The organism is Kineococcus gynurae, from assembly GCF_042433995.1.
In the GTDB taxonomy this organism is placed as follows: domain Bacteria; phylum Actinomycetota; class Actinomycetes; order Actinomycetales; family Kineococcaceae; genus Kineococcus; species Kineococcus gynurae.
The window spans coordinates 395,765-452,564 of record NZ_JBHLUI010000003.1; the positions used below are offsets into that span (position 1 = coordinate 395,765).

A 56,800-nucleotide genomic window follows, 5' to 3' on the forward strand; every position below is an offset into this window, starting at 1 on the left:
GCCTGGGAGGTCCACGTCGACGGGCGCTACGCCGCCCCGGTCTGGGACCTGCTGATCGAGGCGGGCAAGCCCTACGGCATCACCCGGTACGGCACCGAGACCATGCACGTCCTGCGCGCCGAGAAGGGGTACCCGATCATCGGGCAGGACACCGACGGGACCATCACCCCGCAGGACCTGGGCATGTCGTGGGTCGTCTCGAAGAAGAAGGACGACTTCATCGGCAAGCGCTCGCACAGCCGGGCCTTCAACAACGACCCGCAGCGCAAGCAGCTGGTCGGGCTGCTGCCCAAGGACCGCAGCACGGTCCTGCCCGAGGGTTCGCAGATGATCGAGTCCACGCCCGACGGCACCCTGCCCCCGCCGCCGGTCCCGATGCTGGGTCACGTGACGTCCAGCTACCGCAGCGCCTACCTGGAACGGCCGTTCGCCCTCGCCCTGCTCGCCGGGGGTTTCGCCCGCGTCGGCGACGAGATCTCCGTGGTCGTCCGCGGGGAGCTCGTGCCCTGCGAGGTCACCTCGGCCGTTCTCGTCGACCCCGAAGGAGCCCGCCGCGATGGCTGAGCTGCTGCTGACCCCCACCCACCCGCTCGACGGTCGCGACCTGCCCGCCGAGACCGCCGGCATCGTCGCCCTCGAACCCCTGGCGGCGACCGTCGCCGTGCGGGCCGAGGGCGCGGCCGCCGACGCCGCGGCCGCGTTCCTCGGGACGACCCTGCCGGGACCGGGTTCGTTCTCCCGCACGGCCGACGGGGTCGTGGTGTGGCTGGGGCCCGACGAGTTCCTGGTCACCTCGGCCGGTTCCGGGCCCGACCTGGAGCGGCGCCTGCGCGAGACCCTCCGCCCGCACGGTGGTTCCGCCGTGGACCAGTCCGCGAACCGGGTCGGTCTGTCGCTCACCGGGCCCATGGTGCGCGACCTCCTCGCCGGGGGGTGCTCGATCGACCTGCACCCCCGGTCGTTCCCGCCCGGTTCCGCCGTGCGCACGACGCTCGCGCTGGCGGAGGTCGTCCTCCTGGCGGGCGACTCCGGTTTCACGGTCCTGGTCCGCAGTTCCTTCGCCGGTTACCTGGCCGACTGGTTCGCCGACGCCGCACTCGAATACGTCTGAGGAGACCACCCCCATGTCGCTCACCCCCCGCGTCGTCATCATCGGCGCCGGCATCGTCGGCACGAACCTGGCCGACGAGCTCTCCACCCGCGGCTGGACCCGGGTCACCGTCCTGGACCAGGGGCCCCTGCCCCTGACCGGCGGTTCGACCTCGCACGCGCCGGGTCTGGTGTTCCAGACGAACTCCTCCAAGACGATGGCCGAGCTGGCCGGGTACACGGTCGAGAAGCTGCTCTCGCTGGGCAGCGCCACCGCCGGGGACGAGAGCTGGTGCTTCAACCAGGTCGGCGGTCTCGAGGTCGCCACCACGCCCGAGCGTCTCGCCGACCTCGAGCGCCGCTACGGCTGGGCCCGTTCCTGGGGGATCCGGGGTGCCGAGCTCATCAGCCCGGAGGAGTGCGTCGCCCGGTACCCGCTGCTCGACCGCGAGCAGGTCCTCGGTGGCCTGCACGTCGCCACCGACGGTCTCGCGAAGGCGTCGCGCGCCGTCGAGGCGCTGACCCGGTTGGCCGCGGCCCGCGGGGTCGAGTTCCGTGGTCGCACCAAGGTCGTCGCGGTGGAGCAGGCCGGGGGCAAGGTCACCGGCGTCCGGGTCAGCACGAACGGCACCGAGGAGACCCTGCCGGCCGACGTCGTCGTGTCCTGCGCCGGTTTCTGGGGTCCCGCCGTCGGCGACCTCATCGGCATGAAGGTCCCGCTGCTGCCGCTGGCCCACCAGTACGCCAAGACCTCCCAGGTGGCCGAGCTGCGGGGCCGCAACGAGTCCTGGCGCGAGGCGAAGCTGCCGATCCTGCGCCACCAGGACGCCGACCTGTACTACCGCGAGTGGGGCGACCGGATCGGGATCGGTTCCTACGCCCACAAGCCGATGCCGGTCGACCTGGCCGACCTCGTCGAGGACGGCGAGATCGACCACGCCTCGATGCCGTCCATGCTCCCCTTCACCGAGGAGGACTTCGCGCCGGCGTTCGAGGACGCCAAGCGGTTGCTGCCCTCCCTGGAGCACACCAAGGTCGAAGAGGGTTTCAACGGCATCTTCTCCTTCACGCCCGACGGCGGTTCGCTGGTCGGGGAGAGCAGCGAGGTGGCCGGTTTCTGGATCGCGGAAGCGGTCTGGGTGACCCACTCCGCGGGTGTGGCCAAGGCCGTCGCGCAGCTCCTCGTCGACGGCGTGAGCGAGTACGACCTTCACGGTCTCGACGTGCACCGGTTCGAGGAGGTGCAGTTCGACCGCGGTTACGTCTTGGAGACCTCGCAGCAGAACTTCGTCGAGATCTACGACATCCTGCACCCGCTGCAGCCCCGGGTCTCCCCGCGCGACGTCCGGGTGAGCCCGTTCCACGCCCGCCAGGTCGAGCTCGGCGCCTTCTTCCTCGAGGGCGGGGGCTGGGAGCGGCCGCACTGGTACGAGGCGAACGCGTCGCTGCTCGCGGAACTGCCCGCGGAGTGGACCCCGCCGGAGCGCGACGAGTGGTCGGCCATGTTCTCCTCCCCGATCGCCGCGGTCGAGGCGTGGAAGACCCGCACCGCGGTGGCCATGTACGACATGACGCCGCTCAAGCGGATCGAGGTCGCGGGCCCCGGTGCGCTGGAGCTGCTGGAGCGGTTGACCACGTCGAAGATGGACAAGTCCGTCGGCGCGGTGACCTACACCCTGTTCCTCGCCGAGGACGGTGGGATCCGCAGCGACGTGACCGTCTCCCGGCTCGCCGAGGACCGGTTCCAGGTCGGCGCCAACGGCAACATCGACACCGCCTACCTGCTCCGGGAGGCCTCCCGCAGCGAGAAGTACGTCTCGGTCCGCGACATCACCGGCGGGACCTGCTGCATCGGTCTGTGGGGCCCCCTGGCCCGCGACCTGCTCCAGCCGCTGACCGAGGGTGACCTGTCCAACGAGGCGCTGAAGTACTTCCGCGGTGCCGAGGTCACGATCGCCGGGGTCCCGGTGACCGCGCTCCGACTGTCCTACGTGGGCGAGCTCGGCTGGGAGCTCTACACCGGGGCCGACACCGGGCAGCGGCTGTGGGACGCGATCTACGCGGCCGGGCAGGAGTTCGGGATCGTCGCCGCCGGGCGCCAGGCGTTCGGCGCGTTGCGCCTGGAGAAGGGCTACCGCTCCTGGGGTCACGACATGAACACCGAGCACGACCCCTACGAGGCCGGTGTCGGTTTCGCGGTGCGCTCGGCCCCGGAGACCTTCGTCGGCGGGCCGGCCCTGGTGGGTCGCAGCGAGGAGACGGTGACGCGCCGGCTCGCCTGCCTCACGGTCGACGACGGGACCAGCATCGTGCTCGGCAACGAGCCGGTGTTCGTCGGTGACGACGCCGTCGGGTACGTGACCAGCGCCGCCTACGGGTACACGGTCCGGACCCCCATCGCCTATGCCTGGCTGCCGGCCGAGGCCGCCACGGTCGGGTCCTCGGTGGAGATCGAGTACTTCGGTCGTCGGATCCGCGCGACCGTGGCCGCCGAACCGCTGGTCGACCCGGGCATGGAGAAGATCCGCAAGTGACCCTCAGCGTCTTCGACCTCTTCAGCGTCGGTGTCGGGCCCTCCAGCTCGCACACCGTGGGGCCGATGCGGGCCGCGCACACCTTCGTCCGACGGTTGGAGGACCTCGGTCTGCTGGACCGGGTCGGGGCGGTGCGCTGCGAGCTCTACGGTTCCCTCGGCGCCACCGGGATCGGGCACGGCACGGTCACCGCGGTCGTGCTCGGTCTCATGGGGCACCGACCGGACCTCGTCGACCCGGTGGCCGTCCAGCCCCAGGTCGACGAGATCCGCCGGGAGGGACGTCTCGTCCTGGGCGGGACCCGCCCGGTCCCGTTCTCGATCGACGAGGACATCCCGCTGCTGGGACGGGAGCGACTCCCGTTCCACACTAACGGGATGCGTTTCGTGGCCCGCGACGAGGCGGGTTCGGTCCTGGAGCAGCGCGACTACTTCTCGATCGGTGGCGGTTTCGTCCTGGACGAGGACGAGACCGACGGTCCGGTGCTCCTCGAGGACCGGACGCCCGTGCCCTACCCGTTCGGCAGCGGCGAGGAACTCCTCGCCCACGCCCGTCGGACGGGTCTGCGGATCTCGGACCTGATGATGGCCAACGAGGTCGCCCGGCGCCCCGAGGAGGAGGTGCGGGCCGGCATCCTGCACATCTGGTCGGTCATGCAGGAGTGCGTCGCCAACGGCATCAAGACGGCCGGGATCCTGCCCGGTGGTCTGAAGGTGCGTCGTCGCGCCGCCGCGCTGCTGCAGAAGCTCGAGTCGGAGTCCGACGAGCGCGACCCGTTGCGGGCGATGGAGTGGGTCACCCTCTACGCCCTGGCGGTGAACGAGGAGAACGCCGCGGGTGGTCGGGTGGTGACCGCCCCCACCAATGGGGCGGCCGGGATCGTCCCCGCGGTGCTGCACTACTACGCGAACTTCGTCGAGAACGCCGACGACGACGGCATCGTGCGGTTCCTGCTGACCGCCACCGCCGTCGGGATCCTGTTCAAGGAGAACGCGTCGATCTCCGGCGCCGAGGTCGGTTGCCAGGGTGAGGTGGGTTCGGCCTGCTCGATGGCGGCGGCCGGGCTGGCCGAGGTCATCGGGGGCACGCCCGAACAGGTCGAGAACGCGGCCGAGATCGGGATCGAGCACAACCTCGGGCTCACCTGCGACCCCGTCGGGGGACTGGTGCAGATCCCCTGCATCGAGCGCAACGCCATCGGTTCGATCAAGGCCATCGCGGCGGCTCGCATGGCCATCCGCGGCGACGGTGTCCACCACGTGCGGCTGGATCAGGCGATCCAGACCATGCGCGACACCGGCGCCGACATGGCCGACAAGTACAAGGAGACCGCCCGCGGCGGTCTCGCCCTCACCATCGCCCAGAACGTCCCCGAGTGCTGACCCGACCGATTGGCGGATCCATGAGCTCCTTCACCCTGACCCTGACCTGCCGGCAGCGCCCCGGCATCGTCCACGCGGTCAGCTCCTTCCTGTTCTCCCACGGGTGCGACATCACCGAGCACCAGCAGTTCGACGACCGCACCAGCGGCCAGCTGTTCTCCCGGACCGCCTTCACGGGTGACGTCGAGGTCGAGCAGCTGCGGGCGGACTTCGCCCCGGTCGCCCAGGAGTTCGGCATGGACGTCGAGATCGACGACGACTCGGTGCCCACCCGCGTCCTCGTGATGGTGTCCAAGGCCGGGCACTGCCTCAACGACCTCATCTTCCGGTGGCGTTCGGGCAGCCTCGGCGGCGAGATCGTCGGCGTGGTGTCCAACCACGAGGACCTGCGCCCGATGGCGGAGGCCGCGGGGCTGCCGTTCTTCCACGTGCCGAACACCGCGGCCGTCAAGCCGCAGGCCGAGGCCCGGCTGCTGGAGATCGTCGAGGAGCTGCAGGCGGACCTGGTCGTCCTGGCCCGCTACATGCAGGTCCTGTCCGACGACCTCTGCCGCAACCTGCGGGGCCGGGCCATCAACATCCACCACTCGTTCCTGCCCGGGTTCAAGGGCGCCAAGCCCTACCACCAGGCGTTCGACCGCGGGGTGAAGCTCGTCGGGGCCACGGCCCACTACGTGACCCCCGACCTCGACGAGGGCCCGATCATCGAGCAGGAGGTCATCCGGATCGACCACACCCACGACCCGGTGGCCCTGGCCACGGTCGGTCGGGACGCGGAGGCCCTGGCCCTGTCCCGCGCGGTGTCCTGGCACTGCCGCCACCGCGTGCTGCTGAACGCGCACAGCACCGTGGTCTTCCGCTGAGGGCTGCGGCCCTCGGCCCGACCGTCAGCCAGCCCTCAGGCCGGCGGCGTTCCGACGTGGACGACGACCTGGCCGTCGACGATCTCGACGGCGTGGGTCCGGACGGGTCGGATCGCCGGCGGCCCTGAGGGCTGCCCGGTCCGCAGGTCGAACGTGGCCGCGTGCAGCGGGCACTCCACCGCGCAGTCCTCCACCCATCCCTCGGCGAGGGACGCCTCGGCGTGGGTGCAGGTGTCGTCGATGGCGAAGAGGTCCCCGTCGACGTTGAACACCGAGACGGGTCGGGGGAGGTCGAGGACGTTGACCCCGCCGGGGGGCAGAGCCGCCACCGGGCAGGCGATCACGTCGAAGGGTTCGTCTGGGTTGCCGGCGGCCACGCACCGAGCCTAACCGGGCGGTCCGGAGCCCCCGCGCCGGCGGGGTCGTGCGCGCTCCGATGTCCCGTTAGGTCTGACGTGAACAGCCGGCGAAGATTGATATACCAATGGTCTATACCTCGACGATCAATCGGGCGTACAGTCTCGCCACGGCACGGTGATCAGGGAGCCCCTGCTCCCTCCGTCCGGCCGGCGTCACCGTGTTCCTCAGAGGCAGGAGTTGGCCGTGATCGTGCTCGAGCGGTCCCACCGACCCCCTTGTCGCCCTTGGACGGTGGCGTCCGGCGCCCCGGTGGTGCGACCGACCGGTCCGGTCGGCCCGCCCGCCGGTCCGTCCCCCGGCCGGGCGGTCTGACCCTCCCCGCCCCGCCGATCACAGCCGCATCCCCGGAAGGCCACGATGAGCCAGCAGACGACGGGTACCTCCTCCGGTGAATCCCACGGACTCGAAGAGTTCGGCTACAAGCAGGGTCTCGAACGCAGCATCGGGTCCTTCGCCAGCTTCGCCGCCGGGGTCAGCTACATCTCGATCCTGACCGGCACGTTCCAGCTCTTCTACTTCGGCTACGGGACGGCGGGGCCCAGCTACCTGTGGAGCTGGCCGGCCGTCTTCGTCGGCCAGCTCATGGTCGCGCTCTGCTTCGCCGAGCTGTCGAGCCGGTACGCGGTGGCCGGTTCGCTCTACAACTGGACCAAGCGCCTCGCCTCGCCGACGGTCGCCTGGGCCGCGGGCTGGACGATGCTCGTCGCCTCGATCGTGACCCTGTCCGCGGTGGTGCTGGCCTTCCAGCTGACGCTGCCCCAGATCTGGTCGGGTTTCCAGTTCATCGGCACCGCCGACGACGCGACGGACTACGCGCTGAACGCCGTGATCCTGGGCACCGTCGTCGTGGTCTTCACCACGCTGGTGAACGCGTTCGGGGTGAAGCTCATGTCCCGGATCAACTCGACCGGGGTCTTCATCGAGCTGATCGCGGCCGTCGTCATCATCGTGCTCCTGGCGGTCAACGTGACCCGCGGCCCCGACGTCGTCCTCAGCAACAACGGGGTCGGCACGGACCACCCGGGTGGCTACTTCGGAGCCTTCCTGGTCGCGGCCCTCGCCTCCGGGTACGTCATGTACGGGTTCGACACCGCGAGCTCGCTGGGGGAGGAGACCAAGGATCCGCGGCGCACCGCGCCCCGCGCCGTGATCCGGGCCGTCGTCGCCTCCTTCGTCCTGGGTGGTCTCATCATCCTGCTCGGCCTCATGGCCGTCCCGGACCTGAGCGACCCGTTGCTCGGTTCCTCGGCGGGCGGGTTGCAGCACCTGGTCCTCACGACCGTCGGCAGCGGGTTCGGCCTGCCCTTCCTGGCCTGCGTGGTCGTGGCCGTCCTGGTCTGCTCGCTCGCGGTGCACACCGCCACCATCCGGATGATGTTCGCGATGGCCCGGGACAACAACCTCCCCGCCGGGGAGGCGCTGTCGCGCATCAGCCCGAAGTTCAAGACCCCGGTCCTGCCCGCGATCGTCGTCGGGGTCCTCGCGGTGGTGATCCTCGTGGTCAACGTGGGCCAGCCGCAGATCTTCCTGGTCCTGACCAGCCTGGCGGTCGGGATGATCTACCTGGCCTACCTGCTGGTGACCGTCCCGCTGCTGGTGGCCCGGCTGCGGGGGCGGTGGCCCGTGCCGATGGCCGACGGGTCGAAGGCGCCGTTCACGCTCGGCCGCTGGGGACTGCCGGTCAACATCCTCGCCGTGCTCTGGGGCGTGGCGATGATGGCGAACCTCCTCTGGCCGCGGGCGGAGGTCTACAACCCGACCGAACCCTTCCACTGGTACCTGCAGTACGGCGCCCTCCTCTTCATCGCCATCAGCGTGGGCGGCGGGCTGCTCTACTACCGGCTGCGACTCCGGCACCGGTCCGGTGTCCTCGCTAGCCACTCGACGGGAGCAACCCCCCATGCCTGACCTGTTCATCGACGGTTCCTGGCGGTCCGCCGCCGACGGCGGGACCCGCGGGGTGATCAACCCCTTCGACGCCACCGTGTTCCGGCACGTCGACGAGGCGACCGCCGCCGACGCCGAGGCTGCCGTGCTGGCCGCGCGCTGGGCCTTCGACCAGGGCACCTGGCCCGCGACGCCGGTGGCCGAACGGGCCGCGGTCCTCGACCGGGTGGCCGACCTGCTCCAGCGCGACAAGGAGGAGATCGCCCACGTCGAGACCCTCGACACCGGCAAGACGCTGGTGGAGAGCCGCATCGACGTCGACGACGTCACCGCCGTCTTCCGCTACTACGCGCAGCAGGCCCTGGTGCCCGTGGACCGCACGGTCGACGTGGGACAGGCCAACGTCCGCAGCCGGGTGGTCCACCACCCCGTCGGGGTCTGCTCCCTGATCGCCCCGTGGAACTACCCGCTGCTGCAGATCGCCTGGAAGGTCGCCCCCGCGCTGGCGGCGGGCAACACCATGGTGCTCAAACCCAGCGAGGTCACCCCGCTCTCCACCGTCCACCTGGTGAAACTCCTCGAAGAGGTCGGCCTGCCCCACGGGGTGGTCAACCTGGTGCTGGGGCCCGGCTCCGCGGTCGGGGCCACCCTGACCGAGCACCCCGCGGTCGACCTGGTGTCCTTCACCGGGGGTCTGTCGACCGGGCGGGCCATCATCCGCTCGACCGCCGAGACGGTGAAACGCGCCTGCGTCGAACTGGGCGGCAAGAACCCCAACATCGTGTTCGCCGACGTCGACCTGGACGTGGCGGCCGACGTGGTCGCGACGGGTGTGTTCCTGCACGCCGGTCAGGTCTGCTCCGCCGGGACCCGGCTCATCGTGGAGGAGTCCGTCGCCGACGAGCTGGTCGCCGCCGTGGTCGAGAAGGCCCGACGGGTCCGGCTGGGCAACGGCCTCGACCCGGCGTCGGAGTCCGGTCCGCTGGTCTCGGAGCAGCACCGGGACAAGGTCGAAGGGTGGGTCGCCCGCGGTCTCGCCGAGGGCGCCGAGCTGCTCACCGGCGGTCGCCGACCCGAGGGGGCGGACCTGCAGCGCGGGTACTTCTACGAGCCCACGGTCTTCGACCACTGCGACCGCACGATGGACATCGTCCAGGCCGAGACGTTCGGGCCGATCCTCACCGTCGAGCGGTTCCGGACCGAGGAGGAGGCCGTGCTCCTCGGCAACGACACCTCCTACGGGCTGGCCGGCGGCGTCCAGACGCGCGACGTCGAGCGCGGGGAGCGGGTCGCGAACGCGCTGCGGCACGGCACCGTCTGGATCAACGACTTCGGCCCCTACGTGCCGCAGGCGGAGTGGGGCGGTCAGCGCATGTCCGGCAACGGGCGGGAGCTCGGCCCGGCCGGCCTGCACGAGTACCTGGAGACCAAGCACATCTGGCAGAACACCACCCCGGCCGCGCCGGGCTGGTTCAAGGGCTGAGGCGAGGGGACGACATGACGACCGAGACGCAGGGCACCGCGACCGAGGAGTTCGACTACGTCATCGCCGGGGGCGGGACGGCCGGGTGCGTCCTCGCCGCCCGCCTGTCCGAGGATCCGTCGGTGACGGTCTGCCTGCTCGAGGCCGGGCCGAGCGACGTCGGCGACGACAACATCTTGAAACTCGCCGACTGGATGCACCTGCTCGACTCCGGTTACGACTGGGACTACCCGGTGGAACCGCAGGAGAACGGGAACTCCTTCCTCCGGCACGCCCGGGCCAAGGTTCTCGGGGGTTGTTCCTCGCACAACTCCTGCATCGCGTTCCACCCGCCGGCCGAGTGCCTGGACGGGTGGGAGGCCCTCGGGTGCACCGGGTGGGGCGCCAAGGACGTCCTGCCGCTGGTGAAACGTCTGGAGAACAACGCCGGACCGGGCGAGCACCACGGCCGGTCCGGGCCGGTGCGGTTGCGCACCATCCCGCCGGTGGACCCCTGCGGGGTCGCGCTGCTGCAGGCCGCCGAGAAGGTGGGCCTGCCCACCGTCCAGTTCAACGAGGGGCCCACCGTCCTGAACGGGGCGGGATGGTTCCAGATCAACGCGGGGGACGACGGGACCCGGATGTCCTCGTCGCACGCCTACCTCCACCCGATCCTCGGGAAGCGACCGAACCTGGAGGTCCGCACCGGGTACTGGGTGGAGAAGGTCGTCCTCGAGCAGGGTTCCGACGGCGCCCCCCGCGCCACCGGGGTCCAGTTCATGGCGCCCGACCTCATCCACCACGGGGTCGTGCGGGCCCGACGCGAGGTCGTCCTCTCGGCGGGTTCCATCGACACCCCGAAACTCCTGCTGCTGTCGGGGATCGGGCAGCCGGAGCAGTTGCGGGAGTTCGGTCTCGACGTGGTGGTCGAGTCCGCGGGGGTGGGGGAGAACCTGGACGACCACGTCGAGGGCCTCGTGTTCTGGGAAGCGTTGCAGCCCATGGTGACCGCCTCCACCCAGTGGTGGGAGATCGGCGTGTTCCACACGACGGTCCCGGGTCTGGACATCCCTGACCTGATGATGCACTACGGTTCCGTCCCCTTCGACATGAACACCGTCCGCTGGGGCTACCCCACCACCGACAACGGGTTCTGCTTGACCCCGAACGTCACGCAGGGACGGTCGCGGGGAACCGTCAAACTCCGTTCCCGCGACTTCCGTGACCGTCCACGCGTCGACCCGCGCTACTTCACCGACCCCGAGGGCAACGACCTCCGGGTCATGACCGAGGGCATCCGCCTGGCGCGGCGCATCGTCGAGCAGGAACCCATGGCCCCCTGGGCCGGCCGGGAACTCGCCCCCGGCAAGGACGTGCAGACCGACGACGAGTTGGCCGACTACGTCAAGAAGACCCACAACACCGTCTACCACCCGGCGGGCACCGCGAAGATGGGGGCGGACGACGACCCGCTCGCCGTCGTCGACGCCCGGTTGCGGGTCAAGGGGGTCTCCGGGTTGCGGGTCGCCGACGCGTCGGTCATGCCGTACCTGGGTGCGGTGAACCCGAACATCACCTGCATGACCATCGGCGAGAAACTCGCCGACATGCTGGTCGAGGACCGCGTCTGATCCCATCCCGTCGGAACGAGAACCCCCACCCGGACCGGGCGGGGGTTCTCGGCGTTCCGGGTGGTTCGTCGGTCGGGGAGGGGTTCCGTGGTCACGCTCCGGGACCGGTACCACAGAAACCCGAGAAGTTCGGATCTCGAAACGGTTTCTTCTGTGTGAACTGGCTGACACGGGGTACCCCGCGGGTCTATCGTCGTTCCGTCGGCCGTCGCCGAACTCCCCTTCACTTCCGAGAGGACCCCCTCTATGAGCGTCCCGGAAACCCCGACCGAGAGTTCTCTCGGTCGCAAGCACCCCCCGGTCGACAAGCCCGTCCTGATCGTGTCCCTGCTCGTCGTCGCGGTGGTCCTCGGGATCGGGCTGGCGATGCCGGAGCAGCTGGCGACCCAGGCCGGGTCCGTCCTCACCTGGATCACGACCAACCTCGGCTGGGCCTTCGTCCTCGGGGCGACCGCCTTCGTCGTCCTCGCCCTCGTCCTCGCCTTCGGCCGCACCGGCAAGATCCGGTTGGGTCGTGACGACGAGAAGCCGGAGTACTCGCGGGCCTCCTGGATCGCGATGATGTTCTCCGCCGGCATGGGGATCGGCCTCATGTTCTACGGGGTGTCCGAGCCCGTCACCCACCTCATGACCCCGCCCGAGGCGGGCGTCGAGCCGGGCTCCGAGGCCGCCTCGGCGATGGCCATGGACTACGCGCTCTTCCACTGGGGTCTGCACCCGTGGGCCATCTACGCCGTCGTGGGTCTGGCCCTGGCCTACTCCTCCTACCGCCGCGGGCGCACCGGGGGCTTCTCCGCCGCCTTCGCGCCGCTGCTGAAGGGCCCCCGCGCCGTGGGTTCCGCCCGCATCATCGACATCCTCGCGATCTTCGCGACCATCTTCGGGTCGGCCGTCTCGCTCGGTCTCGGCGCCGCCCAGATCAACGGTGGCCTCACCCGCGTCTTCGGCACCGGCAGCGGCACCTCGGTCCAGGTCGCGATCATCGCGGTCCTGACCCTCTGCTTCATCCTCTCCGCGGTCAGCGGCATCGGCCGCGGGGTCCAGCTCCTCTCCAACATCAACATGGTGCTGGCCGCCGCGCTGCTGTTCTTCCTGTTCGTGGTCGGCCCGACCGTCTTCATCCTCGACCTCATCCCGAACGCCGCGGGCCACTACCTGGCCGCCCTGCCCGACATGTCGGTGCGCACCGGCGTCTACGGCGGCGGCGACTGGCTGTCCGGCTGGACGATCTTCTACTGGGCGTGGTGGATCTCGTGGACGCCCTTCGTCGGCGCCTTCCTCGCCAAGATCTCCCGCGGCCGCACCATCCGTGAGTTCGTCGTCGGCGTCATGCTCATCCCCACCGCCGTCAGCGTCCTCTGGTTCTCGGTGTTCGGTGGCTCCGCCATCAACCTGCAGCTGCGGGGCGTCATCGACTTCACCGCCATCGACGGGGCCGAGTCGCAGATGTACGCGCTGCTCGACGCCTACCCGTGGGCGGCAGCCACCTCGGCGCTCGTCGCCTTCCTCGTGGCGATCTTCTTCATCTCCGGTGCCGACGCGGCCAGCCTCGTCATGGCCTCGCTGTCGTCCTTCGGCGACGACGAACCCCGCCGCTGGCTCACCTGCCTCTGGGGTGGTCTGACCGGAGCGGTCGCCATCGTCCTGCTGCTGGCCGGTGGTCTCGGAGCGCTGCAGAGCATCACGATCATCGCGGCCACGCCGTTCCTCGTGGTCATGGTCCTGCTCTGCGTCGCCCTGGTGAAGGACCTGCGCTCCGACCGGGTCATCCGGGTCGTCGGGGCCCGGCACACCGCCGACGGGCTGCCGATGGTCTCGACGACCACCGAGCGCCCCCCGGCCAGTCACTCCGGTGCCGTCCCGGCCGAGCACGACCTCGTCTGAGCCGACCGGCTCCGCTGCCCGGAGGCCCCACCCCGTACGGGGTGGGGCCTCCGTCACGTCGGGGTGAGACGCACGGGCCACGGCCTCCGGGGTCGGTACCTTTGCCGCGATGAGTACCGAGGAGCCGACCCCTGACACCGCCGCCGTCCTGTCCGCCGAGCAGGCCGCGGCCGTCGAGTCCGCGCTGATCGGGCCCGTGACGCGGCTGGACGTGGGGCCGGACGGCGAGCTCGTGCTCGCCGCGGTGGTGGCGGCCGCCCGCCGCCGCGGCGGTGAGGCCGTGGTCGTGTCCCGTCGCGGGCGGGCCGCGACCCTGCGCCGCCTGACGTGGACGACGGCCGACCGGGGGCCGGGATCCGAGGACCCGCTCCGACCTGGAGCGCCCGTCGCCGCGGTCGCGGCCGCGGAGCTGCTCGCCCGTCGTGCGGCCGGCACGGAGGTGCCGCACCTGCCCGCGGCAGCCGCGTGGACCGTCGAGGACCTGCCCGGTCTGGCGCGGGCGCTGGGGGCCGAGCGACGTCCGGAGGCGTCACCGACGGCGGACGCGGTGGCGACCCTGCGCGCCGTGGCCGACCGGCTGACCTCCGAACTCGGCTGGCGTCCGCTGCGCACGCTGGGCGACGCCGAGAACGCGGTCGCCCTGCTGGAGCGGGTCGAGACCCTGAGCCGCACCTACATCCCGCTGGCCTTCGGCTCGGACATGACGCGCACCCGGCAGGTGCTGGACGGACGGCTCGGATCGGTCCTCAGCGCGGCCGAACGCGACCGCCGGCGGGAGGCCAAACGGCTCGGGGTGCTGCGCCACGACGGCACCTTCGGTTCCGCGGACGTCGACGTGATCGCCGCGGTGCAGCGGGACTGGGCGGAGCGCGCGAGCAGCGTCCCGCAGGAATGGTTCGGCCGGCGCGAGCTCGCGCAGGCCACAGCAGCGGTCCGGGTCGCCCTGGAGGCCGCCGACCCGCAGGCCCCTGACACCGTGCTGCGCGAGCAGGAGCTCGACACCGCGGTCACCCGGGGTGGCGAGGAGGTCGGCGAGGACCAGGCTCTCGCCGCGCTGCGGGGAGTGTGGTCGGGGGAGGACCCGGCCAGCTTCGTGCGGGGGGTCTGGCTCCGGGCGTTGCTGGACGACCACGCGAGCGTCGGGACCGGGCCGGGCACGGCGCGGCGGCAGACGGTCGACCTCCCCGCGCCGTCGTCGGTCGTCACCGAGCTCGACCCGTCCGCGAGCCCGCCCCCCGGGACCACGGTGGTCGTCCTCGACGCCCACGCCCGTCCGGCCACCGACCTGCCGGCCACCGAGGCGGTCGTCGTGCTGCTGGGCGACGGCTCGGCGGTCACCGACGGATCGGTCTGGGCGGCGGCGGGGTCGGCCCCGATTCTTCGCGCCGCCCCACCCGTCCTGGACCGCGCGGGGGCGGCCCCGCTCCGCGACGCCCTGGCTGCGCAGCTGCGGGCGGCAGGAATCCCCGTGCTGGTGGGTACGCAGACCGGCCGTCCCGACGTGGGCCTCCTCGTCCCGGGGGAGGGTGGTCGGGACGTCGTGGTCGACCTCGACGTCTGGTTCGCGCCCGCCGACGCCCGGGCCCGCACCGCCGCCCTCGCCGCCGCTGACCTCGCCCGCCTCGAGATCTCCGCCCTCCGGTGGTACCTCAGCCCCGCCGCGGTCGTGGACGACGTCAACGCCGGGCGACGGGCTGAGCAAGAGCGGGCTGAGCAGGAGCGGGCTGAGCAGGAACGCGCTGAACGCGAGCGGGTCGAGCAGGAACGGGTCGAGCAGGAACACGCCGAGCAGGAACACGCCGAGCAGGAACGCGTCGAACGGGAGCGGGCTGAGCAGGAACGCGTCGAGCAGGAGCGGGCCGAGCAGGAACGGGCCGAGCAGGAACGCGCCGAACAGGAACGCGCCGAACAGGAGCGGGCCGAGCAGGAACGGGCGGAGCAGGAACGGGCGGAGCAGGAGCGCGCTGAACGCGAGCGGGTCGAGCGGGAACGCGCTGAGCAGGAACGCGCCGAGCAGGAACGCGCTGAGCAGGAACGCGTCGAACGGGAGCGGGCCGAGCAGGAACGGGCCGAACGGGAGCGCGCAGAGCAAGAACGCGCGGAACGTGAGCGGTCCGACCGGGAACGCGCCGAACGTGAGCGGGCCGAGCAGGAACGCGCCGAACAGGAACGCGCCGAACAGGAACGCGCCGAACAGGAACGCGCCGAACAGGAACGCGCCGAGCAGGAACGCGCCGAACAGGAACGCGCCGAACAGGAACGCGCCGAACAGGAACGCGCCGAACAGGAACGCGCCGAACAGGAACGCGCCGAACAGGAACGCGCCGAACAGGAACGCGCCGAACAGGAACGCGCCGAACAGGAACGGGAACGGGTCGAGCGGGAGCGCGCTGAGCAGGAACGGGCTGAGCGGGAGCGCGCGGATCGGGAACGCGCGGATCGGGAACGCGCGGATCGGGAACGCGCGGATCGGGAACGCGCCGAACGGGAGCGGGCTGAGCAGGAACGCGCCGAACGGGAACGCGCCGAGCGGGAACGCGCCGAACGGGAACGCGCCGACCGGGAACGCGCCGACCGGGAACGGGCTGAGCAGGAGCGCGCCGAGCAGGAACGCGCGCAGGAACCGGGTTCTGGTCCGGCCGTTGCGGCGTCCCCCGAGCTGCCGCCCGGTCTTGGTTCCACGGCGGACGCGGAGCGGGTGGTCGCCGAGTTCCGCGACGCCCTCGGGACCGCCCACCCGAACATCGACCAGACGCCGCCCGCGGCGGTCGACGCGGCGCTGGCCCTCGCCTATGCGCGCCTCGGGGTCAAGGCCGCCGATCCAGCCGTCCTCGAGGCGGCCCAGGACATCCTCGGGTTCCGGCGCCGTGGGGTGAAGGTGCTGCGCGCCTTCAAGGAATCGATGCTGCGCAGCAAGAAGAAGATGCGCGGTTCCGGGGTCAAGATCACCTGACCCTGGGGCGTCGGGTCCGTCCGCTCAGGCGGACTTCTTGGCCGCCCGCCGGGTGGTCGACCGGGTGCCCTTCTCCTCGGTGTCGCCCGCCGCCTTGGTGCCCGACTTCGTCGCCCCACCGGCGGTCTTCTTCGCCGCGGTCGTGCCGGTGGCCTTCTTCGCGGTGGTCTTCTTCGCCGCCGTCTTCCGCGGGGCGGCGGTCGACTTCCGCGCCGCCGTCTTCTTCGCGGTCCGGGCCGCAGAGGCGGAACCCTCGTCGTCGGTGCCCTCCCCGGACCCGTCGTCGGCGGGACCCTCCGTCGGGGTGTTTGCGGCAGCGGTGGACGAGGAGGCGGTGCCCCGGGCCCGGTCCACGCTGCGTTGCAGCGCAGTGAGCAGGTCCAGGACCTCACCACCCCCACCGCCGCCGGCCGCGACGTCCTCGGTCGCCTCGGCGGGGGCGGCGTCGGCATCGGCCAACCGGGCCTCGACCAGGTCGCGCACCGCCACGGCGTACTCGTCGTCGAACTGCTCGGGGGCGAAGTCCGCGGCCAGCGACTCCACGAGCGAGGCCGCCATCTGCAGCTCCTGCGGGCGCAGTTCCACATCGTCGTCGAGCACGCCGAAGTCGGCGGCCCGGATCTCGTCGGGCCAGAGCATGGTCTGCAGCACGATGGCCTTGTCGCGCACCCGCAGCACCGCGAGGGACTCTCGCTGCCGCAGGGCCACCTTCACCACCGCGACCCGCTCGGTCTCCAGCAGGGCTTCCCGCAGCAGCGCGTAGGGCTTGGCGGCCCGCGACTCAGGCTCCAGGTAGTAGGGCTTGGCCAGCATGACCGGGTCCACCTGGTCGGCCGGGACGAACTGCAGCACGTCGATCTCGTGCCCGCTGGCGACCGGCAGGCCGTCGAGGTCCTCGTCGGTGAGCACGACGAGCTTGCCGTCGGGACTCTCGTAGCCCTTGGCGATCTGGTCGTAGGAGATCTCCTCGCCGCAGACCGTGCAGGTGCGTTTCATCCGGATGCGCCCGCCGTCGCTACGGTGGACCTGATGGAAGCGGATGTCGTGCTCACCGGTCGCGGAGTAGAGCCGCACGGGCACGTTGACCAGCCCGAAGGACACCGCGCCCTTCCAGATCGCCCGCATGGCCGCTCCCTCTCGTCGACGACGACTCCAACGTACGACCGTGACCGGCCGGGGGCGAGGGATTCATCGGTCGGGTCCGGCGCCGCCGGGGTCGAGGTGCTGGCGTCGGCCGACTGGCAGCGGCGGGCCGAGGCGCACGCGGCCCGCGCCGACGCGTTGACCGCCGCCGTCCGGGAGCGGCGGGAACGGGGTGAGACCCACGCGGTCGAGGACTTCCTGCACACCTACTACGCGTGGGCCCCGGGCCGGTTGCGTCGGTGGCACCCGGGTCTCGGGGTGGAGCTGCGCGGCGCCGAGGAACGGGTCGGGTGGGCCGGCTACCGCAGCACGGGTGGCGGGGTGGTCGTCGACGGCACGGCCTTCGCGGCGCGACGGTCCGCGACCCTGCGGCAGACCCGCGACGTGCTGGCCGGGACGCTGGCCCGTCCGGCGCAGCTCGGCTGCTTCGGGCTGCACGAGTGGGCCATGGTCTACCGCAGCCGGCCCGAGGAGATCCGGCACTCCCGCCTCCCCCTGCGGCTCGGGTCGGCGGGGACGGACGCCGTGGTCGAGGGGCACCGGATCCGGTGCAGCCACTTCGACGCGTTCCGGTTCTTCACCCCGGAGGCGGAACCCCGCAACGAGGTCCACCCCACCCGCGAGCAGGCCCCACGGCTGGAGCAGCCGGGCTGCCTGCACGCGACCATGGACTGCTACCGCTGGGCCATGAAACTGTCGCCGGCCGTCGCCGGGGAGACCCTGCTCGACTGCTACGAACTGGCTCGTGACGTGCGCGTGCTGGACATGCGCGCCTCGCCCTACGACGTGTCGTCCTACGGCCTCGAACCGGTGCGGATCGAGACACCCGAGGGGAAGACGACCTACGCGGCCGCGCAGCGGGCGTTCGCCGCCCGGGCCGAACCGTTGCGCCGCACGCTGCTGGCGGTCTGCGACGAGCTCCTGGCGCTCATCCCCGCTTGACGTGCCCGAGCCGCCAGGAGAGGGCGTCGGCGGCGGTCAGCAGGTGCTGGGCCAGTTCCTCGAACCGGTGCGGACCCACCCGGTAGGCGGGACCCGCGACGGTCATCGCCGCCGCGAGCTGCCCGTCGGTGCCGTGGACGGGTGCGGCCAGGGCGACCAGACCCACCTCGAACTCCTCCTGCACGACCGCGTACCCGCGGTCCCGCACCTCGACCAGCTGCTCGCCCAGGACGGCCGGGTCGCAGATCGTCCGGGGGGTGTAGGCGACGAGGGGGGTGCTGAGGGTCGCCCTGAGATCCTCGGGGCTCAGGGCGGCCAGGAAGACCTTCCCGGCCGCCGTGGCGTGCAGCGGGGCGCGGCTGCCGATGCTGTCGAAGCTCGAGAGTTTCGCCTCCCCGACCACCTCGTCCACGGTCGTCGTCTCGCGACCGTCGGAGACGACCAGGGCGACGGTCTCCCCGACGGTGGCCGCGAGGTCGACGCAGATCCCGTGCCCGGCCGAGAGGTCGTGCGAGACGGTCGCCCCGACCGAGAGTTCCGCGGCGGCCGGCCCGAGCCGGTACTGGCCACGGTCGTCGCGCTGGGCGACGAAACCCCGAGCCTCCAGGGTGCTCAACAACCGGAACGCGGTCGACTTGTGGACCCCGGCCGCCCGCGCGATCTCCGTCACCCCGAGACTGCCGTGCCGGCTGAGGATCTGCAGCAGGGTCAGGGCCCGGTCGACGCTCTGCACGCCGTCGCTCACGCCGTTCCTCCCCGTCCCGTCAGGGGGAACAGTCTCGCATGGCGCCCACCCGTCCCTCGGAACGCCGTGACCCCGTCTCACCGCGGGTGCGGTTCCTCGAGGGGGCAGCTGGCGGTTTCCCGACGGACGACGGCCGTTCCGCCCCTCGTGCCGGGGGAGCACCGGGCGCGACCCTGGGTCCGTCAGCCTCGGCTGCTCCCCTCCGACCGTGAAGGACCAGGCGCCATGCTGCAGATGCGACCGACGTGCGAGCGCTGCGACCGGGACCTACCTCCCACGGCGCAGGACGCGTGGATCTGCTCGTTCGAGTGCACCTGGTGCGCCGACTGCGCCGCATCGGTCCTCGCGGGGCGCTGCCCGAACTGCGGCGGGCGGTTGTCGCCCCGGCCGCCCCGCGACGAGGAGAGACCGCCGTCGACCCCCGTCTCCACCGGGGGCGTCGTCGACCCGGACCGCCGGCCCTAGCGCTCACCCCGTCCAGGCGCGCGCCCGCAGCAGCCGCAACCCGTTCAGGGCGACCACGACGGTGGAACCTTCGTGCCCGGCGACGGCCAGGGGCAGCGGTAGGTGCCCGAGGAGGTCCCAGGCGACCAGCGTCACGATGAACGTGGCCGCTGTCGCCAGGTTGGCCACGACGATCCGCCGGGCCCGGCGGGAGAGGAGCACCAACCGGGGGATCGCCTCCAGCTCGTCACGGACCACGACGACGTCGGCGGTGTCGAGGGCGAGGTCCGAGCCGTGCCGGCCCATGGCCACCCCCACCGCGGCGGTGGCCAGGGCCGGGGCGTCGTTGACCCCGTCCCCCACGAGCAGGACGCGTTCCCCCTGCTCCTGCCGGGCCGCGACGACGGCGGCCTTGTCCTCGGGGAGCAGTCGGGTGCGGACCTCGCCGATCCCCGTGCGCGCGGCGACCGGACCGGCGGCCGTCTCACCGTCCCCGGTCAGCAGGAGGACGGGGTGCTCGCTGAGCCGGGCCAGCTCGCCCACGGCTCCGGCCGCCCCGGGACGGACGCGGTCCACGAGGGTGATGGTGCCGACGTCCACCCCGTCCAGGCGGACCACGACCGTGGTCCCGGCGGGCGCGTCCGGGTCCACCCCGACGGGGGCCCGTTCGACCCGCACCTCGTGGCCCCCGACCCTCCCCGCGACCCCGATCCCGGGGACGGCCCGGAACTGCTCGACCACGGCGAGCGGCAACCCCCGCTCGCGCGCGGCCGCGACCACCGCCCGGCCCAACGGGTGCTCGCTGTCCTGCTCGACCGCGGCCGCGGCGCGCAGCACCTGCTCCGGCGTGAGGCCGCGGCCCCCGCCGACGGTGGGGACGACCGCGGTGACCTCGGGGGCGCCCTCGGTCAGGGTGCCGGTCTTGTCGAAGGCGAAGACGGTGCTGCGGCCCACGGCCTCCATGACCGTGGCCGACTTCACCAGGACCCCGTGCCGACCGGCGTTCGCCATCGCGGACAGCAGCGGGGGCATCGTCGCGAGCACCACCGCGCAGGGCGAGGCGACGATCATGAACGTGATGGCCCGCAGCAGCGCCGCGTCGAAGGTCGCACCGAGCAGCGTCAACGGGACCAGCAGCACGAGCAACGTCGCGACCACGACGCCGAGGGAGTAGCGCTGCTCGATCCGTTCCACGAACACCTGGGTGCGTGCCTTCGTCGCCGAGGCCTGCTCGACCAGGGCGACCACGCGGGCGATGACGGAGTCCCCGGCCGCCCGCCCGACCCGGACCCGCAGCGATCCGGTGCCGTTCACGGTCCCCGAGAGGACCTCGTCGCCGGGGGCGCGGGGGACCGGGACCGACTCACCGGTGACCGCCTGCTGGTCGACCTCGGAGACCCCCTCGACGACCGTGCCGTCGGCGCCGATGCGTTCCCCGGGCCGGACGAGGACGAGGTCCCCGACGGCGAGGTCGGCCACGTCCAGCTCGGTCTCGGCGCCCGACGCGTCGACCCGGGTGGCGCGTTCGGGGGCGAGGCCGAGCAGCGAGGTCACCGAGTCGGCCGTGCGCTGGGTGATGACCGCCTCGATGGCCCCCGAGGTCGCGAAGATGACGACGAGCAGGGCCCCGTCGAGGACCTGCCCGATCGCCGCGGCCGCGACCGCCGCGAGCACCATCAGCAGGTCGACGTCGAAGACCCTCTCCCGCAACGCCTGCAGGCCGCTCCAGGCTGGTTCCCAACCACCGGCGAGGTAGCAGGCGAGGTAGCAGCCCCAGCTCGCCCAGGTCGGGGCGCCGCCGAGCTGCAGCGCGCCGCCGAGCAGGAACAGCGCCAGGGCGAGGCCCGCCCAGCGGACCTCGGGCAGGCGGGCACCGGTCCGGAGCACCGACGGGGGCCGGGGCAGGTCACGGCCCGTCCGGGCGGCGGGGGCGACCGGGGTCAGCGTGCCGCTCACGCGCCCGCGTCCTCGACGCCGGCGCGGTGGTGCGCGGAGTGCTCGTCGAGGGCGTGCTCGGCCTGACGCACCGCCTCGACCACGAGGTTGCGGGCGTGCTCGTCGGTCAGCCGGTAGAACACCCGGTTGCCCTCCTGGCGGGTGCTCACCATCCGGCCCCAGCGCAGCTTCCCGAGGTGCTGGGAGACGGCGGTCGGGCTCTTGCGCACGAGTTCGGCCAGGTGGTTCACCGAGAGCTCGCCGTCGCGCAGGGCCAGCACGATGCGGATCCGGGTCGGGTCCGACAGCAGGGTGAAGACCTCGGCGGCGAGGTCCACGTACTGGCTGTCCACGCCCAGGGTGCAGCGCCGACTATCTTCGCTCATGCGAAGATAGTGAGGAAGATGGCGGATGCGGTCAAGCCCGGAGCCCACCCACCCGTCCTCGCAGCCCGGCGGGCCCGTCAGGCGGGGCGGGCGGCCTCGTCCTGCTCCACCGCGGCGTTCCAGGCCGACTTCTCGCCCCGCCACCCCTCCTCGCTGCGCCCGCGCCGCCAGTACCCGCTAGCGGACAACGACTCCCGCGGGACCCCGAGGTCGGTGCGGACCCAGCGACGCACCGCGCGGACGGCGTCGGCCTCCCCGTGCACGAACACGTGGGGGATCCCGGCGGGGAGGTCCAGCTCGCGCAGCCGGGCGAGGAGGGCGTCGGGGTCCGACCCCGGCTCGCGGTGGACCCAGTGCACGGTGAGCTCACCGTGGGAGGCCAGCTGCTGCTGCTCCTCGGGGCCGGCCACCTCGACCACGGCCAGTACGCGGGCCCCCTCGGGGACCTGCTCGGCGGCGGCACCGATCGCGGGCAGCGCGCTCGCGTCGCCCACCAGCAGGTGCCAGGGCGCGTCGGTGGCGGGCGTGTACGCACCGCCCGGCCCCAGCAGGTGCACGACGTCACCGGGCGCGGCGCCCGCGGCCCAGGGACCGGCCAGCCCCTCGTCCCCGTGGTGCACGAAGTCGATCGTGACCTCCCCGCGCCCCGCGTCCACCGCGCGCACCGTGTAGGTCCGCTGCGCGGGCCACTCCTCCCGCGGCCGGTCCTTGCGGATGGCGGCGACGTCGAAGTCGTCGGGGTAGGCGACCCCGGGCTGCGGGAACAGGAGTTTCACGTAGGAGTCGGCGTGCTCCACCGCGAAGTCCGCCAGGTCGTCCCCACCGAGGACGACCCGGACCATGTGCGGCGTCAACCGCTCGGTGCGGCGGACCTCGGCCCGGCGTTGCCGGCGGACGGCCGGGGTCGGGGCAGGGGCGGTGCGGCGGAACGGGTTCAGCACGGAGTTTCTCCAGGTCGGGCGGACGTTTCGGGTCGTTCGAGAGGTTCTTGGCGCCGATCCCGGGGCCGGGCGGATCTCGGCGGGTCCGGGTCAGCCCTCCCGTGCGCCGATGCGCCAGTACCCCATGAACGCGACCGCGTCGCGGGGGACCCCCAGGTCGGTGACGAGGAGCCGCCGCAGGGAGCGCACCACGCCCGCCTCCCCGGCCAGCCAGGCGTAGACCCCTTCCGTGCCGGTGGGCGTCGCGACGTCCGGGACGTCCCAGACCATGTCCTCGACCGCGGATCCACCGTCGGTCTCGCCGCCCCCCTGCGTCGTGCCCGTCCCGGACCTTTCGGCGGCGTCGGCCGGGCACCAGGACGCGGCCAGGCCGCGCACGGCGTCGAGCAGGAGCTCACCGTGGGCCAGGGGCGGTCCGGACGCGTTGCGCGCCAAGACGATCAGCTCGTCCTCGGACCCCGTCGGCGCGTCGAGGGCGGCCGCGTCGGCCCGGTCGGGCACCTCGAGCACGACCGTCACGGCCACCCCGGCGCCCCACGCCCGGGCGGTCAGGATCGCGGCCACCGCCGGCAGCGCCGTCTCGTCGGCGGCCAGCAGCAGCCGCCGCATCCCCGCCGGGGGGGCGAACTCCACCCCCCAGGGCCGTCCCGTCCCCGGGTTGCCCGGACCGACCAGCACGAGCCGGTCGCCGGGGACCGCCGCCGCTGCCCAGGCGGCCGCCGGACCGCAGTCACCCGTCGCGCCGGCGCCCTCGCCGATGCCGTGCAGCACGAAGTCGACGTCGAGCTCGGCGTCGCGCCCGGCGGTGGCCGGTCGGAAGGCCCGCACGGTGTACGTGCGCATGACCGGACGGAGGGCGTCGGGCAGGTGGCGCCACCACGGGTGCCAGTCCCCTCCCCCCGCGGCGACGATCTCGTCGACGTCCAGCCCTGGCCGCGGCAGCAGGATCTTGAAGCGCTGGTCGGCACCGCCGGCCCCGAACCGACCCAGGTCGGGGTCGGTGAAGGTGATCCGCACGAGGTCGGGGGACAGGACCCGTCGCGCGAGCACCGTCGCGGCGAACAGCCGCCAGTCGGGGTCGGTGGCCGCGACCGGGGCGGCGTCGAGGATGGTCATGGTGAGGAAAGCCTAAGCTACAGCTGCGGTGGACGGAAGGTCGTGACCCGGAACGGCTGGCCCCCGCCCGGGCGGGGCAGCAGAGTGGTCCCGTGCTGCCCATGCTCGCCACCGCCGCACCGACGGGCGGCATCCCGCGGGACGGGGACCGGTGGGCCTACGAGGTCAAGTGGGACGGGATGCGGGTGCTGGCCGACGTCCGGGCCGGGGCCGTCACGCTCCTGTCGCGGACCGGTCGTGACGTCACCGGCACGTTCCCGGAGTTCGCCCGGCTCGGCGAGGTCCATGCCGACGTCCTGCTCGACGGCGAGATCGTCGCCCTGGCCGAGGGGGTCCCGAGCTTCGAGGCGCTGGGGGAGCGGATGCACATCCGGGACGCCCGCTCGGCGGCCCTCGCCGCCCGCGCCCTCCCGGTGACGCTGATGGCCTTCGACGTCCTGCGCCTCTACGGCGTCGACCTCGTCGACCGACCCTGGCAGGAGCGCCGCGACGCCCTGGACCGGCTGACCCCCTCCGGGGACGCCTGGCTCGTCTCGCCGGTCTACCCCGACGCCGAGGTGCTGCTCGCCGCGACCGAGGAGCAAGGCCTGGAGGGGGTCGTGGCCAAGCGCCGGGGCTCCCGCTACCAACCGGGACGGCGCAGCCCGGACTGGGTCAAGCACGCCCACCGCCGCACCCAGTCCGCCGCCGTCGTCGGGTGGCGCCCGGTCGAGGGGTCCACGACCCGGATGGGCGCGCTGCTGCTCGCCGTCCCCGACGCCGCGGGCGTGCTGCGCTACGCGGGACGCGCGGGCAGCGGACTGACCGCCGGCATGGAGGCCGACCTCCGCCGGGCGCTGCGCGGCTCGGAGGTCGCCACCCCGCCGCTGCCCGGGATCCCCCGGGTCGACGCGGCGGGGGCCACGTTCTGCGAGCCCGGGGTGGTCGTGGACGTCCGTCACCTCGGCCGGACCACCGCCGGACGCCTGCGGCAACCGACGCTGCGCGGCCTCCGGGCCGACCTGGGTCTCGCCGACCTCCGGGAGGAATGAGGATGCCCGCCGAACCCGCCGACGCCGGACAGGTCGTCGCCGTCGAGGGCCGTCGACTCGTGCTGCGGCGCCTCGAGAAGGTGCTCTACCCGGCCACCGCCGACACCCCCGCGGTGACCAAGGCCGAGGTGATCGGTTACGTCCAGGCGGTCGCCCCCGCCCTGCTGGCGCAAATCGCGAACCGGCCCCTGACCCGGAAGCGTTGGGTGGACGGGGTGACCGGCCCGACGTTCTTCGAGAAGAACGTCCCGCGCGGCACCCCCGACTGGATCCGCACGGTGACGCTGGACGCCCCGGGCAGCACCAAGAACCGGGAGCAGGTCACCTACCCGGTGGTCGAGGACCTCGCGGGTCTCGTCTGGTTGCTGAACCTCGCGGCGCTGGAACTGCACGTGCCGCAGTGGTCGGTGGGCCCCCGGGGAGGGGTGCGCGACCCGGACCGCCTCGTCGTCGACCTCGACCCGGGGGAGGGGGCCGGGCTGGCCGAGTGCGCCGAGGTCGCCCTCGCCGTTCGCGAGCGCCTGGCCGACGACGGCCTGAAGTGTCTGCCCGTCACCTCGGGCAGCAAGGGGATCCAGCTCTACGCCCGCATCTCCGGCCGGCAGGACGCCGACGTCGTGCGCGAGTACGCGCGTCGGTTGGCCGAAGGGTTGGCCCGCGACCGGCCCGAACTGGTGGTCAGCCGGATGACGAAGGTGCTGCGCGGGGGCAAGGTCCTGCTGGACTGGAGCCAGAACAACGCCGCCAAGACGACGATCGCGCCGTACTCGCCGCGCGGGCGGACCCGGCCCTGCGCCGCCGCCCCCCGGACCTGGGACGAGCTGGCCGACGGGGAGGCCCTGCGGCAGCTCCCGCTGACCGAGGTCGCGGCCCGCTACGCCGCCGACGGTGACCTGCTCACCCCCCTGCACCCCGACGCGGACCCCGGCCCCCGGGTGCCCACCGGCTGAACCCGCGCCGCTCAGCGGCGGCTCACCCGGTCGGTGGCGAAGGAGTAGACCAGCGAACCGCCCTGGTAGTCCTGCCGGGCCTGTCGTCCGCCGTCCACGAGGAACTCGTCGCCGACGGGGTAACCGAGCGCACCGCGCTCCCACCCCTGGGCGGCCCAGGTGTTGCGGATGGCTCCGTGGACGCGGTGGGCGCCGGTCGCCGGGCTCCAGTAGAGGCTGGCGTGCTCGAAGTGCTGGCCGAACCCGTTGCGCCACAGAGGGCCGAACTCGTCGGTGACGGGGAGGCCCATCCCGGAACGTTCGAAGTCGCGGTCGGCGTACCCGGCGAGCAGGGCCCCGCGCAGGACGTGGGCCCCGGCCTGCGGTCCCCAGTAGACGACGCCGCCGTCGAACTCGGTGTAGAAACCGTCGAGGGTGCTGAGCTGGAACTCGCTCGTGCGGGGGAGGCCGAGGAACGAGCGTTCCGACCCGGCCGCGCGCCACCGGTCGTGGATCGCGCCGCGGACCACGTGACCCACCCCCGTCCGGTCCACCACGAACCGCCCACCCGCGGTCGCGAGTTCCTGCGGGGAACCCGGGGCCGAGGCGGTCGAGGCCCGGTAGGCGGAGAGGGACGGCCAGCCGTCGCAGGTCGCGACCGTGAGCGGGCGGGTGGCCAGGTCGCGGTTGGAGGGATCGAGCAGGGTTCCCCACTGCTCGCCCACGGGAAGGTCGGTGCTCACCGCGACGGGGGTCCCGCGGTCGGTGCGGAGCGGGGTGCTCGTCGTCGCGGGCGAGAACGAGACCCGGATCGGACGACCGTCGGTGACGAACCGGGTCACCGCTCCGGTTCGGCCCTGCACGCAGGACGCGGTGATGGTCAGGTCCGGGTAGCCGGCGGGGTCGGGGACGTCGGCGCGGGCGTCGTCGATCGGGGCGAGCAGTCCGAGGCCGGTGACGAGACCGGTGACGAGACCGGCGACGAGGCCGGGTCGGGCTGTCCGGCGGGTGGGTTTCCGTACGGCTCCGGTGGTGTTCACGTGCGCCTCCACGACGACGGGGAGAGGGCGCGCTGCCCTCTCCCCGTCCATCGCGCGATCACGTCAGAACGTGACGCCGGTCACCCCGTCCCGCCGGGTCGTGCTCTCAGAACACGCCCTTGGACGACTGGTACTTGTCCTTGACGCCCTTGGAGACCACGAGGATCCCGAGGCCCAGGACGATGTGCAGCCAGTTCACGGCCGGGTTCACGGCGAGGACGGGACTCGGGGAGTTCACGACCAGCCCGGCCCCGGCGATACCGGCCACGAGGTAGGCCAGCCCCAGCCAGACCACGCACTTGTGGCCTTGCTTGGGGTTCGCGGCGAAGCTCAGCACGATCAGACCGAAGGTCATCAGCAGCGCGCTGGACAGGATCGAGGTCGTGAACAGGCCGAACAGGGTCGCCCCGGAGTGAAAGAACCCCAGCTGGTCGTAGTTGGTGACGATGCCCGGGATCACCCCCAGCACCCCGTAGAGGAAGGTCGCGCCGCCCACGAGGCGGGCGAACGACGTGATGATGCCCCCGCTGGGCGGGGCCGGCGCTTCGATGGCGGCAGGGTGGCTCATGACCGGCATCCTTCCAGACCCCGTTCGCCGAGGGGCTGCTCAGCGCGGCAGGAGCGCGTGCGCCTCGGCCCGGGTCATCCCCATGGTCTCCAGCAGGTCCACGACGGCCGAGCGCAGCTGGGCCACGACGACCGTGGCCGACAGCGACTCCGCCCCGAGGACCGCGGGCCCGAGGCGGTAGGCGAGCTCCTGCAGCAGCTCCGCGGCCGGGGGGCGGGGGTCCCCCTCGAAGGGCGGCTCGTGCACCGCGCGGATGCAGGCCGCCATCTCGTCGAGGGCGGCGGCCAGGCTGACCGGCAGCTGCTCGTCGTACTCCAACGCCGTGTTCACCCGCCGCACCGCGACCCGGAGGTTCCGCGTCGCCCGGTCCAGCCCGCGCTGGGTGCGGGCCAGTTCCGGCATCTCGTGCCGCCCCCGGCGCAGCGGGGTCAACCGGTGCACCTCGGAGGCGGCGGTCACCGCCGCCGCCCACCGGTCCAGGCGCGGCTGGGTGTCCCGCGCCAGTTCGAGGGCGCGGGCGCCGAGCACGGGGTCGCGCCGACGGACCGCCTCGGCGGTGTCCTCCAGGATGTCGGCGAGCTGCCCGGTGAAGGCCCGGGCCCGGCCGCGGATGTCGCGGCGGGCGTCCTGGGGCAGCAGCGCGGCGATGACCACGGCGACCACCACCCCGGTCATCGCGTCGAGCCAGCGCCCGTAACCGCCGCCCGGCTGCGGGGGCAGGGCCGAGATGAACAGCGCCTGCAGCGCCGCCTGGTTGACGATGAGGTTCCCGCCGTCGAGGAAACGGGCGAGGGTCATCGCGAGGACGACGAGGACCGCGATCTGCACCGGCCCGTGCCCGATGACCTGGGTCAGCAGGGTGCCGAGGATGACGCCGAGGGTCACGCCGACCCCGAGCTCCCCGACCCGGTGCAGCCGTTGGCTGTTGGTGACCCCGAGACTGACCACGGCCGCGACGCACGCGAACACCGGGTAGGGCTGACCCCAGAGCGCCTGGGCCAGGACCCACGCGGCCCCCGCCCCGATCCCGCACTGCAGGACCTGCCAGTAGGACCCCAGCGCCCGCTGCGCCCCCGCGCGCAACCGCCGGCGCAGCGCCAGCAACGTCGGCGCGAGGGAGGGCACGGCAGCAGTATCGGGGCACCGAGCCCCGGACGCCCCGGAGGAACCCCCCGCGCACCCTCTACGCTCGGGCGCCGTGAAGGTCCTCGTTCTCGGTTCCGGTGCCCGTGAGCACGCCCTCGTGCGTGCCCTGCTCGACGACCCGGGGGTGAGCCGCGTGGTCGCCGCGCCCGGCAACGCCGGGATCGCCCTGGTCGCGCCCTGCGAACCGGTGCGGGCCGACGACCCGACCGCGGTCACCGATCTCGTCGCCCGGCTCGGGGTGGACCTCGTCGTGGTCGGCCCCGAGGCCCCGCTGGTGGCCGGGGTCGCCGACGCCGTGCGCGCCGCCGGGGTGGCCTGCTTCGGTCCCTCGGCCGAGGCCGCCCGTCTCGAGGGTTCCAAGGCGTTCGCCAAGGAGGTCATGGCCGCCGCCGGGGTCCCGACGGCGCTCGCCCACCTCTGCACGACCGAGGCCGAGGTCGTCGAGGCCCTCGACGCGTTCGGCGCGCCCTACGTGGTCAAGGACGACGGGCTCGCCGCGGGCAAGGGAGTGGTCGTCACCGAGGACCGCGACGCCGCGCTGGAGCACGCCCGCACGTGCCTGGAGCACGGCCCGGTCGTGGTCGAGGAGTTCCTGGACGGCCCCGAGGTCTCGCTGTTCTGCCTGTGCGACGGCACCGACGTCGTCGCCCTCGAACCGGCGCAGGACTTCAAGCGCGCCCTCGACGGCGACGAGGGCCCGAACACCGGCGGCATGGGTGCCTACTCCCCGCTGCCCTGGGCCCCGACCGATCTCGTCGAGCAGGTTCTCGACCGGGTGGCCCGGCCGGTCGTGGCCGAGATGGCCCGCCGCGGAACCCCCTTCGCCGGGGTCCTCTACTGCGGTCTGGCCCTGACGTCGCGCGGGGTCCGGGTCATCGAGTTCAACGCCCGGTTCGGGGACCCGGAGACCCAGGTCGTCCTGGCCCGGTTGGCGACCCCGCTCGGTGTGGTCCTCCAGGCCGCCGCCACCGGGCGGCTCGCCGAGCAGCCCCCGTTGCGCTGGAACGACACCGCCGCGGTCACGGTCGTCCTCGCCGCGCCGGGGTACCCCGCCTCCCCCCGGACCGGGGGAACCCTGCACGGTCTCGACGCCGCCGGTGACGTCGGCGGGGTCGCCGTCCTGCACGCCGGGACCGCCCCCGCGCCGGACGCGAGCGGGATCGTCAGTTCCGGGGGTCGGGTCCTCTCCGTCGTCGGCACCGGGACCGACCTGACCGAGGCCCGGGCCGCGGTCTACGAGGCGGTAGAACTGATCGACCTCGAGGGCGGGCACTTCCGCCGCGACATCGCCCTCGCGGCGGCCACCGACGCGAGCACGGGCGACGACGGGGGTGCCCGGTGAGCGCGGGGCTCGACGTCACCGCGACCGACGTCCCCGGCTGGCGGCACGTCTACTCCGGCAAGGTCCGCGACCTCTACGAGCCGTTGCCCGGCACCTCGGGCCCGGACACCGTGCTCGTCGTCGCCTCCGACCGGATCTCGGCCTTCGACCACGTCCTGTCCTCGGAGATCCCGGACAAGGGGCGGGTCCTCACCGCGTTGTCGCTGTGGTGGTTCGACCAGCTGTCCGGGATCGTGCCCCACCACGTCCTCTCCACCGACGTGCCCGACGTGGTCGCCGGTCGGGCGATGATCTGCCGCAAGCTGGAGATGTTCCCCGTCGAGTGCGTGGCCCGGGGGTACCTGACCGGGTCCGGGCTCGCCGAGTACCGCGCAGGCGGATCGGTCTGCGGGATCGAGCTCCCGCCCGGCCTGGTCGACGGCTCCCGCCTGGAGACCGCGATCTTCACCCCGGCCACCAAGGCCGAGCTGGGCGAGCACGACGAGAACGTGTCCTTCGAGGCGGTCGCCGCCACCATCGGCACCGCCGACGCGGAGAACCTCCGTCGGCTCACCCTGGCGCTGTACTCCGCGGCCGAGGAGATCGCCCGGTCCCGCGGGATCGTCCTGGCCGACACCAAGGTCGAGTTCGGCCGGGCGGCCGGGATCACCGTCCTCGGCGACGAGGTCCTCACTCCCGACTCCTCGCGGTTCTGGCCCGCGGAGGACTACGAACCGGGTCGGCCGCAGCCGAGTTTCGACAAGCAGTTCGTCCGGGACTGGCTGACGTCGTCCGCCTCGGGGTGGGACCGCGGCGGTGCGGAGCCGCCGCCCCCGCTGCCCGAGGAGGTCGTGGAGCGGACCCGCAACCGCTACCTCGAGGCCTACCAGCGCCTGACCGGCGCGACGCTGGCCTGACCCGCCCCTGGCCCTTGACCCCCGAACCCGCCCCGCCCCCCGCTGCCCGCGTCCCGGCCGCGGTCCCGGCGGTGCTGGTCGGGCTGGTGCTGCTGCTGGGTCTGCAGCTGCTGGGGACGTGCCTGGTCCGGCTCCTGCACCTGCCGGTGCCCGGGGCCGTCGTCGGGTTGCTCCTCCTGCTGCTGCTCGGCCTGCGGTTCCGGGGTGTGATCGCCCGCGTCGAACCGGCGGGGGACCCGCTGCTCAAGCACCTGCAGCTGCTGTTCGTCCCGCCCGGGGTCGGCATCGTGACCGAGCTGCACCGCATCGCCGACAACGCCGGTGCCCTCGCGCTCGCGGTGGGCGGGTCGTTCGTGCTGGGGCTGCTCACCGCGGGCGTCCTCCTGCAACGACTCCTGACCCGACGGGGACCCGCGTGAACGCCGTCCTGGACGCGGTCACCACCGCGCCCGGTTTCGGGATGTTCCTCACGGTCGGGGCCTACGTCGGCGCGGTGCAGCTCCACCACCGCCTCGGGCGCCCGGCCCTGCTGGCCCCGGTGTTCGTGACCATGGTCGTGGTCGCGCTCGTCCTGCACCTGCTCGGGATCCCCTACCCCGACTACCTGGCCTCGGTCTCCGTCCTGGTGATCCTGCTGGGGCCGGCCACCGTGGCGCTGGCCCTGCCGCTGCTGCGCTCCGGGCCGGCCCTGCTGGCCTCGTGCTGGGCGGTCCTGACGACGCTGCTCGTCACCGGCGTCGTGAGTCTCGGGGTGACCGTCGCCGCGACGACCCTGCTGGGCGCCTCCCCGGAGATCGTGCGCACCACCCTGCCCCGCAACGTCACCTCCCCCGTCGCGCTCACCCTCGCCGAGACCCTGCACGGGGTCGTCGCCCTCTCCGTGGTCCTCACCCTGGTGTCCGGGGTGCTCGGTGCCGTGCTGGGCCCCGGGCTGCTGAGCCTGGCCCGGGTGCGCGACCCCCGGGCCCGTGGCTTCGCCATCGGGCTCAGCGCCCACGGGATCGGGACCGCGCGGGCGCTCGCCGAGTCCGACACCGCCGGCGGGTGGTCCAGCGCGGCGATGGTCCTCAACGCCCTGGCGATGACCGTCGCGCTGCCGTTCGTGGCGGGCTGGCTCGGCGGGTGAGCGCGCGCGTGGCAGGCTTCCGGGCATGTCCTCCCCGTTCGAGCTGACCCCCGCGCCCGACGACCCGGCCGACCTCGGCCGCTGGGCGCTCGCCGAGCTGCGCCCCGAGCTGGAGGCCTGGCTCGACGCGAACGGCGGCCTCGGGGAGGACGTGGACGCGGGGTCGGTGGTCGACGTGCTCGCCGCCTGCGTCGGGGCCGTGCTGGCCACGCGGGACGGGGCCGCGCCGGTCGCCACCGGGTTCACCGCCGCCGAGGTGGACGACCTGAAGGACCGGATCCTGCCCGAGCTCGCCGCGGCGATGACCGCCGAGCTCGACGACGACGCGGTCGGGGCGGCCGTCGCCGCCGAGATCGAGGACGACCTCGCCCTCGTGTGGTGGCACTACCTGCGCTACCTGGCGGAGTCCGGTCGCTGGACCGGGACGGAGGCCGAGCTCGACGCCGTCCTCGCCCGGCTGGAACCGGCCGAGCCGGAGCTGCACCAGGCCCTGGCCGAGGCGGCCGTCGAGGTGGAGCGGGTGGTCGAGGACACGGCCACCACCGGTTCGTTCCCGATGGTCGCGGCCCGGGTGCTGCTGGCCCGGGTGGGGGAGGGCATCGACGTGCCGGCCGAGGAGGACCTCACCCCCGAGCAGGTCGCCGAGGTCCTGGAGGACGTCGAGGACCGGTTGCCCGTCCTGGCCGACGACCCGGCGGCCGACGGCGAGCCCCGCCGGGCCGAGGACGTGCCGTGGCTGCGTCAGGTCCTGCTCGACCTCGTCGACCTCGACGTGCTGCAGCTCGACGCGGCCGGGACCCGGCTCACCCCGGGCCGCCGGGCCGCCCTCCTGGACGGCCCCGACGACGAGTCCCGGGCGTTGCGGCGCTCGCTGGTCGGCCGGTTCGTCCTGCAGGACCCGGACAGCCTCGACGGCGGGTTCGCGGTGTCGGAGGCCGTCGTGCCGACGATGCTCGCCGCAGCCGCCCACGGACGCCCCTTCGGTGACGACGACCTGGAGCACCTGGTCGAGCGGGTCGCCCAGCTCGGCCCGCTGGCCGACGCGGCCGCCGACGAGGTCCGCGACCGGCTGGCCGACCTGGCGGTGTTCGGCATCGTCAGTGCCGAGTCGCCGTGGACCGTCGAGCCCGGCTACCTCCCGGCCATCGCCACCGCGGCCGAGGAGCTGGCCGGCGACGTCGACGAGCTGCAGGAGGTCCTGGGCGCGATGCCCGCGGAGTTCGACGAGGGCATGGTCGACGCCGTCGCCGACCGGCTCGGCCTCGCCGACGACCAGCGGCAGCAGATCAAGGACATCCTCGGCGAGCAGTAGGCCGGGGCACCCTCGGGGTTCTTGTCGTTGCTCGTGGTCTGTGGCGACTTCTCCACCCAGGCCGGGGACTCTCCCGCCGACAAGCGCTCCGTCGGTCCGTGCCGGCCGGAGTGGTGCGGTCGGGGGCCGTGCAATCCGAGTCCTACGGGTACAAGCCCGGAACGTCGGAGTACGAGCACCGAGAATCCTGACCTCTTCTTGATTCGCGAGAGGAGCTGACCAGGACGCGCAGGTGGGCGTCCGGGAGAAGATCGTCCTGAGCCTGTCCTCGCGGAGTCGCCTCTCGGGTGGCGGGTCACCCGGGCCGGGCCGACGCTGGACAGGTGTCTGCCACCACGGGAAGTTCCCGAGTCGAGTCCTCCGGCGCGCCGTTCACCACCACGAACGCCGGCATCCCCGTCCGCAGCGACGAGCACTCCCTGACCCAGGGTCCGGGCGGCGGGATCCTGCTGCACGACGCCTACCTGATCGAGAAGATGGCGCAGTTCAACCGCGAACGGGTCCCGGAGCGGGTGGTGCACGCCAAGGGCGGTGGCGCGTTCGGCGAGTTCACCGTCACCGGGGACGTGTCGGCGTACACGCGCGCCGCACTGTTCCAGCCGGGCACGACGACGCCGATGGCGGCCCGGTTCTCGACCGTCGCCGGGGAGCAGGGGACGCCGGACACCTGGCGCGACCCCCGGGGCTTCAGCCTCAAGTTCTACACGTCCGAGGGCAACTACGACGTGGTCGGCAACAACACCCCGGTGTTCTTCGTCAAGGACCCGATGAAGTTCCAGGACTTCATCCGCTCGCAGAAGCGGCGCGCCGACAACCACCTCCGCGACCACGACATGCAGTGGGACTTCTGGACGCTGTCCCCGGAGTCGGCGCACCAGGTGACGTGGCTGATGGGGGACCGGGGGATCCCGCGCACCTGGCGGCACATGAACGGCTACGGCTCGCACACGTTCCAGTGGATCAACGCCGCGGGGGAACGGACCTGGGTCAAGTACACCTTCAAGACCGACCAGGGCAACGAGTTCTTCACCCAGGACGAGGCCGACCAGATGGCCTCGATCGACACGGACTACCACATCCGTGATCTCTACGAGCACATCCGGGACGGGGAGTTCCCGTCGTGGACCCTCTTCGTCCAGCTCATGCCGCACGACGACGCCGTGGACTACCGCTTCAACCCGTTCGACGTGACCAAGGTCTGGCCGCACAGCGACTACCCGTTGCGCGAGGTCGGGCGGTTCACGCTGAATCGCAACGCGCAGAACTACTTCGCCGAGATCGAGCAGCTCGCGTTCGAACCCTCGAACATGGTTCCCGGGGTCGCGGTCAGCCCGGACAAGATGCTGCTCGGACGCATGTTCAGCTACGCCGACGCCCACCGGTACCGCATCGGGCCGAACTACACCCAGCTCCCGGTGAATCAGCCGCACGCGCCGGTGCACAGCTACAGCAAGGACGGGCCGATGCGCTACGCCAACCCCGGCGACCCGGTGTACGCGCCGAACTCCTACGGCGGGGCCCACGCCGACCCCGCCCGGGCCGGTGCGGTCGGTGGTTGGGACGCCGGCGGCGAACCGGTCCAGGCCGCCTACGTGCAGCACGCCGAGGACGACGACTTCGGGCAGGCCGGGGCGCTGGTGCGCGACGTCCTCGACGACGACGCCCGCGGCCGGTTGGTGGACAACATCGTCGGGCACCTGCTGAACGGGGTCAGTGACCCGATCCTGCAGAAGGCGTTCGCCTACTGGGACGCCGTCGACGGCGACCTGGGCAAGAAGGTGCGGGCCGGGGTCGAGGAGAAGCAGGACCTCCTGGACCCCAAGGCCGAGGAGCAGGCCAACCCGGCCCGCCGGGCGGCGCAGCACAAGGCCTGACCCCACCCACCACCACTCACCCTCCCACCACCCCTCGCCCCCCCCGTGATCAAGGAATCCGCCCGGGGAGAATCCCTTGATCACGGGGATAGGTGAGGAGGCGGGTGCGAGAGGAAAAGGGTTGGCCGGGGTGACGGGGGCGTCCCTACCCTCGCTCGATGACGGTGTCTGCGGTCCTGCCCGACCTGCCCGACCGGTTCGCCGAGGACGAGGGGAGGGTTCGCCGGTGGCGGGCCCTCCCCTCCTCGGCGCGGCAACGGTTGCCCGGCCTGGTGATCGCGGTGCACGCCGAGGCCTGCGACGTGCGGACCCCGCTCGGGCCGCAGCGGATCCGCACCGTCCGCGGCATCGACCCCCGGCCCCGGCCGGGGGACTGGGTCGTCCTGGAGCTCACGCCCCGGCGCGTCGTCGTGGTGTCCGTCCTGGGGTCAGGAGCGCCCAGCGGCGCGGGTGTGCTCGAAGATCAGCGAGGTCTCGGTGAGCCCGACGTCGGGGTCGCGGGACAGGTGCTCGGCGACGAACTCGCGCAGCGCCGCCGTCGACGCCACCGCCACGTGCAGGAGGTAGTCGTCAGCCCCGGCGACGAAGTAGACGTCCAGCACCTCGGGCTGGCGGCGGATGCGGGCCACGAAGGGCCCCATGCTGCCGCGCGCGTGCGCGGCCAGCTTCACCGCGATCATCGCCTGCAGGTCGTGGCCAAGGGCGGCGGGGTCGATGTCGGCGTGGAACCCCCGGATGACCCCGGACTCCCGCAGCGCCCGCACCCGTAGCAGGCAGGTCGAGGGGGCGATGCCGACCTTCTGGGCCAGGGCGGCGTTGGTGATCCGGGCGTCCTCGGCCAGCTCGTGCAGGATCGCCCGGTCGACCGGGTCGACCTCCGGTCGCAGCTTCTTCGGCGGAACCGGGACGAAGCGCGCTCCAGTCGAACGATCGTCAGCCATACCGGCACTCTAGCGAATCATCGGCGGACTTCTTGTCTCCTCAGCAACATATCTTCATCCTGGAGGGGTCGGAGGGCAGCGAAACCAGGAGGGTCGTCATGCGTGTCGGAGTTCCCCGCGAGATCAAGAACCGCGAGTACCGGGTCGCGCTGACCCCGTCCGGGGTGCACGAACTGGTCGGGCACGGTCATGACGTCCTGGTCGAGGCCGGGGCCGGACTCGGGTCGTCGCTGCCCGACGCCGAGTTCGAGAGCGCCGGCGCGAAGATCGTCGCCTCGGCCGACGAGGTCTGGGACCAGGCCGACCTCCTCCTGAAGGTCAAGGAACCCGTCGCCGAGGAGTACCACCGTCTCCGCCGCGACCAGGTCCTCTTCACCTACCTGCACCTGGCGGCCTCCCGGCCGTGCACCGAGGCACTGCTCGCCTCGGGCACCACCTCGATCGCCTACGAGACCGTGCAGCTGCCGGACCGCTCGCTGCCGCTGCTGGCCCCGATGTCCGAGGTCGCCGGGCGGCTCGCGCCCCAGGTCGGGGCCTACTCCCTCATGCGCGCCCAGGGTGGGCGCGGGGTCCTCATGGGTGGTGTCCCCGGGGTGCGGGGTGCCGACGTCGTGGTCATCGGCGCCGGGGTCTCCGGCCAGAACGCGGCCCAGATCGCCCTCGGGATGGGGGCGGAGGTCACCGTCCTGGACCTGTCCATCCCCAAGCTCCGTGAGGTCGACGCGCGCTTCGGTGGGGCCGTCCGCACGATCGTGTCCAACGCGTACGAACTGCAGCGGGCCGTGCTGAACGCCGACCTGGTCATCGGCGCCGTCCTGGTGCCGGGCGCGCGCGCCCCGAAGCTGGTGTCCAACGACCTGGTCTCGCGGATGCGTCCAGGAGCGGTCCTGGTCGACATCGCGATCGACCAGGGCGGTTGCTTCGAGGACTCGCGGCCCACCACGCACGACGACCCGACGTTCGCGGTGCACGACACGGTGTTCTACTGCGTCGCCAACATGCCGGGTGCCGTCCCGCACACGTCGACCTACGCGCTCACCAACGCGACGCTGCCCTACGTCGTGAAACTCGCCGACCGCGGGTGGCGCTCGGCCACGCAGGCGGACGCGGCCCTGGCCGCGGGCCTGTCGACCCACGACGGCCGGTTGCTCAGCCACGAGGTCGCCGAGGCGCACGACCTGCCGTTCCTCGACCCGGCCGAACTGCTCGCGGACCCGGCCGGCACCCGCTAACCGAGCGGGGCCCGCAGCTCCGCGACGAGGGAGTCCACGACCGCCGCGAGGGGCTCCTCCGTCGCGGCGGCCGCGGCGGCACGCTGGCGCTGGTAACTCGCTCCCGTCCGCGGGATGCGTTGCACCAGAGCCAGTTCGTCGGCGCACCCCAGACGGGCGGCGACCGGTTCCAACCGGTTCAGCAGCTCCTCGAGGTCGTCGGTCACCAGCCGCTCGCGGCCGCGGGCGTCGAGGATGATCTCGGCGTTCAGGCCGTAGCGGGCCGCGCGCCACTTGTTCTCCTGGACGTGCCAGGGCGGCATCGTCGGCAGGGTCTCCCCGGCCTCCAACCGGTCGTCCAGGTGCACCACGAGGCAGTGGGTGAGCGCGACCAGCGCGGCCAGTTCGTTCAGCGACGGCACCCCGTCGCAGACCCGCACCTCGATCGTCCCCAACCGCGGCGAGGGGCGGATGTCCCAGCGCACGTCGGACAACCCGTCGATGACCCCGGTGACGAGCATGTCGTCGACGTAGCTCTCGAACTCCGACCAGCGGTCGAACTGGAACGGGAGCCCGGCGGTCGGCAGCTGCTGGAACATCTGGGCCCGGTTGCTGGCGTACCCGGTGTCCTTGCCGCCCCAGTAGGGGGAGCTCGCCGACAGCGCCTGCAGGTGGGGGTAGTAGTTGAGCATCGAGTTCAGGATGGGCAGCACCTTGTGCACCGAGGAGATCCCGACGTGCACGTGCACCCCCCAGATCAGCATCTGCCGACCCCAGAACTGGGTGCGCTCGATCAGCTCGGCGTAGCGCGGGTTCTCGGTCACCTGCTGGACGTCCCACTGGGCGAACGGGTGGGTGCCGGAGCTCACCAGTTCCAGGCCCATCGGGTCGGTGACGTGCCGGATGGCGGTGATGCTGCCGGCCAGGTCGGCGACCGCCTCGCCCGCCGTGTCGCAGATCCCGGTGACGAGTTCCAGGGTGTTGAGCAGGAGCTCCTTCTGGATCCGGGGCCCGGTGCTCGAGGCGTCCCGATCGACGGCCTCCAGCACCTCCGGGGCGGCGCAGGCCAGGTCACGGCTGGCCCGGTCGACCAGCGCCATCTCCCACTCGACGCCCAGGGTGGGGCGGTCGTTGGCGGTGAAGTCGATGCCCACACGGTGATGACACCACACCCGGTCCCACCGGCGCGCCCCACGGGCCGTCGTCGCGGCGGTGGAACGGTCCGCCAGGATGGGACCGTGGATCTCCGACCGCCCCGCCTGGGCCTCCTGCTCGACGTCGACGGTCCGATCGCCAGCCCGGTGACCCGGTCCGTCAGCGCCCCCGGGTTGCTGCCGACCCTCACCGCCCTCCTGGCCGAGGGGGTGCCCGTCGTCTTCAACACCGGTCGCTCGGAGGGGTTCCTCCGCGCTCAGGTGGTCGACCCCCTGCTGGTCGCCGGACTGCCGCCCAGGGCCCGGGTGCACGCCGTCTGCGAGAAGGGGGCGGTGCACGCCTCCATCGGCCCGGACGGGTTGGGGGAGGTGGTCGTGGACGAGTCGGTGCGCCTTCCGCCGACGGTCGTCGCCGACCTCGAAGGCCTCGCCCGCGACCGGTTCGCCGACCTCATGTTCGTCGACCCCGGCAAGCACGCGATGGTCAGCATCGAGCAGCACCTGCACCTCGACTCGGCCGAGTACCTGCGCCGCCAGCCCGAGTACGAGCGGGCGGCCGCCGAGGTGCTGCGCGACGCGGGGTTGGGGTTCACCTGGCGCGGGGCGGCCCACCCCGACGAGGCCGGCGCCACCGACTGGCGGATCGACCCCACGATCATCTCCGTCGACGTCGAGTCCGCCGTTCTCGGCAAGGACCGCGGCGCGGCGGTCGCGCTCGACCTGCTCGCGGGCGACGGCCCCCTGCCGGAGGAGTGGCGCACCGCGGGGGACTCCCGGACCGACTACGCCATGGCCGACTGGCTGCACGCGCAGGGACGCCGCGTCACCCACGTCGACGTCCGGCCCGCCGACGGCGTGCTCGAACGGCCCTTCCGGGTGCTGACCCCCGGGCGCACCGTGAACGACGTCGCCGGCGCCGCGTGGTTGCGCAGCGTGCTGGCCGTGGTCCGCGGCGAGGTCGACGACGACGCGGGGTTCGACGCGGGGTTCGATGCGGGGTCCGACCTGGGCTGAGGGGTTCGCGGCGACGGGCGGCGCCGACGGCCCCGACGTAGCGTGCCGAGGGTGAGCGAGACCACCGACCTCCGGACCGTCGACGTCGTCGTGATCGGGGGTGGCCCGGTCGGGGAGAACGTCGCCGACCGCGCGGGTCGCGACGGTTCGGAGGTCCTCGTCGTCGAGGCCGAACTCGTCGGCGGTGAGTGCTCCTACTGGGCCTGCATGCCCAGCAAGGCGTTGCTGCTGCCCGGTCACGCACTCGCGGCCGCGCGTCGCCTGCCCGGTGCGGCCGCGGCCGTCACCGGTCGGGTGGACGCCGACGCGGTGCTCGCCCGGCGCACGCAGTTCACCCACGGCTGGGACGACTCCTCCCAGGCCGACTGGCTCTCCTCGGCGGGCATCGGCCTGCTGCGCGGGTCGGCCCGCCTCGCCGGGGCCCGACGGGTCGAGGTGGTCTCCGCCGACGGGACCACGACCCTCGTCGAGGCCCGACGGGCGGTCGTGCTCGCGACCGGTTCCGAACCCGTGCTCCCCGACATCGACGGATTGCCCCAGGCCCGGGCCTGGGGCAGCCGCGAGGCCACCAGCGCCGAGCACGTACCGGCGCGCCTGGCGGTGCTGGGCGGGGGCGTCGTCGGCGTCGAGCTGGCGCAGGCCTACGCCCGCCTCGGGTCCGAGGTCACCCTGCTCGCACGCTCCGGACTGCTCGGCGGGTACGAATCGGTGGCCGGTGAGCTGCTGGCCGACGCGCTGCGGGAGGAGGGGGTCGACGTCCGTCTGGGGTCCGGGGTGGAGCGCGTCCGGCGCGAGACGGCCGGGGCGGAGGAGATCACCCTGACCGTGGGTGGGCCCGACGGGTCCGCCGAGCTGGTCGTCGACGAGTTCCTGGTGGCGACCGGGCGACGTCCCGCCACCCTCGGGGTCGGGCTGGAGACGGTCGGCCTGCAGGACGGCGCCACGCTGGAGGTGGACGACTCCGGTCTCGTCGCCGGTGTGGACGGGGAGTGGCTCTACGCCGTGGGCGACGTGTCCGGCCGGGCGCCGCTGACCCACCAGGGCAAGTACGCGGCGCGCGCGACCGGGGACGCGATCGTCGCCCGGGCCGTGGGCACCCTCACGGGGGACCCGGCGCCGTTCTCCCCGTGGGCCGCCTCCGCCGACCGTCTCGGGGCGCCGCAGGTCGTCTTCACCGATCCCGAGGTCGCCATGGTCGGGCTGACCGAGGCCCGCGCGCGTGAGCGTGGGCTCCGCGTCCGGGCGGTCGACCACGACCTCGCGACCGTGGCCGGGGCCTCGCTGACCGCCGACGACTTCCGCGGTCACGCCCGGATGATCGTGGACGAGGACCGCCGGGTGGTCGTCGGCGTGACGTTCGTGGGTCCGGGGGTCGCCGAACTGCTGCACTCGGCCACCGTCGCCGTGGTCGGCGAGGTCCCCCTCGACCGGCTCTGGCACGCGGTCCCCAGCTACCCCACCATCAGCGAGATCTGGTTGCGGCTGCTGGAGGACTACGGGCTCTGAGGAGCCGAGCCGCCCGTGGTGGCCCGCCGGTAGGCGCCGGGCGGGATCCCCAGCACCGTCCGCACGTCGTTCGTGAGGTGGGCCTGGTCGGCGTAGCCCAGCTCGGTCGCGACGGCGGCGAGGTCCGCGGCGGAGTCGGAGCGGATGCGCTGCAACGCCTCCTGCAACCGACGCCGACGGATCATGGCGGCCGGGCTCACCCCGCTGTGCCGCCGCACGAGCCGTTGCAGCGTGCGCACCGACACCCCCAGGCGTTGCGCCGCGTCCTCCGGGCGCAGGATCGTCGGGTCGTCCTGCAGCAGGGCCGCGGCGGTGTCGGCCGACGCCTCCACCGGCCCGGGAGCGGGAACCCGCTCGACCAACCAGCGGGCGAACGCCGCGACCGCCGCGGCCGGGTCGTCCCGGGCCATCGCCGACGCCACGGGATCGCGCAGACCGGGCAGGTTCAGGAACTCCGACCGGTCGCGCAGCGCCTCCGGTTCGGCCACCAGCGCCGCGACCGCCGCGGCCCGCAGCAGGGCGCCGACGGCCCACCCCGTGCCCACCAGGTCACGGTGCCCGGCGCGGGTGGTGGGCCCCGCGAGCTCGACGGTGACCGGTTCCCCCGACTGCACCACCAGGTTGAGGGCCGGGAACCCGACCACCTGCTGCCGCGACGTCCGTCCGGGGGGCAGGTCCCAGCGCGGGACCCAGAACCAGCGGCACCGGTCGGCGGCCTCCGGCGGGGCGGGGAACCGCTCGAACCGGGGCAACCGGGCCGGGTAGACGATGCCCCGGTGCGCGCCGCTCATGCCCCGAGGGTAGGACCGCCGGCCGACCCGGTTGTCGCGGATCTGCAAGCGGGCGCGGCCGCCCGCCGCCTAGCGTCGGGGGCATGGACGAAGATCTCGCAACGCAGAACCCCGCGTCGACGGAACCGCCCGCCCGGGCCGCCGACGGCGCGCACACGACGGCGGGGATCCCGCACGGGTCGACCAGTCTGACCCCGTTCCTGGTCGTGCCCCGGGCGGCCGCCGCGATCGAGTTCTACCGCGACGTGTTCGGGGCCCGCGTCGTGGACGTCACCGAGATGGGGGGACGCGTCGTCCACGCCGACCTCGACCTGGGCCAAGGTCACCTCCAGCTCGGGGAACCGGCGGCGGAGTACCACCTGGTGCCCGCCCCCGCGGGGGACGACGACTGCTACTCGATCGCCTTGTACTGCAACGACGCCGACGCCGTGGTGGCAGCGGCCGAGGAGGCCGGGGCGACCGTCCGGGAACCGCTCACGACGTTCGTGTCGGGGGACCGCTACGCGAGCATCCGCGACCCGTTCGGGGTGCGCTGGTCGGTGATGACCCGGGTCGAGGACCTGTCCGAGGAGGAGAGCGCGCGGCGGGTGGCCGAGTGGGCGGCGCAGTTCACCACGGGATGAGCGCCGGCTCGACCGGCCGGGCGGGATCACCGGGCGTAGGGTCGCCCGATGGTCCTGCTGGGTTCCTTCGCCGGTGACGTGGACGATCCCGTCGTCGTGCTCCACGCCCACCAGGACGACGAGACGTTGACCCTCGGCGCCTGTCTGGAGGCCGAGGCCGACGCCGGGCGCACGACGATCACGGTGCTGGGGACCGACGGCCGCAACTCGGGGGTGCGTACCCAGCTCGGGCTCACCCCGGCGAAGTTCTCCGCGGCCCGCGACGCCGAGTACCTGGCCGCCTGCGCGGCGCTCGCGGTCGACCACGTGTTCTACGCCGGTGGGCTCGACGGTGCGCTCTCCCTCGAGCAGGCCCGGGCCCAGGTGTCGACGTGGGTGGCCCGGTTCCCCCGGGCCCGTTTCAAGGCCCAGTCCTGGATCGACTCCCACCGCGACCACCGCGCCCTGGGAACCGCGTTGTTCGAGGCGTGGGAGGCGTCGGGCCGGACCCTGGACTGCCGCTGGTACGTCAAACGGGACGACTGGGACCGCGCTCCCTCCGGCGCCTGGTTCCAGGCCGGAGGTCCCCGCGTGCTGGCCGCCGCGGCGGAGTACCGCAAGGAGGACCCGGCCGCCGGCCGCTACGGCATCGGCTACCGCAGCGTCGGGCGCAGCTTCGAGGAACTGCTGGCCGACAACCGGACCCTGGTGCACACCGGCGACGCCACCCCCGCCCCCACCCCGACTTGATCACGGGGGAGGGGCGGGGTGGGGTGGGTGGGGGTCAGAGGTCGACGGGACCGGCACCCGCGACGTCGCGGATCTCCGCACCGCCGAGACGGCCGACGTGGCCCTTGTACATCTCGCGGGCCGGCGGGGTGAGCAGGGCGTCGTGGACCGGGACGGCGAGGCCGGGGCCGACGGCGCGGACGAAGTCGATGGTCTCCTTGATCGCCGCCCACGGGGCGTTGAGCGGCACCGCGAGCACGTCGACGCCCTCGGGCGTCGCGGAGTAGGCGTCGCCCGGGTGGAACAGCGTCGGTTCACCCGCCGCGGAGAGCAGCATCCCCACGTTGCCGATGACCGGCAGGTCGGCGTGGATCGTGGCGTGCCGGCCGCCCTGCCCGCTCACCGTCACCCCCGCGACCTCGACGCTCTGCCCCGCGTGCAGCGCGGAGACGTCGAGCCCGGACCCGGCCAGGGACCCGGCCGTCTCCGGTTCGGCGTGCACGACCGCGGAGTCGTTGGCCTCCAGCAGGGTGCCGAGGCGCTCGGGGTCGATGTGATCGGGATGGGCGTGCGTGATCAGGACGGCGTCCAGGTCGGTGAGTTCCTCGAAGCCGGAGCTGAACGACCCCGGGTCGATCAGGATGCGGGCCGAGCCCGTCTCGACGAGCAGGCACGAGTGACCGAAGTGCGTGAGGCGCATGACCCACATCGTGGACCCGCCCCCCGGCGACCCGCACCCCGCCCCGTCCCGGTCGTGGGCCCCGAGGGCGTGTCGGGGACGTGAACGAGATATATCCGCGCGGTCACACCGGTGAAACGTCAGCTCCCTAGCGTGGACGTGGCCGCCCGTCCGGGAGGTCCGGGGCGGATCGCGCCACCGCTGGTGTCCAGGAGGAGAGCTGACATGTCGGAGCTGACCGCCCCGGTGGTCGCCGAGCACGGCGGCAACGTCGCCGGGGCCGCGATCGTGAAACCGGGGTACGACCCCCGGTTGACCAACGGTGACCTCGCCCCGTTGGAACGGCAGAACTGGAAGGCCTACAACTTCTTCGCGTTCTGGATGTCCGACGTGCACAGCGTCGGCGGGTACCTGACCGCCGGTTCGCTCTTCGCGCTCGGACTGGCCGCCTGGCAGGTGCTGGTGGCCCTGCTGGTCGGGATCACCATCGTCTACCTGCTCTGCAACCTGGTGGCGAAACCCTCCCAGCTCACGGGAACCCCCTACCCGGTCGCCTCGCGCGTCGCGTTCGGCGTCCTCGGCGCCAACGTCCCGGCCGTGATCCGCGGGCTCATCGCCGTCGCCTGGTACGGCATCCAGACCTACCTGGCCTCCCAGGCGTTGATCGTCCTCGGGCTCAAGCTGTGGCCGGGCCTCGCGCCCTACGCCGAGGTCGAGAACTACGGGTTCCTCGGGCTGCACCTGCTGGGCTGGGTCGCCTTCGCGATCATGTGGGTCGTGCAGGCGCTGGTGTTCTGGCGCGGCATGGAGGCGATCCGCAAGTTCATCGACTTCTGCGGGCCGGCCGTCTACGTCGTCATGTTCGCCCTCGCCGCGTACCTCATCGTGCAGGCCGGCGGGTTCGGCAACGTGAGCCTGAACCTGGCCGAGGTCGAGCACAGCGGTCTCGGGGCTCTCGGGGTCATGGTCGTCGCGGTGGCTCTGGTCGTCTCCTACTTCTCCGGCCCGATGCTGAACTACGGCGACTTCGCGCGCTACGGCCGCACCATGGGCGAGGTCCGCAAGGGCAACTTCCTCGGGCTGCCGATCAACTTCATGGTCTTCTCCGTGCTCGTGGTGGTCACCGCCTCGGCGACCGTCCCGGTCTACGGGGAACTCATCACCGACCCGGTCGAGACCGTCGCCCGCATGGACAGCGTGGTCGCCATCGTGCTGGCCTGCCTGACCTTCACCGTCGCGACCGTCGGCATCAACATCGTGGCGAACTTCGTCTCCCCGGCGTTCGACTTCTCCCACGTGGCCCCGCAGAAGATCTCGTGGCGCACGGGCGGGATGATCGCCGCGATCGGCTCGGTGCTGCTGACCCCGTGGAACCTCTACAACTCGCCCGAGACCATCCACTACACGCTGGACACGCTCGGGGCGTTCATCGGCCCCCTGTACGGCGTGCTCATCGCCGACTTCTACCTCATCAAGCGTCAGCAGATCGTCGTCGACGACCTGTTCACCATGGACGAGGCGGGGACCTACCACTACCGCAAGGGCGTCAACCCGTTGGCCGTCGCCGCCACGGTGTCCGGGGCCCTGCTCGCCCTGTACGTGGTGTTCTTCACCACCGCCACCGCCGCAGCGTTCAGCTGGTTCATCGGGGCGGGCATCGGGTTCGCCGTCTACTGGCTGGGTCGTCACACCCTGCCCGCCAAGGCCCGCGCCACCGTCGACCTGACCCGGAGCTGACCGCCGTGAGCACCCCCGCCGCCGACCGGACGATCCTCGTCGTCAACGTGAACACCTCCGCGGAGGTGACCGAGACGATCCGCCGGTCGGCGGCGGCCGCGGTCTCGGCCGGGACCCGGGTCGTCGCGCTCACCCCGCGGTTCGGACCGGCGTCGGTGGAGTCGAACTACGAGAGCCACCTCTCCGCGGTCGGGGTCCTCGACGCCGTGCAGCGCCACGACGGTCCGTTCGACGCCGTGGTCCATGCCGGTTTCGGGGAGGTCGGGCGGGAGGCGTTGCAGGACGTCCTCACCGTGCCGGTGGTCGACATCACCGAGGCGGCGGCGCACACCGCCTGCCTGCTTGGCCGGACCTACGGCGTGGTCACCTCCCTCACCCGGGCGGCCCCGGCCATCCACGACCGGTTGCTGCTCTCCGGACTGGCCGGGCGGTGCGTGGGGATACGGGCGGTGGACCGCCCGGTGCTGGAGCTCGACGCCGACCCGGAGTCGACCGCCAAGGGTTTCGTGACCGAGGCCCAGGCCCTCGTGGACGACCACGGCGCGGAGGTGGTGCTGCTGGGGTGCGCCGGCATGGCCGGGGTCACCGAGGCGGTCCAGGCGGCCCTGCCGGTGCCGGTGGTGGACGGCGTGGCCGCCGCGGCGCGGCTCGCCGAGTCGCTGGTCGGGTTGGGGCTGTCGACGTCCAAGGCGCGCAGTTACGCTGCCCCGCAGCCCAAGCCGATCCTCGGCTGGCCGCTGCGCTAGGAGGTGGGGTCGTGCGAGCAGGGCGCCCGGTCCTGGAGGCGTTGCGGGCCAGCATCGTCGAGGGCGGCTACCCCCCGGGGGCGCCGCTCGACGTGGACGCCCTCGCCGCCGAGCACGACGTCAGCCGCATCCCGGTGCGGGAGGCGCTGATGACCCTCGTCGGGGAGGGGCTCCTGGAGCACCGGCCCCGTCGTGGGTACACCGTGACCCGCCTCGGCGACGGGGAACTCGTGGAACTCTTCGGGGTGCGCGCCACCCTGGAGCGGTCGGCCCTGGCCGTCGCGGTGCGCGTCCGGACCCCGGACGACGTCGCCGCCGCTCGGGCCGCCCACGAGGCGCTGCTGCGCGCGGTCGCCACCGCCGACGACCGCGAGTACCACCGGCGGAGCCGGCAGTTCCACCTCGCGCTGACGCGTCCGTCGGGGATGCTGCGCCTGCTGGGGGTGTTCGAACGGATCTGGGACGTCACCGAGGCCTACCGGCCCATGGAGGCCCTCGACCCGCGGGAGGCCGAGGCGTTGCGCGGTGAGCACGAACAGATGCTGCAGGCCTTCGCCGAGGGCGACGGCGAGCGGTTGCTCGCGGTCGCCGACCAGCACTCGGGGCATCTGAGCGACCGGGTGCGTCGGCTCCCGCCGCCGAGCGACCTGCCCCCCGCCCCCACCCGCCGGGCCCGTCGTCGCACGGTGGTCCCCGACGTCGTCCAGGAAGAGGACCGATGAGCACCCTCCCCCCGTCCGATCTCGTCCTGCGCGCCCCCCGGGCCGTCGTGGACGGGACGGAACGCCCGGTCGCCGTCGTGGTCACCGCCGGGCGCGTCGTCGACCTCCTCGACCTCGACGCGGACGTGCCCGCGGTGACCGAGGTGCGGCTGGCCGACGACGAGGTGCTGCTCCCCGGGTTGGTGGACACCCACGTGCACGTCAACGAACCGGGGCGCACCGAGTGGGAGGGTTTCGCGAGCGCGACCCGCGCGGCGGCGGCCGGGGGGATCACCACCATCGTCGACATGCCGCTGAACAGCGTGCCGGTCACGCTCGACCCGGCCTCGCTCGCGGTCAAGCGGGCGGCGGCGCAAGGGCAGTGCGTCGTCGACGTGGGGTTCTGGGGCGGGGCCGTGCCGGGCAACGCCCCGGACCTGCCCGGCCTGCACGCGGCCGGGGTGTTCGGGGTGAAGTGCTTCCTGCTCGACTCGGGCATCGAGGAGTTCCCGCCCCTGGACGTCGAGGGGTTGCGGGCCGCGTGCCGGGAGCAGGCCGCCGTGGACGGGTTGCTGCTGGCCCACGCCGAGGACCCGGCGGAGATCGCGGCGGCCGCGCACCCCGGAGGACCGTCCTACGCCGACTTCGAGGCCTCGCGTCCACCGAGCGCGGAGGCCACCGCCATCCGCACCCTGGTGTCGGTCGCCCGGGAGACGGGCGCGCGCGTCCACGTCGTGCACCTCTCCTCCGCGGCCGGGCTCGCCGAGGTCGCCGCGGCCAAGGCCGAGGGGGTCCGGATCACGGTGGAGACGTGCCCGCACTACCTCAGCCTGGACGCGGCCGCCGTGCCCGACGGGAACACGTTCTTCAAGTGCTGCCCGCCGATCCGGGGCGGCGCCGAGCAGGACGCGCTCTGGGCCGGGCTGCGGTCCGGGACCATCGACTGCGTCGTGTCCGACCACTCGCCCTGCACGGCGGACCTCAAACGACGGGACACGGGGGACTTCGGGGTGGCATGGGGCGGGATCGCCTCGTTGCAGATCGGGCTGCCGGTCGTGTGGACCGCGGCCCGCGCCCGCGCGGTCCCGCTCGCGGAGGTCGTGGGCTGGATGGCGACGCGCACCGCCGACCTCGTCGGCCTGACCGACCGGGGCCGGCTCGCGCCCGGTGCCGTGGCCGATCTCGCGGTGTTCGCACCCGAGGAGCGCTGGACCGTGCGCGGCGCCGACCTGGAGCACCGCAACGCCGTCACCCCGTACGAGGGGCTCGAGCTGACCGGCCGCGTGCGCTCCACCTGGCGACGCGGGCGCCGGCTCGCCGCGGGCGACCCGCCGACGGGGGAGCTGCTGCGCGCGCGGTGACTCGGGACCGACCGCGGTGCGGACCCGGGGGGCGGGACGGGACGGTGCGATGATGGGTCATTCGCGACGCACCGTCGCGCACCCCGCCCCCGCGGGCCCGAGTGAGGAGGGAACACCGTGACCGTCACCGAGCAGATCGTCAACGACACCCAGCTGAAGGGTGACCTCGCCGCCGCCGCCCGCGACCACCTCTGGATGCACTTCGCCCGCATGGGCGCCTACCAGGACCACCCCGCCCCGGTCATCGACCGGGCCGAGGGCGCCTACCTGTGGGACACGCACGGGCACAAGGTCCTCGACGGGCTGTCCGGGTTGTTCGTCGTCCAGGTCGGGCACGGGCGCGAGGAGCTGGCCGAGGTCATGGCCGAGCAGGCGCGCAAGCTCGCGTTCTTCCCCGTGTGGGGCTACGCGACCGAACCGGCGATCCGGTTGGCCGAGCGCATCGCCGGGTACGCCCCGGGCGACCTCAACCGCGTGTTCTTCACCACCGGTGGTGGCGAGGCGGTGGAGAGCGCCTGGAAACTCGCCAAGCAGTTCTTCAAGCTCACGGGCAAGCCCCTGAAGCACAAGGTGATCTCGCGGATGACCGCCTACCACGGGACCCCGCAGGGGGCCCTGGCGATCACCGGGTTGCCGCCCATGAAGCAGGCCTTCGAGCCGTTGACGCCCGGCGGTTTCCGCGTCCCGAACACCAACATCTACCGCGCCGAGCGGATGGGGGCGCCCACCGACCCGCACGAGTTCGGGGTGTGGGCGGCCGACCGCATCGAGGAGGCCATCCTCTTCGAGGGCCCCGACACCGTGGCCGCGGTGTTCCTCGAACCGGTGCAGAACTCGGGTGGGTGCTTCACGCCCCCGCCGGGCTACTTCCAGCGGGTCCGCGAGATCTGCGACCGGCACGACGTCCTGCTGGTCTCCGACGAGGTGATCTGCGGGTTCGGCCGGCACGGCACGATGTTCGCGGCGGAGAAGTTCGGCTACCAGCCCGACATCATCACCTGCGCCAAGGGGATGAGTTCCGGGTACGGGCCCATCGGCGCGATGATCGCCACCGACCGCCTGATGGAGCCGTTCCTCAAGGACAAGGCCTGGTTCCCGCACGGGTACACGTTCGCCGGCCACCCGGTCTCGGCCGCGGTGTCGCTGGCCAACCTCGACATCTTCGAGCGGGAGAACCTCAACCAGCGGGTGCTGGACAACGAGGACGCCCTTGGCGCGACGCTGCGCAAGCTGCTCGACCTCGACATCGTCGGCGACGTGCGTGGCGACGGGTACTTCTGGGCCGTCGAACTGGTCAAGGACAAGACCACCAAGGAGACGTTCGGCCCCGCCGAGCGCGAGACCCTCATCAAGCAGTTCCTGCCGAAGGCGCTGTTCCGCAACGGTCTCTACGCCCGCCCCGACGACCGCGGTGAGCCCGTCATCCAGGTGGCCCCGCCGTTGACCTGCGGGCAGGCCGAGTTCGACGAGATGGAGCGCATCCTGCGGACCACGTTGACGGAGGCCCAGCAGCTGCTCTGACCCGGGCGGGCCGGGAGGTCGGTGGTTGTATGGACATGCAGCAGGGTGCATAATCACCCACATGTCTAAGGTGCTGACCTCCCTGCCCGTCGGTGAGCGCGTCGGGATCGCCTTCTCCGGCGGCCTCGACACCTCCGTCGCTGTCGCCTGGATGCGCGACAAGGGCGCGGTGCCCTGCACGTACACCGCGGACATCGGTCAGTACGACGAGCCCGACATCGACTCGGTCCCCGGCCGGGCCAGCGCCTACGGGGCCGAGCTGGCGCGCCTGGTCGACTGCAAGGCCGCCCTCGTCGAGGAGGGTCTCGCCGCTCTCACCTGCGGCGCCTTCCACATCCGCACCGGCGGTCGCGCCTACTTCAACACGACCCCGCTCGGTCGCGCCGTGACCGGCACCCTGCTGGTCCGCGCCATGCTCGAGGACGACGTCCAGATCTGGGGCGACGGGTCCACCTACAAGGGCAACGACATCGAGCGGTTCTACCGCTACGGCCTGCTGGCCAACCCCGGACTGCGCATCTACAAGCCCTGGCTGGACTCCGCCTTCGTCGGGGAGCTCGGTGGGCGCAAGGAGATGTCGGAGTGGCTGCAGGCGCACGACCTGCCCTACCGCGACTCGACGGAGAAGGCGTACTCCACCGACGCCAACATCTGGGGCGCGACGCACGAGGCGAAGTCCCTGGAGCACCTCGACACCGGCCTGGAGATCGTGCAGCCGATCATGGGCGTGCGGTTCTGGGACGAGGGTGTCGAGATCCCCACCGAGGACGTCACCATCGGGTTCGAGCAGGGTCGGCCCACCACCATCAACGGGTCCACCTTCGCGACCGCGGTCGACCTCGTCCTCGAGGCCAACAAGATCGGTGGTCGGCACGGGCTGGGGATGTCCGACCAGATCGAGAACCGCATCATCGAGGCCAAGTCCCGCGGCATCTACGAGGCGCCGGGCATGGCCCTGCTGCACGCCGCCTACGAGCGCCTCGTCAACGCGATCCACAACGAGGACACCCTCGCCAGCTACCACAACGAGGGCCGCCGCCTGGGTCGGCTCATGTACGAGGGTCGCTGGCTCGACCCGCAGGCCCTCATGCTCCGGGAGTCGTTGCAGCGCTGGGTCGGCATGGCCGTCACCGGTGAGGTGACGCTGCGGCTGCGGCGCGGGGAGGACTACTCGATCGTCGACACCACCGGGCCCGCGTTCAGCTACCACCCCGACAAGCTGTCGATGGAGCGCACCGAGGACTCCGCCTTCGGCCCGACCGACCGCATCGGGCAGCTGACCATGCGCAACCTCGACATCGCCGACTCGCGCTCCAAGCTGGAGCAGTACGCCGTGCTCGGCCTCGTCGGCGGCTCGACCGCTGCCCCCATCGGGGCGGCCCAGGCCGCGGCCACCGGACTCATCGGGGCGATGGACGCCGGTGGGGCCGAGGAGATCGCCTCCGCCGGTGCGCTGTCGGTCGACGACGCGGCGCTGACCCGCGCCGCCATGGAGGCCGGGACCGACTGACGGTCCGGCCCGATGATCCGCAACGTAGTGCTCGGGCGGCTGCGGTCGTCCGGGTCCGAGGAGTCGGCCGCGGCCGATCTCGCGCAACTCCGCGACGGGTTGCGCGGGATCGCCGCGCTGCGCCTCCCGGGTCTGCTGGACAACCGGGTCGGCCTCGACGCGGGGTTGCGCGCCGGGGCGTGGAGTTTCGCCATCACCAACGACTGGGTCGACGCCGAGGCGTACCGCGCCTACGACGTCGACCCCGAGCACAACGTGCACCGGGCCCGCATCGTCGAGGTCTGCGTCGACGTCGCCCGGGTGCAGTTCGAGGTCTGAACCGGCTCTCCGGTTCAATTCTCCTCGCCGGGGCGAAGGTTTGCCGGCAGCGTGAGGTCACCGGGTCCGAGGTTCCCGTCGGCGTCGAGCCGGACCGAGGTTCAGCGGCCTTCGCGCTCACAACCCCTTCCGAAGCTGGGGTAGACGACGGGCAGGGTCGGAACGGTCACCGTGCTCTCCTGCACCAGGAGGCCGCTGTCGGTGTGGTGGACGCGGAACGTCACCGTGACCGGATCGGGTGTCTCTTCGATCGAGAGGGGGGCGGGGAACATGCCGTCCTCGACCGGCCAGTAGGCGGTGTCCAACTCCGAGCACCGGTCCGCGGCACAGACCTCCAGGGAGCGTGGACCCCGTTCGGCCGGGGCGGCGACGTCGTAGGCCGATCCGTCGACCTGGATGCCGCTCGGTGATCCCTCGTCGGTGCATGCGATGGCGCCGGTGCACGAGGTGCCGACGGTCGACGAGACCAGGAGGAGCGCGACGGGCCCGTACGGGCGGATCAGCATGGTCCTCCGACGCGCCTCGGGCCGCCCCGGTTCCGTCCGGGTCAGAGGGTCGAGCCGAGCTCCCGGGCGCGGTCCAGGGCCGCCGCGAACTCGGCGTCGCTGCGGTCGGCGAACCCGGCGAGGTCGGGCACCCGGTGGGCCAGGGTGATGCTGGTCTGCACGACGGTGACGTCCATGCGCAGCGCGTCACCCAGGATGATCTTCAGGACCGGGACACCGTGGTCCCACCCCTCGGTCGGGGTGCCCTCGTCGTAGACGGCGCCGCGGCTGCTGACGACGACCGCCGGTCGACCGGTCATGGGTTCGGTGCCCGCCCCGAACATCACCCCGGGGACGTGGATGCAGTCCAGCCAGACCTTCAGCGTCGAGGGCACCGTGTAGTTGTAGAGCGGCGCCCCGACGACGACCGCGTCGACACTGGACAGCTCCTCGATGACGCTGCGCTGCAACGTCTCCCACTCGGTGGGGACGACGGTGCCCGCGGTCCGGTCGGCGGCGGCCCAGTGCAGTTCCGGGTGGGGGATGTGGGGCAGCGGGTCGGTGTGCAGGTCGCGCCGCACCACCTCGTAGTCCTCGCCCCGGGCCGCCCAGGCCTCGGCCAGCGCGGCGGTGATGGCGCGGGAACGGGACCCGGTGAGGTCGGCGGAGGAGTCCAGGTGCAGCAGTCGGGGCATGGCCGCACGCTACGCCCCGGACCCGGCCCCGCGCCTCAACCCCGCGGGATCGACAGCGTGAGCGCGTAGTGGCTGTGCGCCGGTGACTGAACGGTGAGCCGGTAGGTCCCGGTGGCGGGCAGCGTGAACGTGCCGTGGGCCTGCTCGCTGGTCATCTGGTTGTGCAACGGGCTGCCGTCGGGGGCCACCAGGTCCCAGGTCCCGAGCGGACTGGAATCGGTGAACGTGATGCTCGCCCGCTGCCCGGCGCGGGCGTCGAAGCGGTAGTCGGTCGAGGCGGCCGCCGAACCCCGGCGGCCCGTGACGGTGGCGGACGTCGCCCCCGGGGCGAAGACGATCGCCCCGGCCGTGGTGCCGCCGGATCGCGGGGCGGGGATCGAGAGCGTGAGGTCGTAGCTCGCCGGACGCGACGAGACGATGTCGACGTAGTAGCGCCCGGTCTCGGGCAGCGTGTACGCGAAGTCGCTCTGCCGCGGGCTGCGGGCGTCGTGGACGGCCGGCCCGGTCGGACCGACCAGCGTCCAGGTCATCGCCGACGTGCTGCGGGCCAGATGAAACGTGGCCCGCTGGCCCGCGCGGGCGTCGAAGGTGTACCGCTGGTCGCCGTGCGCGGCGACCTTGCCCGCCACGTGGGCCGACGTGGCCCCGGCGGCGAAGTGGATGGGCGTCGCCGTCGGCACGGTGGGGGCGGCGATGGCGGCACCCGCCCCGGCCAGACCGGCGGTGGCGAGCAGGGCGGCAGCAACGGTGATCTTGCCACGCATGATGTTCTCCTCGACGGGGGATCCGATCCCCCGGACCGTGGGTTCGTGACCGCTCATGCGGCCACGTCGACAACGCTAGGGACGCGGTGTGGCGCCGCGGTGACCGTGGTGCCACCGTTCCGGGACAGCGTGTGTCGAGATGGGAACACGCCCGCGCGGCCCGGCGGATTCCTTGATCACGGGGGGTGGGGAGGGGTGGCCGCGGCGGGGTCAGTCCCGCTCGGTCGGCACCGGCAGGACGGCCCGGACGACGGTTCCCGCCCCCTCCCGGCTCTCGATCGACACCCGGCCCCCGTGCCGTTCCACGACGGCCCGGACGAGGGGCAACCCGAGTCCGCTGCCGGTGACGGACCGCGCCGACTGGCTGCGGAACAGTTCGTCCCAGACGTGCGGGAGGTCGTCGGCGGGGATCCCCTGCCCCGTGTCGGCCACCTCGACCAGGACCCCCTCGGGGGTCTCCCGGCCACGGATCTCCACCCGACCTCCTGCCGGGGTGTACTTCACGGCGTTGTCGACGAGGTTCACCACGGCCAGGGTGAGCAGGTCCGCGTCACCGTCGACCGCGGGCAACGGCCACGGGGCCCGGGGGACGTCCACGCTGATCCGCCGCCCCTCGGCGCGGGGTTGCTCACCGACGATCTCGACCGCCTCCTCCAGCAGGGCCGTGACGTCCACCGGGCGGCGGGTCAGCGGGCTGGTCTCGACGTCGGCGATCTTGCGCAGGTCGGCCGTGAGCCGGCTCAACCGCAGGACCTGCTCCTCGATGCTGCGCAGGCCCCGATCCTTCTGCGCCGCAGGGGTCTCCGCCGCCGCGACGTTGGCCAGGGCCACCCGCATCGCGGTCAGCGGGTTCTTGAGCTCGTGGTCCAACCGTCCCAGCAGCAGCTGCCGGTCCCGGGTCGCCCGGTCCGCGACCTCGGTTCGCAACCGTCGCTCGCGGCGCCCGCGTTCCCGCTCCCGTCGTCGCCGTCGAGCACCCCGCAGGACGAGCGCCAGGACGAGGACCCCGCCGAGGGCGAGGGTCCAGTCCGCGGGCCGCGCACCGACCTCGGCCGTCACCCGGTCCTGCCCGCCGGGCCACCACCCGGACCCCCACCCCAGGGCGAGGGCGGCGGTCAGCAGCGCGACGACGACCGGGGCGAGGAAGGGGCGGACGCGCACGTCAGGCCCGCTCGACGTGACCGGAGAACCGGTAGCCGGTACCCAGCACCGTCGTGATCAACCGCGGGGCGGCGGAGTCGTCCTCGAGTTCCCGGCGCAGTTCGGCGACGCGGGTGTCCACCGACCGGGTGCTCGTCTGGTAGCTCCACCCCCAGACCGCCTCGAGCAACCGTTCCCGGGTCATGACCTCGTCCGGATGGGTCATGAGGTACGCCAGCAGGGCGGTGGCGCGGGGTGTGAGGACCACCTCGCGCTCGCCCTTCCAGACCCGTTGGGAGACCCGGTCGAGCAGCACCGGCCCGCTGCGCAACCGTGAGGACTGCCCGAGCCCCCCGCCTCCGGTCCCCTCCTGCCGCCGCAGCACCGCGCGGATGCGGGCGGTGAGTTCCTGCGGGTCGAAGGGTTTGTTCAGGTAGTCGTCGGCCCCCTCCTCCAGCGCCATCGCCCGCTCGCTGGACTCGCCGACCTGGGTCAGCAGGATGACCGGGGTCTCGATCTTCTCCCGGCGCAGGGTCCGCAGCACGGCCCGGCCGTCGAGGCGGGGCATCATCACGTCCAGCACGACGAGGTCCGGGCGCCGGGCCCGGACCCGGGCCAGCGCCTCCTCCCCGTCGTGGGCGACGACCACGTCGAAACCCGCGCGGGACAGCAGCGGCGCCAGGTTGTCGGTGATCGCCGTCTCGTCGTCGGCGAGCAGGATGGTCGGCACGTCCCGATCATCCCCCCGGGGGCAGGATGAGGCCGTGCGCCCCCGGCTCCGACCCGCCCTTCCCGTCACGTCCGCGGTGCTGCTGCTGCTCGCCGCGTGCTCGTTCCAGGGCGGGGTCGGCGTGGAACCGCCGAGCCCGACGGCTGGTCCCGCCTCGCCGACGTCCGGGCCCCCGACCCCCTCGACCCCGGCGAACCCGCCCGCGTCTTCGACATCCCCACAGACGTCCCCACAGACGTCCCCGCCGACCTCCTCGACCGCGACGACCCCGGCCCCCGGGTCACCCCCGCCCTCGTCCGCCGCTGGGGCACCGGTGGCCTGCGTCGACGAGGACCTGGCCCCGGGCCTGGCCCCGGGTGCGACGGCGGGGGCGGCGGCCGGGTCGGCGACCATCACCCTCACCAACATCTCGCCCCGCACCTGCACCGTGCGCGGTTTCGGCGGGGTCAGTCTCGGCCGCAGCGACGGCGGGACGATCCTGTCCAGCCAGCAGCGGACGGACGACTCCCCGGTCCTGGTGGTGCTCGCCCCCGGGGACCGGGCCCGTTCGGGCATCACCTGGTCGCGCACCGCGGACACCGCCGTGGGGGAGCCCGCCACCGGCGACTGCGAGGCGGTCCCCACGTCGTTGCTGGTCATCCCGCCCGACCAGATCGCCCCGATCGCGATCCCGTGGAACTTCGGACCCGTGTGTGCGCAGGGCCGACTGGTCCAGACCCCCTACGTGGCCGACTGACCCGGCCGCTCCTCGGTCGCGCGGTGCCGCCGACCCTCGGGGGCCACCCGCGTGAGCAGGTCCAGGAGGCCGGCGTCGGCTCCGGCCGGGGCCAGCACCGACAACCCGACCGGGAGTTCCCCCACCCGACCCCACGGCAACCCGAGCACCGGGACCCCGGCGCCCGAGGCGAGGGAGGTCAACGGGAGCGTCGACGCCCGGGCGGCCTCCCACTGCGCCGGGGAGGCGTCGAGGAGCGGCGCCGGACCCGCGGTGCTGGGCAGGGTCAACCATCCGTGCGCGAGCAGCGCGGCGAGTCGTGAGGCGCTGCGCCGCAACGTCTCGCGAGCGAGGTCGACGTCGACCGGGTCGGTCCCGGCCCCAGTGCGGAACCGGGCCTCGACCGCGGGGGAGACCGCGCCCGGGTTCTCCTCGACGAACCGTCCGTGGGCCGCCCAGGCTTCCGCGGCCTGCACCGTCCGGAAGGCGGCGGTCCAGGCCTGCACCTCTTCGGTCCCGAATTCACCCCCCGGCAGGTCGACGACGTCCAGCAGGGGAAGTCCCGTCTGCACGGCCAACGCGGTCAGGGCCGCGTCCACCGCGACCGCGGTCGCCGGTTCGGCGAGGCCGGACAGGGTCGCGCTGCGCAGCAGGGCCCGCGGTCGCTCGACGGTCCCCGGGACACCCAGCAGGATCCGGCCCGCCCGCAGCAGGACCGCGGGCTCGGCG

General features: G+C 73.0%; 53 protein-coding genes (2 of these 53 cut by a window edge). 33 read left to right on the plus strand and 20 right to left on the minus strand.

What is annotated here, in order from left to right; translation table 11 throughout:
• The 5 genes in view from ACFFKU_RS03265 to purU are tightly spaced (at most 20 nt apart) and all read left to right on the plus strand, a layout consistent with a single transcriptional unit that may run on beyond the window.
• A protein-coding gene (locus tag ACFFKU_RS03265) for a 2Fe-2S iron-sulfur cluster-binding protein (RefSeq protein ID WP_380135598.1) crosses the window boundary here: on the plus strand, positions 1-564 show its 3' portion. Its footprint begins 2,364 nt before the window's first position; 564 of the gene's 2,928 nt are visible here — the last part of the coding sequence; its start codon lies off the left edge, out of view; its stop codon occupies positions 562-564.
• On the plus strand, positions 557-1,111 hold the full coding sequence (locus ACFFKU_RS03270; RefSeq protein ID WP_380135600.1) for a sarcosine oxidase subunit gamma: 555 nt from the start codon (positions 557-559) through the stop codon (positions 1,109-1,111). Before ACFFKU_RS03265 ends, ACFFKU_RS03270 begins: the two co-directional genes overlap by 8 nt.
• Positions 1,112-1,124: 13 nt before the next feature.
• Positions 1,125-3,623 carry a GcvT family protein gene (locus ACFFKU_RS03275; RefSeq protein WP_380135601.1) on the plus strand — a complete coding sequence of 833 codons (2,499 nt, stop codon included), beginning with the start codon at positions 1,125-1,127 and terminating at the stop codon, positions 3,621-3,623.
• On the plus strand, positions 3,620-5,005 hold the full coding sequence (locus ACFFKU_RS03280) for an L-serine ammonia-lyase (RefSeq protein WP_380135602.1): 1,386 nt from the start codon (positions 3,620-3,622) through the stop codon (positions 5,003-5,005). The genes ACFFKU_RS03275 and ACFFKU_RS03280 overlap by 4 nt, the downstream gene beginning before the upstream one ends.
• A 20-nt stretch (positions 5,006-5,025) precedes the next feature.
• A complete protein-coding gene (gene purU, locus ACFFKU_RS03285) occupies positions 5,026-5,868 on the plus strand; it encodes a formyltetrahydrofolate deformylase (RefSeq protein WP_380135604.1) in 843 nt (280 codons plus the stop codon).
• Between the two features lie 35 nt (positions 5,869-5,903).
• Here purU and ACFFKU_RS03290 read toward each other — a convergent pair whose 3' ends face one another.
• On the minus strand, positions 5,904-6,245 hold the full coding sequence (locus ACFFKU_RS03290; RefSeq protein ID WP_380135605.1) for a bifunctional 3-phenylpropionate/cinnamic acid dioxygenase ferredoxin subunit: 342 nt from the start codon (positions 6,243-6,245) through the stop codon (positions 5,904-5,906).
• Between the two features lie 400 nt (positions 6,246-6,645).
• On the opposite strand from ACFFKU_RS03290, the gene ACFFKU_RS03295 reads away from it, so the two are divergent.
• The 5 genes from ACFFKU_RS03295 to ACFFKU_RS03315 all read left to right on the plus strand — a co-directional run bounded on the left by ACFFKU_RS03295 (position 6,646) and on the right by ACFFKU_RS03315 (position 16,105).
• Positions 6,646-8,196, plus strand: a complete 1,551-nt coding sequence (locus tag ACFFKU_RS03295; protein WP_380135607.1) for an APC family permease — start codon at positions 6,646-6,648, stop codon at positions 8,194-8,196.
• On the plus strand, positions 8,189-9,658 hold the full coding sequence (locus ACFFKU_RS03300; RefSeq protein WP_380135610.1) for an aldehyde dehydrogenase family protein: 1,470 nt from the start codon (positions 8,189-8,191) through the stop codon (positions 9,656-9,658). Before ACFFKU_RS03295 ends, ACFFKU_RS03300 begins: the two co-directional genes overlap by 8 nt.
• A gap of 14 nt (positions 9,659-9,672) precedes the next feature.
• Positions 9,673-11,268, plus strand: a complete 1,596-nt coding sequence (locus tag ACFFKU_RS03305) for a GMC family oxidoreductase (RefSeq protein WP_380135612.1) — start codon at positions 9,673-9,675, stop codon at positions 11,266-11,268.
• A gap of 246 nt (positions 11,269-11,514) precedes the next feature.
• On the plus strand, positions 11,515-13,152 hold the full coding sequence (locus tag ACFFKU_RS03310) for a BCCT family transporter (RefSeq protein WP_380135614.1): 1,638 nt from the start codon (positions 11,515-11,517) through the stop codon (positions 13,150-13,152).
• A gap of 109 nt (positions 13,153-13,261) precedes the next feature.
• A complete protein-coding gene (locus ACFFKU_RS03315; protein ID WP_380135615.1) occupies positions 13,262-16,105 on the plus strand; it encodes a hypothetical protein in 2,844 nt (947 codons plus the stop codon).
• Positions 16,106-16,129: 24 nt separating this feature from the next.
• Here the strand turns inward: ACFFKU_RS03315 and ku are convergent, their stop codons facing one another.
• Positions 16,130-17,230 (minus strand): non-homologous end joining protein Ku, encoded by a 1,101-nt coding sequence (ku, locus tag ACFFKU_RS03320; protein ID WP_380135616.1) that lies wholly within the window; start codon positions 17,228-17,230, stop codon positions 16,130-16,132.
• Between the two features lie 96 nt (positions 17,231-17,326).
• Between ku and ACFFKU_RS03325 the strand changes: the two genes are divergently transcribed.
• Entirely contained in the window at positions 17,327-18,190 is an 864-nt protein-coding gene (locus tag ACFFKU_RS03325; protein ID WP_380135618.1) for a 3-methyladenine DNA glycosylase, read from the plus strand.
• Here ACFFKU_RS03325 and ACFFKU_RS03330 read toward each other — a convergent pair.
• Positions 18,177-18,935, minus strand: a complete 759-nt coding sequence (locus tag ACFFKU_RS03330; protein WP_380135620.1) for an IclR family transcriptional regulator — start codon at positions 18,933-18,935, stop codon at positions 18,177-18,179. The two genes, ACFFKU_RS03325 and ACFFKU_RS03330, sit on opposite strands and share 14 nt — an antisense overlap.
• A 234-nt stretch (positions 18,936-19,169) precedes the next feature.
• On the opposite strand from ACFFKU_RS03330, the gene ACFFKU_RS03335 reads away from it, so the two are divergent.
• Positions 19,170-19,400, plus strand: a complete 231-nt coding sequence (locus ACFFKU_RS03335; protein ID WP_380136106.1) for a DUF1272 domain-containing protein — start codon at positions 19,170-19,172, stop codon at positions 19,398-19,400.
• Between the two features lie 3 nt (positions 19,401-19,403).
• On the opposite strand, the gene ACFFKU_RS03340 is transcribed toward ACFFKU_RS03335, so the two are convergent.
• From ACFFKU_RS03340 to ACFFKU_RS03355, 4 genes are all read right to left on the minus strand, one after another.
• Positions 19,404-21,335: a heavy metal translocating P-type ATPase gene (locus ACFFKU_RS03340; protein ID WP_380135622.1), complete on the minus strand. Its 1,932-nt coding sequence runs from the start codon at positions 21,333-21,335 to the stop codon at positions 19,404-19,406.
• Positions 21,332-21,700, minus strand: a complete 369-nt coding sequence (locus ACFFKU_RS03345; protein ID WP_380135624.1) for an ArsR/SmtB family transcription factor — start codon at positions 21,698-21,700, stop codon at positions 21,332-21,334. Before ACFFKU_RS03345 ends, ACFFKU_RS03340 begins: the two co-directional genes overlap by 4 nt.
• A 77-nt stretch (positions 21,701-21,777) precedes the next feature.
• Positions 21,778-22,638 (minus strand): siderophore-interacting protein, encoded by an 861-nt coding sequence (locus ACFFKU_RS03350; RefSeq protein WP_380136107.1) that lies wholly within the window; start codon positions 22,636-22,638, stop codon positions 21,778-21,780.
• 93 nt (positions 22,639-22,731) lie between these two features.
• On the minus strand, positions 22,732-23,757 hold the full coding sequence (locus tag ACFFKU_RS03355; protein WP_380135627.1) for a siderophore-interacting protein: 1,026 nt from the start codon (positions 23,755-23,757) through the stop codon (positions 22,732-22,734).
• Positions 23,758-23,858: 101 nt separating this feature from the next.
• On the opposite strand from ACFFKU_RS03355, the gene ligD (ACFFKU_RS03360) reads away from it, so the two are divergent.
• Both ligD (ACFFKU_RS03360) and ligD (ACFFKU_RS03365) read left to right on the plus strand, forming a co-directional pair.
• The gene (ligD, locus tag ACFFKU_RS03360; RefSeq protein WP_380136108.1) at positions 23,859-24,788 is read left to right on the plus strand and encodes a non-homologous end-joining DNA ligase; all 930 of its coding nucleotides are present in this window, start codon (positions 23,859-23,861) and stop codon (positions 24,786-24,788) included.
• Between the two features lie 2 nt (positions 24,789-24,790).
• Positions 24,791-25,738, plus strand: a complete 948-nt coding sequence (ligD, locus tag ACFFKU_RS03365; protein ID WP_380135629.1) for a non-homologous end-joining DNA ligase — start codon at positions 24,791-24,793, stop codon at positions 25,736-25,738.
• Positions 25,739-25,749: 11 nt separating this feature from the next.
• Here ligD (ACFFKU_RS03365) and ACFFKU_RS03370 read toward each other — a convergent pair whose 3' ends face one another.
• From ACFFKU_RS03370 to ACFFKU_RS03380, 3 genes are all read right to left on the minus strand, one after another.
• Positions 25,750-26,757 (minus strand): LGFP repeat-containing protein, encoded by a 1,008-nt coding sequence (locus ACFFKU_RS03370; RefSeq protein WP_380135631.1) that lies wholly within the window; start codon positions 26,755-26,757, stop codon positions 25,750-25,752.
• A gap of 106 nt (positions 26,758-26,863) precedes the next feature.
• Positions 26,864-27,325 carry a DUF4383 domain-containing protein gene (locus ACFFKU_RS03375; protein ID WP_380135633.1) on the minus strand — a complete coding sequence of 154 codons (462 nt, stop codon included), beginning with the start codon at positions 27,323-27,325 and terminating at the stop codon, positions 26,864-26,866.
• A gap of 39 nt (positions 27,326-27,364) precedes the next feature.
• Entirely contained in the window at positions 27,365-28,450 is a 1,086-nt protein-coding gene (locus tag ACFFKU_RS03380; RefSeq protein WP_380135635.1) for an FUSC family protein, read from the minus strand.
• A 73-nt stretch (positions 28,451-28,523) separates the two neighbouring features.
• Here ACFFKU_RS03380 and purD point away from each other — a divergent pair, with 73 nt between their 5' ends.
• The 6 genes from purD (at position 28,524) to ACFFKU_RS03410 (ending at position 35,021) form a co-directional block, all read left to right on the plus strand.
• Complete coding sequence (gene purD, locus ACFFKU_RS03385) at positions 28,524-29,813, plus strand: phosphoribosylamine--glycine ligase (protein WP_380135637.1); 1,290 nt, start codon at positions 28,524-28,526, stop codon at positions 29,811-29,813.
• Positions 29,810-30,709, plus strand: a complete 900-nt coding sequence (locus ACFFKU_RS03390; protein WP_380135639.1) for a phosphoribosylaminoimidazolesuccinocarboxamide synthase — start codon at positions 29,810-29,812, stop codon at positions 30,707-30,709. Before purD ends, ACFFKU_RS03390 begins: the two co-directional genes overlap by 4 nt.
• Positions 30,710-30,780: 71 nt before the next feature.
• Positions 30,781-31,128, plus strand: a complete 348-nt coding sequence (locus tag ACFFKU_RS03395) for a CidA/LrgA family protein (protein ID WP_380135642.1) — start codon at positions 30,781-30,783, stop codon at positions 31,126-31,128.
• On the plus strand, positions 31,125-31,835 hold the full coding sequence (locus ACFFKU_RS03400; RefSeq protein WP_380135643.1) for an LrgB family protein: 711 nt from the start codon (positions 31,125-31,127) through the stop codon (positions 31,833-31,835). Before ACFFKU_RS03395 ends, ACFFKU_RS03400 begins: the two co-directional genes overlap by 4 nt.
• A 25-nt stretch (positions 31,836-31,860) precedes the next feature.
• Positions 31,861-33,147 (plus strand): hypothetical protein, encoded by a 1,287-nt coding sequence (locus ACFFKU_RS03405; protein ID WP_380135644.1) that lies wholly within the window; start codon positions 31,861-31,863, stop codon positions 33,145-33,147.
• 323 nt (positions 33,148-33,470) lie between these two features.
• Positions 33,471-35,021, plus strand: coding sequence for a catalase (locus ACFFKU_RS03410; RefSeq protein ID WP_380135645.1), 1,551 nt, complete (start codon positions 33,471-33,473; stop codon positions 35,019-35,021).
• Positions 35,022-35,449: 428 nt separating this feature from the next.
• Here ACFFKU_RS03410 and ACFFKU_RS03415 read toward each other — a convergent pair whose 3' ends face one another.
• Positions 35,450-35,962 carry an Lrp/AsnC family transcriptional regulator gene (locus tag ACFFKU_RS03415; protein WP_380135647.1) on the minus strand — a complete coding sequence of 171 codons (513 nt, stop codon included), beginning with the start codon at positions 35,960-35,962 and terminating at the stop codon, positions 35,450-35,452.
• 98 nt (positions 35,963-36,060) lie between these two features.
• On the opposite strand from ACFFKU_RS03415, the gene ald reads away from it, so the two are divergent.
• The gene (gene ald, locus ACFFKU_RS03420) at positions 36,061-37,194 is read left to right on the plus strand and encodes an alanine dehydrogenase (RefSeq protein ID WP_380135650.1); all 1,134 of its coding nucleotides are present in this window, start codon (positions 36,061-36,063) and stop codon (positions 37,192-37,194) included.
• Here ald and ACFFKU_RS03425 read toward each other — a convergent pair.
• Complete coding sequence (locus tag ACFFKU_RS03425) at positions 37,191-38,327, minus strand: glutamate--cysteine ligase (RefSeq protein WP_380135652.1); 1,137 nt, start codon at positions 38,325-38,327, stop codon at positions 37,191-37,193. The two genes, ald and ACFFKU_RS03425, sit on opposite strands and share 4 nt — an antisense overlap.
• Positions 38,328-38,411: 84 nt before the next feature.
• Between ACFFKU_RS03425 and ACFFKU_RS03430 the strand changes: the two genes are divergently transcribed.
• On the plus strand, positions 38,412-39,341 hold the full coding sequence (locus tag ACFFKU_RS03430) for a hypothetical protein (protein WP_380135654.1): 930 nt from the start codon (positions 38,412-38,414) through the stop codon (positions 39,339-39,341).
• Positions 39,342-39,392: 51 nt separating this feature from the next.
• Positions 39,393-40,847, plus strand: a complete 1,455-nt coding sequence (locus ACFFKU_RS03435) for a dihydrolipoyl dehydrogenase family protein (protein WP_380135656.1) — start codon at positions 39,393-39,395, stop codon at positions 40,845-40,847.
• Here the strand turns inward: ACFFKU_RS03435 and ACFFKU_RS03440 are convergent.
• Positions 40,835-41,638, minus strand: a complete 804-nt coding sequence (locus ACFFKU_RS03440) for an AraC family transcriptional regulator (RefSeq protein ID WP_380135659.1) — start codon at positions 41,636-41,638, stop codon at positions 40,835-40,837. The two genes, ACFFKU_RS03435 and ACFFKU_RS03440, sit on opposite strands and share 13 nt — an antisense overlap.
• An 83-nt stretch (positions 41,639-41,721) precedes the next feature.
• Between ACFFKU_RS03440 and ACFFKU_RS03445 the strand changes: the two genes are divergently transcribed.
• A complete protein-coding gene (locus tag ACFFKU_RS03445; protein WP_380135661.1) occupies positions 41,722-42,261 on the plus strand; it encodes a VOC family protein in 540 nt (179 codons plus the stop codon).
• Positions 42,262-42,309: 48 nt separating this feature from the next.
• A complete protein-coding gene (locus tag ACFFKU_RS03450) occupies positions 42,310-42,990 on the plus strand; it encodes a PIG-L deacetylase family protein (protein ID WP_380135663.1) in 681 nt (226 codons plus the stop codon).
• 34 nt (positions 42,991-43,024) lie between these two features.
• On the opposite strand, the gene ACFFKU_RS03455 is transcribed toward ACFFKU_RS03450, so the two are convergent.
• Complete coding sequence (locus ACFFKU_RS03455) at positions 43,025-43,669, minus strand: MBL fold metallo-hydrolase (protein WP_380135664.1); 645 nt, start codon at positions 43,667-43,669, stop codon at positions 43,025-43,027.
• A 204-nt stretch (positions 43,670-43,873) separates the two neighbouring features.
• Here ACFFKU_RS03455 and ACFFKU_RS03460 point away from each other — a divergent pair, with 204 nt between their 5' ends.
• The 7 genes from ACFFKU_RS03460 to ACFFKU_RS03490 all read left to right on the plus strand — a co-directional run bounded on the left by ACFFKU_RS03460 (position 43,874) and on the right by ACFFKU_RS03490 (position 51,542).
• On the plus strand, positions 43,874-45,385 hold the full coding sequence (locus tag ACFFKU_RS03460) for an NCS1 family nucleobase:cation symporter-1 (protein WP_380135667.1): 1,512 nt from the start codon (positions 43,874-43,876) through the stop codon (positions 45,383-45,385).
• A 5-nt stretch (positions 45,386-45,390) separates the two neighbouring features.
• Positions 45,391-46,131: an aspartate/glutamate racemase family protein gene (locus ACFFKU_RS03465; protein ID WP_380135668.1), complete on the plus strand. Its 741-nt coding sequence runs from the start codon at positions 45,391-45,393 to the stop codon at positions 46,129-46,131.
• Between the two features lie 11 nt (positions 46,132-46,142).
• The gene (locus ACFFKU_RS03470) at positions 46,143-46,853 is read left to right on the plus strand and encodes a GntR family transcriptional regulator (RefSeq protein WP_380135669.1); all 711 of its coding nucleotides are present in this window, start codon (positions 46,143-46,145) and stop codon (positions 46,851-46,853) included.
• Complete coding sequence (allB, locus tag ACFFKU_RS03475; RefSeq protein ID WP_380135672.1) at positions 46,850-48,193, plus strand: allantoinase AllB; 1,344 nt, start codon at positions 46,850-46,852, stop codon at positions 48,191-48,193. The genes ACFFKU_RS03470 and allB overlap by 4 nt, the downstream gene beginning before the upstream one ends.
• A 135-nt stretch (positions 48,194-48,328) precedes the next feature.
• Positions 48,329-49,714: an aspartate aminotransferase family protein gene (locus ACFFKU_RS03480; protein ID WP_380136109.1), complete on the plus strand. Its 1,386-nt coding sequence runs from the start codon at positions 48,329-48,331 to the stop codon at positions 49,712-49,714.
• A gap of 61 nt (positions 49,715-49,775) precedes the next feature.
• Complete coding sequence (gene argG, locus ACFFKU_RS03485; protein ID WP_380135675.1) at positions 49,776-51,224, plus strand: argininosuccinate synthase; 1,449 nt, start codon at positions 49,776-49,778, stop codon at positions 51,222-51,224.
• A gap of 12 nt (positions 51,225-51,236) precedes the next feature.
• Positions 51,237-51,542 carry an antibiotic biosynthesis monooxygenase family protein gene (locus tag ACFFKU_RS03490; RefSeq protein WP_380135677.1) on the plus strand — a complete coding sequence of 102 codons (306 nt, stop codon included), beginning with the start codon at positions 51,237-51,239 and terminating at the stop codon, positions 51,540-51,542.
• Between the two features lie 101 nt (positions 51,543-51,643).
• Here the strand turns inward: ACFFKU_RS03490 and ACFFKU_RS03495 are convergent, their stop codons facing one another.
• The 5 genes from ACFFKU_RS03495 to ACFFKU_RS03515 form a co-directional block, all read right to left on the minus strand.
• A complete protein-coding gene (locus tag ACFFKU_RS03495) occupies positions 51,644-52,048 on the minus strand; it encodes a hypothetical protein (protein ID WP_380135678.1) in 405 nt (134 codons plus the stop codon).
• A 41-nt stretch (positions 52,049-52,089) separates the two neighbouring features.
• Complete coding sequence (locus ACFFKU_RS03500; protein ID WP_380135680.1) at positions 52,090-52,722, minus strand: FMN-dependent NADH-azoreductase; 633 nt, start codon at positions 52,720-52,722, stop codon at positions 52,090-52,092.
• Between the two features lie 35 nt (positions 52,723-52,757).
• On the minus strand, positions 52,758-53,543 hold the full coding sequence (locus tag ACFFKU_RS03505) for a peptidase (RefSeq protein WP_380135683.1): 786 nt from the start codon (positions 53,541-53,543) through the stop codon (positions 52,758-52,760).
• A 153-nt stretch (positions 53,544-53,696) separates the two neighbouring features.
• Positions 53,697-54,647: a sensor histidine kinase gene (locus ACFFKU_RS03510; protein WP_380135684.1), complete on the minus strand. Its 951-nt coding sequence runs from the start codon at positions 54,645-54,647 to the stop codon at positions 53,697-53,699.
• A 1-nt stretch (position 54,648) separates the two neighbouring features.
• A complete protein-coding gene (locus ACFFKU_RS03515) occupies positions 54,649-55,356 on the minus strand; it encodes a response regulator transcription factor (protein WP_380135686.1) in 708 nt (235 codons plus the stop codon).
• A 313-nt stretch (positions 55,357-55,669) separates the two neighbouring features.
• Between ACFFKU_RS03515 and ACFFKU_RS03520 the strand changes: the two genes are divergently transcribed.
• Positions 55,670-56,092 (plus strand): DUF4232 domain-containing protein, encoded by a 423-nt coding sequence (locus tag ACFFKU_RS03520; RefSeq protein ID WP_380135688.1) that lies wholly within the window; start codon positions 55,670-55,672, stop codon positions 56,090-56,092.
• Here the strand turns inward: ACFFKU_RS03520 and ACFFKU_RS03525 are convergent.
• A protein-coding gene (locus ACFFKU_RS03525) for an AtzH-like domain-containing protein (RefSeq protein WP_380135690.1) crosses the window boundary here: on the minus strand, positions 56,077-56,800 show its end. Its footprint extends 896 nt past the window's final position; the window shows 724 of its 1,620 coding nt (coding positions 897-1,620); its start codon lies off the right edge, out of view; the stop codon is at positions 56,077-56,079. The genes ACFFKU_RS03520 and ACFFKU_RS03525 overlap by 16 nt on opposite strands.

Coding starts and splice junctions, on each gene's coding strand:
- ACFFKU_RS03270 (WP_380135600.1), top strand. CDS start 557: ATGGCTGAGCTGCTGCTGACCCCCACCCACCCGCTCGACGGTCGCGAC.
- ACFFKU_RS03275 (WP_380135601.1), top strand. CDS start 1,125: ATGTCGCTCACCCCCCGCGTCGTCATCATCGGCGCCGGCATCGTCGGC.
- purU (WP_380135604.1), top strand. CDS start 5,026: ATGAGCTCCTTCACCCTGACCCTGACCTGCCGGCAGCGCCCCGGCATC.
- ACFFKU_RS03295 (WP_380135607.1), top strand. CDS start 6,646: ATGAGCCAGCAGACGACGGGTACCTCCTCCGGTGAATCCCACGGACTC.
- ACFFKU_RS03300 (WP_380135610.1), top strand. CDS start 8,189: ATGCCTGACCTGTTCATCGACGGTTCCTGGCGGTCCGCCGCCGACGGC.
- ACFFKU_RS03305 (WP_380135612.1), top strand. CDS start 9,673: ATGACGACCGAGACGCAGGGCACCGCGACCGAGGAGTTCGACTACGTC.
- ACFFKU_RS03310 (WP_380135614.1), top strand. CDS start 11,515: ATGAGCGTCCCGGAAACCCCGACCGAGAGTTCTCTCGGTCGCAAGCAC.
- ACFFKU_RS03315 (WP_380135615.1), top strand. CDS start 13,262: ATGAGTACCGAGGAGCCGACCCCTGACACCGCCGCCGTCCTGTCCGCC.
- ku (WP_380135616.1), bottom strand. CDS start 17,230: ATGCGGGCGATCTGGAAGGGCGCGGTGTCCTTCGGGCTGGTCAACGTG.
- ACFFKU_RS03335 (WP_380136106.1), top strand. CDS start 19,170: ATGCGACCGACGTGCGAGCGCTGCGACCGGGACCTACCTCCCACGGCG.
- ACFFKU_RS03345 (WP_380135624.1), bottom strand. CDS start 21,700: ATGAGCGAAGATAGTCGGCGCTGCACCCTGGGCGTGGACAGCCAGTAC.
- ACFFKU_RS03355 (WP_380135627.1), bottom strand. CDS start 23,757: ATGACCATCCTCGACGCCGCCCCGGTCGCGGCCACCGACCCCGACTGG.
- ligD (WP_380136108.1), top strand. CDS start 23,859: ATGCTCGCCACCGCCGCACCGACGGGCGGCATCCCGCGGGACGGGGAC.
- ligD (WP_380135629.1), top strand. CDS start 24,791: ATGCCCGCCGAACCCGCCGACGCCGGACAGGTCGTCGCCGTCGAGGGC.
- ACFFKU_RS03375 (WP_380135633.1), bottom strand. CDS start 27,325: ATGAGCCACCCTGCCGCCATCGAAGCGCCGGCCCCGCCCAGCGGGGGC.
- ACFFKU_RS03405 (WP_380135644.1), top strand. CDS start 31,861: ATGTCCTCCCCGTTCGAGCTGACCCCCGCGCCCGACGACCCGGCCGAC.
- ACFFKU_RS03415 (WP_380135647.1), bottom strand. CDS start 35,962: ATGGCTGACGATCGTTCGACTGGAGCGCGCTTCGTCCCGGTTCCGCCG.
- ald (WP_380135650.1), top strand. CDS start 36,061: ATGCGTGTCGGAGTTCCCCGCGAGATCAAGAACCGCGAGTACCGGGTC.
- ACFFKU_RS03440 (WP_380135659.1), bottom strand. CDS start 41,638: ATGAGCGGCGCGCACCGGGGCATCGTCTACCCGGCCCGGTTGCCCCGG.
- ACFFKU_RS03445 (WP_380135661.1), top strand. CDS start 41,722: ATGGACGAAGATCTCGCAACGCAGAACCCCGCGTCGACGGAACCGCCC.
- ACFFKU_RS03450 (WP_380135663.1), top strand. CDS start 42,310: ATGGTCCTGCTGGGTTCCTTCGCCGGTGACGTGGACGATCCCGTCGTC.
- ACFFKU_RS03455 (WP_380135664.1), bottom strand. CDS start 43,669: ATGCGCCTCACGCACTTCGGTCACTCGTGCCTGCTCGTCGAGACGGGC.
- ACFFKU_RS03460 (WP_380135667.1), top strand. CDS start 43,874: ATGTCGGAGCTGACCGCCCCGGTGGTCGCCGAGCACGGCGGCAACGTC.
- allB (WP_380135672.1), top strand. CDS start 46,850: ATGAGCACCCTCCCCCCGTCCGATCTCGTCCTGCGCGCCCCCCGGGCC.
- argG (WP_380135675.1), top strand. CDS start 49,776: ATGTCTAAGGTGCTGACCTCCCTGCCCGTCGGTGAGCGCGTCGGGATC.
- ACFFKU_RS03490 (WP_380135677.1), top strand. CDS start 51,237: ATGATCCGCAACGTAGTGCTCGGGCGGCTGCGGTCGTCCGGGTCCGAG.
- ACFFKU_RS03495 (WP_380135678.1), bottom strand. CDS start 52,048: ATGCTGATCCGCCCGTACGGGCCCGTCGCGCTCCTCCTGGTCTCGTCG.
- ACFFKU_RS03500 (WP_380135680.1), bottom strand. CDS start 52,722: ATGCCCCGACTGCTGCACCTGGACTCCTCCGCCGACCTCACCGGGTCC.
- ACFFKU_RS03505 (WP_380135683.1), bottom strand. CDS start 53,543: ATGAGCGGTCACGAACCCACGGTCCGGGGGATCGGATCCCCCGTCGAG.